Origin of the sequence: Amycolatopsis sp. NBRC 101858 (assembly GCF_030269325.1) — a bacterium.
GTDB lineage: Bacteria > Actinomycetota > Actinomycetes > Mycobacteriales > Pseudonocardiaceae > Amycolatopsis > Amycolatopsis ponsaeliensis.
On sequence record NZ_BSTD01000002.1, the window covers coordinates 1,526,646 to 1,584,079 of the forward strand.

The following is a 57,434-nucleotide window of genomic DNA, read 5'->3' on the forward strand; positions in this document are numbered from 1 at the left end:
GGGCGGTTTCACCGAAGCCGGCCGGCAGACCAGCGAGCGGATCGAGGCCGTCACCGACGAACTGGCGGCGCCGCCGTACGAGGTGCTCGACCCGGACGAGCTCGACGAGCTGATCACCGGGCTCGAGCCGATCGCCGCGGCGGCCCAGACCGTCGACTGAGCAGGCCGCGTTTTCGCGCGGGCTCAGAACTTGAGGTCGAAACCTTGGACGTACCAAGCCCCTTCGTGCTTCAGCATCTTGAAGGTGAGGCTGAACGAACCCGTGTCCCCGGTCGCGCCGATCAGTTCGAGGCTGCGCAGCGTGCGGCCGTCGAGCTTGACGGCCGTGTCCGGCACGGTCACCTCGTTCCCCTTCGCCGTCACCCCGGTCACCTCGACCTGCCCCTGCGGAGGCAGCTTGACGCCCGGCTTCGCCCAAGCCTCGCGCAGCGACTTGGCGCTCGAGAGCGCTTCGGGGCTCTTGCACAGCGTTTCGGCGTCTCGGCCGGCGGGCAGCACGGGAGCGCCGGACAGGCACGCCTCCGTGTACTGCTCCTGCAAGATCTGGGTCACCCAGCGCTCGAGAGCGGCCTGGAGGGTGTCGGCACCGGATGCGGGCTGCGCCTGGGACGTCTGCGCGGAAGCGCTTGCGGGCGAAGCGGACGGGCTCGTCACCGGCACGGCCGAACCGCTGACGCCGGCCGAGCCACACGCGGTCAAGCCCAGGACCACCGCCGGCAGCATCGGGGCAAGCCGTCTCGCCTTGGGTCGCCGGGTGTGCACCGTCGGGGCGATCGTCACAGGGATTCCTCCTGGTTCAGCCGGTAAGTCCGGCTGCGGGGCTTTCGTCGGCCCGGAGCATGGTGTGAGACGACCTGAGCCGTCAACCGCCCCGCGCGAAGCCTGCCCTTTCGATCACCGTCGCCGGTCGCTCTTCCGGACACGGCCATCCGCTTCGCGCGGTTCACCGGAGGTTCAGCGCGGGGCGAGATCGGCGATCTCTTGCGCGGACCAGTGCCCCTGCGCCCCGGGCAGCGGCGCCAGGTACCCCGCGATCTCCGGCAAGGACCATCCGTGCGCTTCCCGCAGCCCGCCCACGAGCATGGCCAGGTAAGCGGCCGACGGCGGGTTCTTCTCGATGTCCGCCGCCGACCAGGGCGCCGTGAACGTCAGGACGGGACAGCCGTCGAGATCACCGAGGTGCAGCAGGGTTTCATAGCGACCCGGCCCGAGCTGGTCACGGCTGGTCCGCAGCACGGTGCGCAAATCCAGGTCCGGGCCCGGCTCGCGGTACATTTCCTGCTCCGCGATGTCGGAGAACTGCCCCGCGGTCACCAAATACGACCGCATGGCCGCCCGCCCCGGCAACGCCGGGTCGAAGAACGCGCGACCGCCGTGCCAGACCGGCGATTCCGTCGCGAAGTAGACCCCACCGGGGAACTCGCTCGCCACGACGCGACGCGCCGGACTGCGGTCGCGGCACCCGGCGTAGCTGCGCTGGGCGCCCGGCGGCGTTCCGCCTTCGAGGTAACACCGCAACCGCGCGGCGTACATGTTGGACCCATAGCTCGCGTACCAAACCAGCGGCGGAAGGGACGAACTCACGCCACCACGGTATCGCGCGGGAAAGGACGGGCCGGGACCATCGGCCCGCGCTGTCCTACCACCCCGGGTATTCCGCGTGGATCTCGCCGTCGAACAGTCTCCAGTAGAAGGCGTTCATCTTCGCGGCCGCAGGCGCGTGCCGGGCCAGGATCGCGGCCACCTCCGGGGGCACGTCGTCCGGGATGCGGCCGGCAGCGCACTGCCGCACGTACTCGTTGCGCGCGACCGGGCCGCCACCGGTCGGCACCGGCACACCGCACACCGCGGTCACGAGCCAGTTCACCAAGCGCATGGCGGCGTAACCTTCGTCGTGCGTCGCGTGGCGTTCGGCGAAGCCGCGCTCGGCGGCCGACAGGTCGAAGTGCGGCGAGGTGGCCAGCCCGAAGTCGGTGAGGTAGATCCGCTCCCCGTCGGTGCGCATGTTGCCGAAGTGCCCGTCCATGTGCAGCAGTTGCCGACCGCGCAGGAACTCCACGATCTGCGAAAACTGCCGCTCGACCGTGGCCGCTTTGCCGGCGGGGTTCTCCGCCAGCCACTCCGGCATCGGGTGCGGGATGTGTTCGCAGAACAGCACCAGGCTGCACGATGCCGCGACCAGCGCGTCGAACCGGGCCCGCACGCTCGAGCACCCACCCAGCGCGGCGACCACCTTGTCGACGTCGGCGTACTCCTCGGCGACCGGCGGACGGCCGGGCAGCACCCGCCAGTGGTGGAGCATCGGGAACGCCTGCGTCTCACCGGCCAGAACGGCGTCGGTGACGATCACGTTCGCGGCCAGCTCGCGCCACGCGGTGAACCCGGGGCTGACGATGCCGTACTGGCAGTGCACCGGCAGATCGAACAAGTTCGCGGTGGAGCCCGGGTGCGCGAGCTCGAGATCGGTCAGCGGGATGCGCTTGACGAACACCGGCACGCCCTCGACGTCGAGGACCGCCGAGCCGCCGCCCACGCCCACCCCGGTGGCCTGCCCCGCGCCGACGAGCGCGGCCAGTTCGCCATCACTGCGGGATTCCAGGAAAGCCGAGAGGTTCCGGTGGCGAGCCTGCCTGGCGGCGATCACCGCACAAGTCTGCCACGGACCAGACTGCGCCGGCCTTCGCTACGAGAGCACCACCACGCACGGGCAAGTACCGGCTACGTGGTTGACCCGCACCGGATCGGCCGACGAAAACTCCCCGTACTCCTCGTCCCCGAAACCGATCCGGATGACGTCGGGCGAAGGCGGCTCGAGCACCGTTCCCCGCCGGACGCGGCGGCGGCCGTTCACCGGGTCGGGCTCGCCGAACACCAGCACCCGGTCACCCGGGGCGAAGTGGCTCCAGTAGCCGCCCTGGCGGGTGCTCCGGGCGGCCGCCGTGAACGCGCGGTCGTCGATTTCGGTCATCGGGAACCTCCTGGAGCGGTGCCTGCCGACCACACTACACATACTTGTTGGTTGACACGCAAGTTACTTTGCTAGACTCCAGGGCATGACCACCACCCGCCGCACCCAGCAGCAACGCCGGGACCAGGCCGAAGCCGCGCTGCTGGCCGCCGCCGCCGAACTGGTCGTCGAGCAAGGGGTTCGCTCGCTGACGCTGGCGCGAGTCGGGCAGCGCGCCGGCTACAGCCGCGGCATCGTCACCCACCACTTCGGCGGCAAGCAGGCACTGGTGGAACGGCTCGCCCGCGCGACGCAGGCCGGGTTCGTGCCGGGCCTCGGCGATCTGCCGCCCGGACTGGACCGTCTCCTGCGGCTGATCGACGGGTACCTCGGTGAGCTCGCCCGCCTCGGCGTGTTCAACCAGGCTTTCCTGCTGCTGTGGGCCGAAGCCGCGACCCAGCCCGACCTGGCCCCGATCTTCCGCGAGCGCGACGACGCCTTCCGCGCCGACCTGCGCGTCGACGTCGAAGCCGGCATCGCGGCCGGCGCCATCGACCCCGGCTTGAGGCCCGACGACGTCGCGATCGCCATCGTCGGGCAGCTCCGCGGGATCGCCCTGCAGCGGCTGCTGCACCCGCGCGGCGTCGACGTCGAGCAGGTGCGCCGCAGCGTCACCGGCCACTGGCGCCGGGCGCTCGCCCCGGCCTAGGTGTATTGCCCTGTGAGGTTGGGACGTGGCCGGCCTGCGAGTGCGGTGTGTCCGCGGTGGTGGTTGCAGGTGTGCAACCAGCCCGGAAGCGCCGCCCGGCGTTCGGTCTCGGTCCGGTAGGGCTGGCTGTAGGCCCATTCCTCGAGCAGGGTCCGGTTGAACCGCTCGACCTTGCGGTTGGTCTGCGGCCGGTAAGGCCGGGTGCGTTTGTGGGTGATCTGCGCGTCGCGCAGCGTGTCGCGCCAGGGGCGTGAGCGGTAGCAGGAGCCGTTGTCGGTCAGCACCCGTCGGATGGTGATGCCGTAGCCGGCGAAGTGAGCCGGGCGAGCCGGAAGCGGCTCAGGATCCGGTGCATCGTCGAGGGGGTTCAGCCCGAGCAGGTAGGCGATGTGGGCCGGTCCCCAGCGCCGTATGATCACTCGCCGCTCGACTCGGTTGAGCGTGCGGTTCGGACTGGTGCGAGGCCGGCTGGGCCGATCTGTCATGGCAGCGGTGCCGAGGTCGCGGTAGCGGCCGGCCCATCGGGCGGCAGTCGAGACCGACACCTGGAAGCGTTCCCGCACACCAAGATCATCCGATCACGTGTCGCCACGATCGCAACCTCCCCGGACAAAACACCTAGGGCACCGTTCCTCCCGGTCAGCCGCTGCGAAAACCACCACGGCACGCCGTTTTCGGCGAGAATGACGAACGGGCGGTCACCGGCCGCCTGCCCGTCGCCTCCGGGTGACCGGCCGTTCCGGACGAACCACCGGTGTGCCCGCATGCCTGATCTGCGCTTCCTGCTGCTGGGCCCGGTCGAGGCGCACCTGGGCGACCGGCGGCTCGAGCTGGGGCGCCGCCGCGAACGCGCGCTGCTGGCGGTGCTGCTGCTGGAAGCCGGCCACGTCGTCCCCACCGAGCGGCTGGTCGACCTGCTGTGGGACAACGCCCCGCCGGCCTCGGCCCGCACGGCGGTGCACACCCACGTGTCCAGGCTGCGCACCGCACTCGACCCGGATCGGGACGGCCGCCACGGCTTCCGCCTGCACGCCCACCGCCGCGGCTACCTCGCCGAGGCCGGCCCGGACGCGATCGACGCGCACCGGTTCACCGGGCTCGTGCGCGCCGCCCGTGCCCTCGGCGAGCCGGGTGCGCGGGCCACCGCGCTGCGGACGGCCCTGGCCCTCTGGCGTGGACCGGCCCTGCAGGATTCCGCTTCTTCCCTGCTCCGGCAACGGCTGACCGCCGAGCTGACCGAGACGCGGTTCACCGCGACCGAACTCGCCCTGGCCGCCGAACTGCAGTGCGGACGGCACCGTGAGCTCATCGGCGAACTGACCACGCTGACCGCCGAGCACCCCACCCGGGAGACGCTGTGGGCCCAGCTGGCGCTCGCCCTCCACCGCTGCGGCCGCCAGGCCGACGCGCTGCACACCCTCGACCGGGCCCGGCGGCGCCTGGTCGACGATCTGGGCATCGATCCCGGACCGCAGCTGAGCCGGCTGCACCAGCGGATCCTGCGCGCCGACCCGGCACTGCACCTCGGCGCGGAACCACCGCACGTCCCCGCCGCCCACCACCAGCTCCCCGCGGACATCGCGGACTTCACCGGGCGCCGGGAACACCTGCGGCGCCTGCACGAAGTCGCGGACGGCGCGACGTCGGCCACCACGACGACCATCTGCGTCATCGAGGGCATGGGCGGGACCGGCAAGACCCGGCTGGCCGTCCGCTTCGCCCACCAGCTGGTGCGCCGCCGCCTGTTCGACGAGATCCAGCTGTGGGCCGACCTGCGCGGGTTCCACCCCGAGCAGCCACCCGCCGATCCCGCGGCCGTCCTGGAGAACTTCCTGCGGTTGCTGGGAGTCGCCGCGCACCAGCTCCCGGCCGATCCCGACGCGCGGGCCGCCCTTTACCGCAGCAGGCTGGCCGGGCGCCGGGCGTTGGTGCTGCTCGACGACGCCGCGTCGGAAGACCAGATCCGCCCCCTGCTGCCCGGAACCGCGGACGGTCTCGTCGTGGTGACGAGCAGGCGGACGCTGCCCGGCCTCGACGGCGCCGGTTCCCTTCCGGTCGGCGGGTTCAGCACCGCCGAGGCGCTCGAGCTGCTCGACCGCTACGCCGGGAGCGACCGGGTGCGGCGGGAAGCGGACGACGCACGCCGGCTCGCCGACCTGTGCGGGAACCTGCCGCTCGCCGTCGCGGTCACGGCGCGGCACCTGCGGTCCCGCCCGGACTGGCGGCTCGGCGAGCTCGTCCGCCGCCTCGGTACCGGCGAGCGACGGCTCAGCGAACTGTCTCCGCCCGCCCGAGCGGCTCGCGCCGTCTTCGACCTGTCCTACCGGGGTCTGCCCGCCGGCCACCAGCGGGTCTTCCGCCTGCTGGCGGTCCACCCGGGACGCGACTTCGAGGTCTGCGCGGTCGCCGCGCTCGCCGGGATCACCGAAGCATCCGCGCAGGCCGTCCTGGACGACCTGCTCGACGAGCACCTGCTGGTGCCGAGCACCCCGCACCGCTACGGCATGCACGACCTCATCCGGCAGTACGCCGGCGAGCGGTCCCGCGAGCACGATCCCGGACCGGACCGGCAGGCCGCACTCGACGGCCTCGCCCGCCACTACCTCCTCCGGGCCCGCCACGCGACCCTGCTGATCCACCCGCCGGAGACCAGGCGGGTCAGCGCCCCGGAGGGTCCGGCGCCCTGGCGCACCGCCGTCGAGGCCGTCGAGTGGACGGAGACGGAGTACGAGAACCTCGTCGCCACCGCGCAGGCCGTGGCGACCGCGTCGGACGCCGTGCTGGCACTGGCGCTGGTCGCCGCCCTCTACCGGCCGCTGGCCAACCGGGGTCACTCGACCGATCGCATCGCCCTCACCAGGATGGCCGTGCGCATCGCCCGGCAGGCCGGCGACCGCCACGCCGAGGCGCAGTCCCTGGAAGACCTCGGCACCCTCTGCGGGCAGATCGGGGCGGCCGTCGAGGCCCAGGCCTGCAGCCGGCAGGCGTTCGAGATCTGGACCGAGCTGGGCGACCCCGTCGGGCAGCAGGGCTGCCTGGCCGACCTCGGCAACACGTGCCGCCAGCAGGGCGACCACGAGAAAGCCGTCGACTTCCTGCAGCGGAGCCTCGCGATCGCCGTCGCGTCCGGCAACCGCCGCGGCGAAGCGTCCGTGCTCAACTTCCTCGGCCTGACTTACCAGGGCACGGCCGAGTTCGACACCGCGATCGAGCACCTGGCCCGCAGCGCGGCGCTGTTCCACGAGATCGGCAACGAGCTCGGTGCGGCGATCGCGCTGGCCAACCGGGGCTGGGCGCACCAGCGCGCCGGACAGCCCGGCGAAGCCGCCGGCTACCACCGGCGCGGCCTGGAGATCTTCCGGGCGATCGGCGATCGCTACAACGAAGCCGAACAGCACTGGGGCATCGCGCAGGCCGCGCACGACTCCGGCGACCCGGCCACGGCGCGCCCGCACTGGCGCACGGCCATCACGATCCTGCGCGAGATCCAGGCCGTCGACGACGAGGAGGCCACCGAGATGCTCGCCCGGGACGTCCCCGCGATGCCCGAGGTCATCCGCCTCAACACCTGAAAGCCGTCCACGGGGTGCGGCCGGCCGCCGATGGCAAGGTGTTCGGCAAGGTCGCCGCGGCACAGTGGGCACGCTCAACCCGGGAGCGCACCGCTCCGGAACCGATCAGGGGGCGTCGCCGTGGGATCCGAGGGGGCCGGCCGGCCCGTGCCTCCGCTTTCGGCGGAGGTCCTGAGTGAAGCCGCGCGGCGGCCGCACGCGCCCCCGCGGCTGCTGCGTGCCGCCGACGCGGTCCTGGACGGCAGGTTCACCTGGGACGAAGTGGCCGGCGGCCGGTGCGAGCACCCGTTCGCCCAGTCGCTGTTCACGCCGAAGGCGGAAGAGACCCTCTGGCCATACCTCCGCGAGGTCGCCGACGAGCTCGCGGAGCCACCGGACCGGCAGGCCGAACGCGAACCGGCCGCCGAGGACGACGACGAAGACTTCAGTCTCCGGACCTACCGGCGGTGACCGCCGCACTTTCGACCAGGAAGGCACCGATGCAGGACAAGCCCGAACGCGGGCCGGGGTTCTTCGCGGACACCGGTGGCATCAAAGGGATCGCGGGGCAGCTCGACGACGCCGCGGCGGACCTGCGCGCCCGGACCGCAGAGATGCGCGACCTGATGTTCGGCGCCGCCACGGAGCCCGGCACCACCACCGGCCCCGCGCTGGTCTTCGGCGGCACGACCGCGGGCGGCGCCACGCTCGGCCGGAAGTTCGACGACCTGATCGCCGAGGTGGCGAGCTACGGCCAGGCGCTGGGGGAAACGATGAGCGCGGCAGCCGGGCAACTGCGCACGACGGGCGACATCTACGCCCGGACCGAGCACGAGATCAGCGGCACCTAGGAGCTTCATGTCCGCCTTTCCGGAATTCCCCGCTGATCCGAAGCACCTCGGCCAGGCTTTCTTCACCGAGTGCCACGCTTCGCTCGCCAAGAAGATCCACGACGAAACGCCCATGCCGCACCAGATCCTGGACAAGGGCGCCGGGCCCGGTGCGGGCTCGCCCGTCGCCGAGCCGGAGGTGTGGCAGCACCGGGTCGACGACGCGATGGCGGACCTGGCGTACTGGCAGAGCTACGCACTCGACGGCGACGTGAGCCTCATTTCCGGCCACGGACCGTGGATGACGCTGGTCGACAAGGGAAACGCCTTGTACAGCAGGGCGTGCAGCGACATGAAGAACGCGGTCGCGGCCATGGACGACGTCTGGAGCGGCGCCGCGCACCAGGAGGCCAAGCGTTACCTGCAGACCACGTCCGGCCTCGTGGAAGGCTATTGCCCCAGCCCGGGCAGCGGCGAGACGGGAATCATCAACGAAGCCGCCATCCAGCTGGAGGGTGCGTACCTGACGGCGGTGGCGTTCAAGAAGGACCTGTACAACCTGGCCAAGCAGGCGTCGGACGCGCTCGACCAGCTCGACAAGGGCGGGACCGGTGAAGCGATCGGCGTCGGCCTGATCGTCGGCGGGCTCGCGCTCGAGGGGCTGGGAGCCGTGCTCCAGAACGCGAAATCGCCGGTGACCGCCTTCGGGGGTGGCGTGCTGTCCGCGCTCGGTGATCTCGTCCTGAGCAACGGAATCGACAAGGTCGAGAAGCAGTACGTCGGCGGCCGGGACCCCGGGGAGATCATGCGCACGCTGAGGACCGCGACGACCAAGGCCCAGGAGAGCTACTCGGTCGCCGCCGACCGCGCGGGCCGGGACCTGAGCAAGATCTGGGAAGAGATCGACAGCAAGATGACCAACGCCGTCCTGCACCCCCTGTCCGCACCGGCCCCGAACGTCGCGATATCGCCCGCCGCCCGGCTGTCGAGGCTCTTCCCCGAGGGCTGACCGGTACCGGCTCGTCCGCCTCGGCGAAGGCCGAGAGGTCGTGGTTCGCCGCGTTGCTCGGCGCCACGACGGGGTCGCCGGCCCGGATGGTCACGCCGCCGCCCAGAACGCCCACGAGATCGCCGGCGATCTCGACCTCGACCGGATCCTCGATCTCGTGATGGGCCATCGCGAAGATCCCCGGCACCCCGGACTACCGGCAGCCGATCCTCGACGCGGCCCTCGCCGGGCTGCGCGAGCACCACGCCTGAGGTCCGCGCGCCTGGCGCGGGTGCGGTTTCCGACGAACCGCGTAGGCCGATCGAGGTACCGCGCCCGGTGCGTGATCACCACTCTTGACAAGTGGCCGGAGAAGCACCTACATGGACATTGGTTCAAACCACTCGGCAGGAGTTGAGCTACCGTGGTCAAGCTTGGTCGGATCACCGCGTTGCTGGCAGGCACCGCCCTCGTGGCGGGCATGATGACGGGCACGAGTGCGGCGAGTACGCCCGCCGCGCCGCGCAAGACCGGGCCGATCAGCGTGGCCTACGTCGAGGTGAACAACAACAGCATGCTGAACGTGGGCAAGTACGCGCTGGCCCAGGGCGGCGGCAACGTGTTCGACATCGGCGTCATCTTCGCCGCCAACATCAACTACGACACCGCGACGAAGTCGGCGTACCTGTACTTCAACCCGAACGTGCAGAACGTGCTGGACAACGTCAGCACCCAGGTCCGCCCGCTGCAGGCCAAGGGCATCAAGGTCATGCTGTCGATCCTGGGCAACCACCAGGGCGCCGGGTTCGCCAACTTCCCGTCCCAGCAGGCGGCCGCGGCCTTCGCCAAGCAGCTCTCCGACGCCGTGACCAAGTACGGGCTCGACGGCATCGACTTCGACGACGAATACACCGAGTACGGCAACAACGGCACGGGCCAGCCGAACGCCAGCTCCTTCGTCTACCTCGTCTCGGCCCTGCGCGCGGCGATGCCCACCAAGCTGATCTCGCTGTACAACATCGGCCCGTCGGCGTCGAGGTTGTCCTACGGCGGGGTCGACATCTCGTCGAAGTTCACCTACGCCTGGAACCCGTACTACGGCACCTGGGGCGTGCCGAACATCGCCCTCCCCAAGTCCGGGCTCTCCCCCGCGGCGGTGCAGATCGCGGCGACGTCCACCAGCACCGCGGCCAGTCTCGCCCAGCGAACCGTGAGCGAAGGCTACGGCGTTTTCCTGACCTACAACCTCGGTGCGAGCGATGCGCACACGTACATCTCCAGCTTCACGAGGCCGTTGTACGGCAAGGACGCCGTGTACACGAACTGAGCCGCCCGCCGGTCACGGCGTGTACGGGTCCTTGTAGGGAGCTTCGAACACCTTCTCGTGAGCATGACCCGCGTTCCGGTGTTCCAGCTGGTAGATGGCCGGGTCGTTCTGCTCCGCGATGACGCGTTCCCGGTCGTACCCGTGCATGTAGGCCTTGAACCGGTAGCTGCGCCACTCGTGGCTCGGTTTGTGCCCGAAGACGAACGTGGACCGGGCCGGGTGCGGAACCCAGTCCGACGCGTAGCCGGGATCCGTGCTCTTGAGCCTGATCCCGGTGTCGCGGTGGTACCGGACTATCCGACCGCTCCGGTCGACCTCGGGCGGGATCGTCTTGGTCTCGTCGACGGCGGAGATGAACTCGTTCTTCCCGTTGCGTGGGGCGTTCTTGAAGATCTCGTGCTGGACGTCCCCGCGGAGCGGCACTCTGCGGTAGGTGGGCGGAACACGCTCTTCGATCGAGGACGCCCAGGTGTCCGTCTCCTCGTCGAACCGCATCCAGTGGTCCCGGGACTTCTTGATGGCGCGAGACCAGCCGCCCCGGAAGCTGCCCGAGAAGAACCGGCCGGGAGTGTTGTGGCCAGGGGCCCGGGTAGGCGTGGCCGGGCCCGCGCCGAGACCGGTGGGACCGCCCAGGGGACTGCGCAGCTCCGCGAGCCGGATCAGGGAAGCGGCCAGCTCGTCGCGCAGGCCCGCGGTGGTCTGCGGTGCCCGGCCGATCCGGTCGGCGAGATCCGTCATCCGGGCCGCCAGGCCGGTGATCTCCGCGGCGGGTTCACCGCTCGCTCCCGCCACCTCGGCCGCGGTCGCGCTCGCGACGTCCACGATGTCCAGCGCGGCTTGCCGGATACCTGCTTCGTCCTTCGCGGGCAGATCGATCAGGTGCCGGGCGAGGCCGAACTCGGGATGCGGGCGGGAGACAGCCGACTGCCCCTCCCCGCCGCTCTGCCCGTCGGGCCGGCCGAGGTTGTCCACCTGGGTCCGGGCATCCGCCCGGGCCTGGTCTCCGCTCAGGCTCTGCACCCCGCGTGCGAAGGGCGCTGCCGCCGTCGCGGCGACCGCGATCGCCGAGACCAGGACGGCACCGACCACATTGGACTGACCGCCGCACGGGTCGGCCGGGGACGCGGCATCGGACTGCAAGGACTCCGTGCAGTCCGCGGACGCCTCCCCTTCCGACAGGAACAGGATCGCGACCATCCCGGCGACCACGGCCAGCACGCGGAACAGCGCCACGAGGCGAGTCATGCCGTCGTCCGCCCGGTGGTCTCGAGCAGCGCCCGAGGCGGATGGGCTTTCAGGTCCAGCACGAGCGAACGCAGCCGGGTCTCGTCCGGCGCGTCCTCCTCGGGTTCGCCGCGGGACCGGTGCCACAGCTGCGTTCCCAGTGCGAGCTGCGCCGCGTGCAGCCGGCCGAGGTAGCGGTACGACGCGAGCCCGCCGTGGCGCGCGGCGACGAGCACCTTCACCTTGAAGCGCCGCTTCGGGGTCATCAGGATCGGCACCTCGCCCACGCCGACCGCGCCCGTTCCCCGGCTCGCCTCCGCCTCGAGCTCCCGGGTCAGCGCGGCCGCCTGGTCGCGCAGGCCGCGCCGGAGCAGCACGACGTAGATGACCACGAACGGCCCTTGCAGCAGGACCAAGGTCGCCGGCTGCAGCACCAGCGACTGCAGTTGCGGGCTCGGGGCGAACCACCCGGTCTCGAGCCCGGTGAGGTAGGGCAGCGTCGCGTCGGTGAGGAAGTGCCCCGCCACGGCGACCAGGAACCCGAGCGCGACCACCCGGCGCCGTCGCCGTGGATCGGCGAGCTGCCGCGTCAGGCCGATCGTGGCACCGAGAATCGCCGAAAACGCGACGTGCGAGGTCATCAGCGACACCGTCTGCCGCGTCCAGAACTGGAACTCGGGTGCGCCCTGGCCCATGTACTCGACGGTCTCGACCATGGTGAAGCCGAGCCCCACCACCGCACCGAGGACGAGGCCGGACACCAGCCCGTCGATCCGGCGGCGGCACAGCAGCACGAGGATCACGATGCCCGCGCCCTTGGCCAGCTCTTCGAAGAGCGCGGCGTCGACCGAAAGCCCGGTCCTGGTCAGCTGCTGCGCGTCCTGCAGCTGCTGCAGCGGCGACCGGTCACCACCGAGTCCGGGGTGCCGCGTCAGCTCCGCCAGCTTGGTGTCGTAGACGAACGCCTGCGCGGCGTCCTTGAACAGGGCGTTCATCAGGCCACTCATCCCGGTCGCGAAGACCGCGCCCCAGGTGAACCCCAGCAGCACCAGCCACGCCGGCATCCGGTGGTGGCGTTGCAGCCGGTAGGTCGACCACACCGCGAACGCGGTGGTCGGGACGCACGCCAGCCAGTACGCCAGGTGTCCCGTCACGATGGCGACCGGCGTGATCACGAACGGAGCGAGCAGCACTCCCGCCGTCCCGAGCGTGCCGAAGTGCAGAATGCGCTGCTGCCCCAAGGAGTTCCCGGCCTGCCGGGAGCGCACGAGAACGGCCATCAGCAGGGCGGCCGCGACCGGCCAGCTGATCAGCACCGCCGTCAGCTGCGTCCGCGCCGCGGCGTCGAACGACTCGGCCCAGCTGCGCCCCTCGGCCGCGCCGGCCACGTCCGGCTTCACCGCGTCGAGCAGCATCCACAGGCCCAACGCCCCCGACAGCACCGCCGCGACGATCAGGACCGCCGTCGCCCGCGCTACCCGCACCGATCCCGGCATTCCCTCAACCCCCGTTCCGTGCCGGCGGAGCGGACGGCACCCGCAGCCCCGGTGGCAGCTCCGGAGTCGTGGAACACGCCGCGAAGACGCCCACGCCGATCGCCAAGACCGCGAACAGGGCACAGAGGTGCAGGAACCGTATCTGCGGCTCGAGCACCGGGTCCGGCTCCGGCCGCCGATCCGGTACCCGCGGCGGTTCGGCGCGAGGTCGCGGGCCCGGCCGGCGCGTCCGCCGCAGGATCACCGCCCCCGCCGCCAGGATCGCCACCACTCCCAGCAGCGCACCGAGCCAGCCCCAGAGCCCACCGGCCGGCGGCGGCGCCGGGCGCATCGAAGCACCGCCCGTGACCTCGTACATGTCGACGGCGCACGACACGAACCGGTGATCGGTCTCCTTCGCGCGCTCCTCCCCGTCGACGGTGATCGTGCAGGTCACCCACAAGCCGGACGAGTCCGCGGCCGAATCGGGATCGGCCCGCGCGGTCAGCAGCAGCACGTTGGCGGGCGGGCTCGCGACGTCGACGGTCTTCCGCCAGACGGGCCCGTCCGGCTTGCCGCCCTCGGACGTGGTGGTCCCGGGTGCGCTGAAGCCGACGTCGAACGAGCCTGCCCGGTACGCCCCCTCGACCGACACCACGAGCTCCACCTCGTAGGTGCCGTCCCCGGAGCAACCACCGCACAAAGCCAGCATCGCGAGCAACGACAACGCGATCGAACGTCGGTGCACAGCCGCTCTCCCCCGGAAACCGTCAGGCCGGTGCCGAGCTTGACACTGTGCGCCCGTATGTCGCGACCTTCGTCGGCGTGAGCTTAAAAACGCAGCTCAGCGGCACTCACAGCGTCGTGTCGCACAGCGCGGTGCCCAGGGCGGTCCGGTGGTGCAAGGACCGGTTGCCGTCGCGGCGGGTGACGACCAGACCGGCGTCCCGCAGCACGCCGATGTGCTGGCTCACGGCCGGGGACGACAACGCGAAGCGGCGCGCCAGCTCGCCGGTGCTGCGCATGTCCGTCAGTCCGGCCAGCAGCCGGCCGCGGGTCCGGCCCACCAGCGCTTCCAGGCGGGTGCCCGCCGCACCGGGCAGATCGCCGTGGGCCGCGGTGAGGGTGAGGTCGTGCTCGACCGGGTGGACCAGCACGGGAACCGGGCAGGATCGGTCCATGAGCGTCACCGGGTTGCTCCAGCAGAAGAAACTCGGCACCAGCACGAGACCGCGCCCCCGCAGGTGCACATCGGTATCGACCGGGTAGTCCGCCTCCAGCACGGGTTTGGACCACCGCACCACGGGTCGCAGGCTGTTCAGCACACCCTCGCAGCCCCCGTCGAGGAACGCGCGGGCCCGCAGCGCGCGATCGGCGTCGACGTGCGCCTGCACCACCGGCCAGTACGGCGCGACACAGGTGTCGTGAAAGGCGCGCACCGCCCCGACGAGCTCGCGCATCGCGTCCGCCGACCCCGCGGTGAGGCCGCGCGCCGACGACGGCAGGCGCTGGGTCCGGGCGATCACCTCGAACTCCGTCCGCATCCGCGCCGCCGGGGTCCGCGCGAGCGTCGCCACCCCCGCTTCCAGCCCCTGCATGCCTTCCACGGGCGTGATGAAGTCCGGGAACGACCCGTGCCGCGGCACCAGCGCCCGCACCATGCCCGCGGACGACCGCCGACGCTCCGGAGCAGGTCCTTCCCCTACCACGGCGCGCCAATGGTCGAAGGCGAGTCCGCCCGTCGTCGCGCCCAGCTTCTGCGACGCCAGCACGATCTCCCACAACGGATCCGGCCCCTCGGCCAGCCGGAGCCGGGCCAGGTCGGCGTCCGTGAAGTGGATGCGCAGCGTTCCCCTCACCGCGTGCTCCCCTCGCGCCCGTGCCGCTTTTTCGTCACTGCCAGCGGGACAGCCACCACCAGCACGAAGACCACCACCTTTCGAACCGTGCCCGGCTTTTCTCGAACCTCGCGCCGTGATGCCACCGGAACACCAGGACGGTGGCGCCCGCGCCGAGCAGGGTCAGGATGCTGCCGTACACGATCGGCCCGGTGTGCTTGTCGCCCTCGTCGAATTCCGCGCGCCGTTCGTCCGGCCACACCCGGATGTAGACCCGGCGGCCCGGGACGCCCACACCCCCCTTGTTGTGCTCGAAGGTCTCCGTCCTCGTCACCCCGTCGGGCCCGGTGTACTCGACGTCCACGGTCCGGTGCTCCCGGAACCCGGTCGCGACGACCCGCCCCGGGAAGAGCCCCGCCGACCGGTCCACGTCCACCGCCATCGCAACGCCGGCCCACACCCCCGCCAGCCCGCCGGCCAGCACCAGCAGAGGGAGCCACAGCAAGGCCGCCTCGGGCAGCCAGGACCTCGACGACGTCATGCCACCAGCACGCCGGAGCGGCCGTCGTGGTTGCCCCGGCGGACCCGCGATTCGTTGACCATCACGCTCCGCACTCCGTAGGTTCGACGATGACCGAGGAGGTCCGAGAATGAGCCACCTGGTGCGATTCACCGACGGCACCGGCAAGATCCGAGTCGGCCTGCTCACCGATGAGCAGCTGCGGCCGCTCGCGGTGGCGTCGATGGGTGACCTGCTGCGCCGCCCCGTGGCGGAGATCCGCGCGCTGGCCGAGGCCGCCGGAGAGCCCGTGCCCACGGCCGGGACGCGCCTGCTGCCGCCGCTGGACGGGCGGATGGAGGTGTGGGCCGCCGGGGTGACCTACCTGCGCTCCGAAGAGGCCCGCCGCGAGGAGAGCGCCGACGAGGACGTCTACGCGCGGGTGTACCGCGCGGAGCGGCCCGAGCTGTTCTTCAAGTCGGCCGCGTGGCGCGTGGTCACCGACGGCGAGCCGATCGCGATCCGCGCCGATTCCGCCAACGACGTGCCGGAGCCGGAACTCGGCCTGCTGCTGACCGGTGCCGGCGAGATCGCCGGGTACGTGGTGGTCGACGACGTCAGCTCCCGCAGCATCGAAGGCGAGAACCCGCTGTACCTCCCGCAGGCCAAGATCTACACCGGTTCGTGCGCGGTGTCCGCGCGGGTGCGGCCGGCGTGGGAGGTGCCGGACCCGCTGGCGCTCGGCCTCCGCATGCGCATCCTGCGCGACGGGCACGAGGTGTTCGCCGGCGAAGCCAATACCGCGCAACTGAACCGCGAACCGGCCGGCCTGGTCGAGTACCTGTGGCGGGACAACGACTTCCCCGACGGCGCCGTGCTCTCGACGGGCACGTCCGTCGTGCCGGGGCTCGATCAGGGGCTGCGGCCGGGAGACCTGGTCGAGATCGAGATCGACGAGGTCGGATCGCTGCACTCCCCCGTGGTGCGGGGTGCCGACGAGGTGCGCCGGGTGCTCGCCGCGCGCTGAGAGTCCGGCGGGGCTCGGTGGACGAACCCCGCCGGACGTTGGTCAGCTGATCGGTTCGATCCACACGTTGCGGAACCGCACGTTCTCCCCGGGATCACCGTGGTCCTGCAACCGGATCGCGCCGGGAGCGGCGCCTTCCGGATCGCCGGCCCCGGTCGATCCGGTGATGCCGACGTCGTTGTGGACGGTCACGCCGTTCCAGACGACGGTCACCCTGGCGTTGTCGGTCTTCGTCCCGGCACTGTCGAACCGGGCCGCCCGGAACGTGATGTCGTAGGTCTGCCACGTCAGCGGCGCTGTCGCGGCGTTCACGTCCGGCGCCCTCTGCGTGTAGATCGCGCCGGCCTCGTCGTTGGCGAGGCTGGTGTCACCGTAGGAGTCGAGCACCTGGACCTCGTAGCGGTCCTGCAGGTACACGCCGCTGTTGCCGCGCGCCTGCCCGGTCACGTTCGACGGGTAGCTGGGCTCGTACCACTCGACGTGCAGCTTGAAGTCCCCGAACTTCTGCCGGGTCCGGATGTCCCCGCCGAGTGACTCCATCGAGCCGCCGGCGACCGGCCAGGGCGCCGCTCCGCCGGAGCGGAGTTCCCAGGCGTTCAGGTCGGTCCCGGTGAACAACGGGATCCGGGTGGCCGCGGTGACGGTGATGTTGTCCAGGTTGACGTTGCCGGCGTCACCGCTGTCGAACCGGTAGGAGATCGAGTTCGCGCCCGCCGCGAGCGGCAGCGCTTCCGGCTGAAGCGCCCAGTTGTCCCACGTCGTCGTGCTGGCCAGCCGGGTCTGCCGGACCTTCGCGCCGTTGACGTAGACGCTCACGGATTTCGTCCCGGCACTGGGATTCGGGCCGTTCGCGTACCGCAGGCCGACGTTGTAGGTCCCGGCGGCCGGCACGTTCACCGCGAACGTCGTGGCGGCGCCCTGGTTCCAGTACCCGTCGACGAATCCGGTCGCTTCGTAGCCGGTGTGGTCGGTGTTGACGCCCGCGCCGCCGCTCAGCGTCGCGCGCTCGGCTTCGTAGGTCACGGCGGCAGGCGCGCCACCCACCAGCGAGTTGAGGGTGTACCACGCTTCCGTGCTCCACAGCGCCGTGCCGGATTCGGCCGCGAACGGCCGGGGCGACCGGACGTGGACGACCCGCCCGGGCAGCAGGCCGGCGATCTGCAGGGTGACCTTCTTGCGGTCGGCCGACACCGCCGCGCCGGTCACGGTGAGGGTCTGCTCGTCGACCTTGGGCCCGCCGTAGGTGGAAGTCGGTGCGTAGCGCCATTGCGAGACCTGGTACTTGGTGACCAGGTCCTGTGCCGTCGCGGCGGACAGCGGTTGCGTGTATTCGAGTTCGAACCCGCCCGCGACCGCCCGCATGGCGAGGATGTCGAAGGTGCTGGTGCCGTTGGGAGTCAGCTTCTGCAGGCCGTAGGCGAGCTTGCCCGGCTGCCCCCAGTTGCCGCCCCCGTCGATCCCGCCGGTGTAGATCGCGCCGTCCGGGCCGAGGCTGATCCGGCTGACCCCGGACTCGAGGCCCTGCGTCATGCGGAAGACCGCACCCTGGTACTCGCCGTTGACCTTCTCCAGGTAGACCCGTTGCAGGCCACCGTAGGTCACGTCACCGTAGACCAGCTGGCCGGCGAAGGTGCCCTGGGTCAGCTGGACCGGGTTGCTGGGCGAGTTGGCGATTTCGTTGTGCGGCAACCACACCACCGGCGCGGTCACCGGTTGCGCGTCGAACGGGCCCGCCGGGTTCGTGTAGTGGTTGAAGAACCGGTTCTGCTTGATGCGCACGAGCTTGTTCGCGGGCAGCCAGGCGCCCTGGTTGTCGGTGACGAAGAGGTCGCCTTCCGGGCCCCAGCCGATGCCGTGCGGGGTGCGCAGGCCGCCGGCGATGGTCGAGACGGCGCCGGTGTTCTTGTCGACCTTGATCGTGACGCCGCGGCCCGGCGCGGGCTGCGGGTTCGTCGTGGCGCCGCCGAGGTCGATCGCCACCGACAGGTTGACGTAGAAGAACCCGTCCTTGTACAGCAGGCCGAACGCGAACTCGTGGAAGTTGCCGCTGAACGGCCAGGTCGCGACCGTGCGGTAGACGTCGGTGACGCCGTCGCCGTTGGTGTCATTGAGTTCGACGAGCCGCGTCTTCTCCGACACGTACAGCTTGCCGTCGACGTACTTGACGCCCATCGGTTCTTTGAGACCGCTGGCGATCCGCTGGGTCCGCACCCGCGAAGGATCCGTGGTGCCGGTGGCGTTGCTGATCAGCTGGACTTCCCCGGCGGTGTTGTTCGACCCACCCCAGGTCGCGATGGCGAGCCGGCCGTCGGGCAGCCAGTCCATCCCGGTCACCTGCGGCTGGAAGCCGTCGGGGCGCAGGTTCGTCAGCGTGAAACCGGGGTGGACGCCGGTGAGCGGCAGGCCGTCACCAGGAGAGTCCGCGGTGCTTTCGCATTCCTTCTTCCCCGGCGAGGTCACCCGGACGACCCCGGCGTCGGTGCTGAGCACCGAGTTGGGCACCACCGCGAAGGCCGACGAGCCGGGTGGCTGCCATTCCAGCGTGATCTGCTGGTCACCGGCGTTGTCGAAGTGCTCGATCCGCAGCGCGTGGTAGCCGGTGGTCAGCTGGACCGAGCCGGTCACCGCGGTCGCGCCGTGCAGGCCGTCGTTGGTGATCACGACCTGCCCGTCGATGCGCAGCCGGGAGCCGTCGTCACTGGTCAGCCGGAACTGGTGGCTGCCGGCGGTCGCGATGGAGATGTTGCCGGTCACCTCCGACACCAGGAAGTCGTCGACGCCGAAGTCGGCGGTGCTGGTCCAGTTGATCGTCGGCATCAGCTTGTCGACGTTGGGGGTCAACCCGGGCTTGATGGTGCACAGCTTGCTCAGTTCGGTTTGCATGTCGAACACCCGGAGGGTCACGCCTGGCTCTTGAGGGGGAACGGCGGCGTGAGCGGGTGTGGCGACGGCCGTCGAAAGGGCTGTGAACAGGACTGTTACCACCAGAACCACCCGGCGGCATCGTGCGCGGACAGCCAGAAGCATCGTTGCTCCTCGGGGGAAGAGCCAGGCTCTGTACCTGACGCTCGGTGAGCGTAGGGAGGACTTTTGCATCAAGTCAACGAAAGTATGTCCCGTTTGAGCGAAATTACGCCGTCCAGACGCGTAAGTGTCGGCGTCGGCGAGCGCACCTCCCGCTCGTCCGCGGCTCGCCACGCCGAAGGACCCGGCGTGGCGAGCGTTCCTCACGAACGATCAGCTGATCGGCAGGAAGGCTCTCGGCGACAGGATGACGCACCCGCTGCCCGAAAGGAGGGTCACCCCACCGGACAGGAGGAGTGCCAGCCCGCTGGGCCGGGGTGACGTCGCGGTCGTGGTCGCCTGGTAGTACGGGCTGAACATGACGGAACTGTCGACGAGGGTGCCGGAGACGATCCCCATGTCGATCGTGGTGAAGTTGTAGGTGACCACGAGGCTGCGGTAGATCATCGGCCCCTGGTACGAGGTCATGCCCCAGACGACTCTCGCCACGCCGTCACCGGGGACGTCGTCGAAGATGTCGATCCACGCGGCACCGCAGTTCCCGGTGACCGTGCCGTCGGTGCTCGCATCGCCGGGCGCGGGGCACTGCTTCTGTTCGACGGCCTTGCCGAGCGCCTCGGCGGACATACCGGCGCAGTCGAACTTCATCTCGGCCGTGATCCTCGCGACCGGCTTGGCCGAGGTGCTCGAAGTGAAGTCGCGGTGCAGCGTGGGTGGCGCCGGTGCGGTTTCCGCCTGCGCCGCGGGAGCCGCCGACGCCACGCCCACCCCGACCGCCAGGACCATCCCCAGCAATCGTCTCCGGCCACCGGTCCGATTCCGGAATGCCTTGTGCTTGAACATGTTCCAGCTCCTATCGTCAGCACGACAGACCATGCGAACGGAGTGTGCTGGCGGCAACTGGACAGCCGATGTACGACCACTGGACAGCCGCTGTACGGGCCCGCGTCCCGCTGTCAGCGGATGTGCGCGAGGCGCCGTCGTTCGAGGACGAGCGCGAGCGCGTAGGCGCCGCCGCCCGCGATGGCGAGGATCCAGAACAGGCCCGGCGTGCCGGCGACGAGAGCGATCGTGGAGATGAGGGCCAGCCAGCTGCCGAGGGCGTAGTGCACGAGGTTGCGGCGTGCGACGCCTTCGGCGATGTAGAGCAGGCCGACGACGAGGCCGGAGCCGGTCGGCCAGAGGACGGTCGGCAGGTCGGCGGCGCCGGAGATCGTGGTGAGACCGGTGATGGCGAGGAACAGGGCGGCGAAGCCGGTGATCCAGGACAGGCCGAGCAGCTGGCCGATCAGCGCGGTGCGCTTGTCGGCGCCGCGTTGGGCTCGGGTGGCGCCGAGGGTGGAGAAGACGGTGCCGGCGGCGAGGCCGGCCACGAGCAGCGCCGGGGGTAGCCAGCCGGGCAGTGCGAACAGCGGGTCGTCGCCCCGGGAGACGGCGGTGGCGCCGTGTCCCAGGACGTAGGCGGATCCGAAGCCGGCGTAGGCGGCGCGGTTGTCGACGTCGCCGACGCGGGTGACGGCGGGGGCGGCGGGGAGCGCGAGGGTGGTCATGGCTGGTGCCTCCAGGCGGGGTGTGCAGCGGTCAGTTCTCGACGAGGTGGGCCAGCGGGACGGTCAGCCGCCGGGTGATGTCGGTGGGCCAGGGATAGGAACTGGCGACGATGCGCTGGTGGGCGAGGCCGTGCAGGCCCAGCCACAGGACGATCGCGTCGGTGGCCGGGTCGTCGCTGAGGGCGTCGCCCGAGGCGGCACACGCGGTGAGGCAGTCGGTGAGGACCCGCAGCGCTTCCGCGCCCTGGGGGCTCCCGTGGTCGCCGAACATGGCGCGGTAGCGCTGCGGATGGCGCCGGGCGTACTCGAGGTAGGTCCGGCAGACGGCGTGCAGCCGCTGCCGGGGCTCCTCGACGGCCGCCGCGGTGGCTCGGAGCCGGTCCGCCAGGTCGGCGAAACCGCACTGCGCGACGGCGAGCAGGATGCCCGGCCGGTCGGGGAAGTGGGCGTAGATCGAGGGGCGGCGCGATCCCGATCCGGCGGGCCACGGCTCGCAAGGTCACGGCCCGTTCGCCGCCGCCGGCGTCGAGCAGGTCGAGCGCGGCGGCCACGATCTGCTCGCGGAGCCGGCCGCCCTCCCCGCGGGGGTTGCGCGGCCGGCGCGGCGCGGTCACGGCCGGCGCCCTACGGGACGATGACGACTTTGCCGGCGACGGTGCGCGACTCGGCCAGCGCCAGCGCCGCACCGGCGTCGGCCAGCGGGTACTCCGCGGCGACCTGGGCGGTGAGGACGCCGTCGGCGAGCAGCCGCAGCACCTGGGTGAGGTCCTCGCGCAGCCGGTCCCGGAAGGTGCTCAGACGACGCTTGCCGGCCCAGAAGTTGTAGAAGCGCGCGCCCTTGCCGTTGGGCAGGTAGTTCCACAAAGCCAGCCGTGCGAACGACTTCAGCACCGGCAGCTGGGAGTTGCCGTCCTCGTCCTTGGTGGCCGCGGTGCCGTAGGACACCAGCGTCCCGCCGCGGCGCAGCAGCTTCCAGGAGTCCTTGAGCCCGGCGCCGCCGACGTGGTCGAACACCGCGTCCACGCCCTCCGGCGCGAGCTCCCGGATTCGCCGGTACATCTCCGGGTCGCGGTAGTCGACCGGGATCGCGCCCAGCTCGCGCACGGTGTCGTGGTGGCGGGGCGACGCCGTGCCGATCACCGTCATCCCGGCGTGGCGGGCCAGCTGCACGAGCGTCGACCCGACGCCGCCGTTGGCGCCGAGCACCACGATCGTCGCGCCGGCGGGCACCTTCGCGCTGCGGTACAGCATCTGCCAGGCCGTGACCCCGTTGACCACGACGGTTTCCGCCTCGGCCGCCGGCACGCCGTCCGGCACGGGCACCAGGTCCGCGGCGTCGAGCTGCAGGGAGCTGGCCCAGCCGCCGATCTTGGTGACCGCGGCGAACCGGCGCCCGACCAGCGAGCCGTCCACCCGCGGGCCGACGGCGGTGACCGTGCCGACCACGTCGTAGCCGGGCACGAAGGGGAACGGTGGCTGGTCGTAGTACTTGCCGCGGCGCATCTGCTGCTCGGCGAAGGACACGCCGGTCGCGTCCATTCGCAGGGTCACCCGGCCCGCGGTCGGCGCGGGGAGGTCGCGGGTGCGCACCTGCAGGCCGCTCGCCTCGACCTTGCCCGGCAGGACGACCTCGGTGACCTGGGTGGCAACGGTGCTGTTCATGGCTGACTCCGTATCCGCTCGCTTGTGGTTACGGACGTAAAGTTACACAAGTAAGTCTTACGGGCACAAGAGCTAACACCCATAAGTTTTCCGATGTAAGCTAACGCCATGACCGACGAGCCGACCGCCACATCCACCCGCACCCGCAACCGCCGAGGCGAGGGCGGCCGCCTTCGCGAGGAGATCGTGGCCGCGGCGGTCGACCTGCTCGACGAGATCGGGGACGAGAGCGCCATCACGCTGCGGTCCGTCGCACGCCGAGCCGGGATCGCCGCGCCGTCGATCTACCGCCACTTCCCCGACCAGCCCGCCATCATGCTGGCCGTGGTCCAGCGGGCGTTCGTCGAACTGGAGGCACAACTGCGGGCCGGCCTGGACGCCGCGGGCGACGACCCCCGAACGCGGCTGTTCGCCTGCTGCCACGCCTACCTGCGGTTCGCCGAGGAGCACCCCGAGCGGTACCGCTCCATGTTCGGCGGCCTCTGGATGCCCGCCCTGCACGACACCTCCGTGACCGAGAACGACGTGGCCACCCTCGGCGACGCGTGCACCCGGCTGCTCACCGAAACACTGGCCGACTGCGTCACGGCCGGCCAGTCCGCCGGCACCGACCTGCACGCCGATGCCGTCGCGCTGTGGCTGGGCCTGCACGGCCTCGCCCACCAGCGCGCGGTGACGGTCGCCTTCCCGTGGCCGCCGGACATCGCCGACCGGATCATCACCGCACTGGCCCACCTCGGCACCGGATGAGCGTCCGCCGAGCATCGTTCAGGCGACCTTGACGACGACCTTCCCCGCGGCATGGCCGTTCTCGACGGTGGCCAGGGCGGCCGGCGCGTCGGCCAACGGGTGGACCGCGGTGATCGCCGGTGCGAGAACTCCGTCCAGCGCCAGCCGGGCGGTGCGCTCCAGGTTCGCGCGGTCGAGGCGCCGCTCGACGAACCGGCCGCCGATCTCGGACACGGACTGATCGCCCACGGCGACGACGGTGCGGGGATCGCGCCCCAGCGAGGCGACCGCTCGCAGCGAGGCGCCGCCGACCAGGTCGACGATCCCGTCGAAGCCGTCCGGAACCAGCTCACGAGCCACGCCGAGGACGTCCTCGGCCGCGTAGTCGAGGAACCGCACGCCGGCGGCCTCGGCGTACGGGCGCTTGGCGGCACTGCCGGTGCCGAGCACCCGCAGGCCGCGCGCCGCGGCCAGCTGGGCGACGGCGAGGCCGACCCCGCCGCCGACGCCGTTGACCAGGATCGTGGCGCCGGCCGGGAGGCCGAGCTGGTCGAGCGCGTCGACCGCGGTCGTCCCGGCGATCGGCAGCGTCGCCGCCACGGTCGCGGACAGCCCCGCCGGGATGCGCGCGGTGTTCGGGGCCGACAGCACCGTCGTCTCGGCGTACGTGCCGCCGCCGGTGAGCGCGAACCCGAAGACCGCGTCCCCCACCTCGAGCCCGTCGACGCCTTCCCCCAGGGCGAGAACCGTGCCCGCGGCCTCCATCCCCAGCACGAGCGGGAACGGGCGCCCGCCGTCGAGCCCGGGGACCAGGCCCGCGCGCAGCAGGTGATCAAGCGGGTTCACGCCGGCGACGTCGACCCGCACCAGCACCTCACCGGAACCGGGCTCAGGATCGGGACGGTCGAAGAACTCCTGCACCTCCGGCCCGCCGTACCTGCCGAAACCCCATGCCTGTCCCATTTTTCACTGCCTTCCGACGACCGGCCCGGTGGCTCCGGGCCCTGCGGTCATCGTCACCGCTCACACCGGTGTCAAGGGCAACCGGCTGAGGCAGGGCTCACAGCGTCAGCCAGCTCCGCCCGGTGCCGGCTGTTGGCGTCGAGCAGGGCGTCGAGGGCGTCCCGGGACTCGACCAGGTGCGCGATCTCGGCGTCGATCCGGTCGCGCTCGCGCTTCATCGTGGCGAAGGCGAAGTCGACGACACCCGCGTCACCGGGCGTCTCCACGCACGGCAGCACGGTCGCGATCACCCGGCTGGACAGGCCGGCGTCGAACAGCTGCCGGATGAGGGACACGCGCTGGACCTCGGCGTCGGAATAGTGCCGCTGTCCGGCCGCGGAGCGAACGCTGGTCAGCAGGCCCTGCGCCTCGTAGTACCGCAGGGAACGCGCACTCACACCCGTGCGCCGGGACAGCTCGCCGATCCTCATCCCCCGAAGTTACGCCACCCGGACCGCGCACCCCGGCCGGTCAGCGGCGGATGCCGGCGACGAGCTCTTCCCAGTTCCGGTGCGCGATCCGCTCGCGGTCCGCCTCGCTCACCGGCGCCTGCTCCAGGAAGTGCCGCGCGGACCCGGCGCGCTCGCGGTTGAACGGGTGGTCGGACGCGTACATGATCCGCTCGGCCCCCACCGTCTCCAGGCTCCACCGCAGGTACTTGTGGCTGGAGATGCCGCCGGGGGTGATGAAGATGTTGGCACGGAAGTACTCCGCGATCGGCCGCCGCAGCTCGGTGAGCCGGTCCAGCGCCGCGACGCGATCGAGGTAGAACAACACCACCTCGCCCCAGTGCCCCAGGATGAGCCGGAGATCGGGGAACCGGTCGAAGACGCCGGCGAGGATCATCCGGAGCACGGTCAGCCCGGCGTCGTAGTGCCAGCCGAACGTGCCGGTGGCCAGCATGTCGTCCACCCGCGTGCCGAAACCGCGGTAGTAGGCCTCGGTGACGGCCGCGACCGGAACGCCCGGGTGCAGGTACACGGGAGCACGCAGGTCTTCGGCGGCCTCGTAGATGTCCCAGAACTCCGGCGCGTCCAGCGATCGGCCGCCGGAGTTCGCGTTGACCAGCGCGCCGTGGAAACCGAGCTCGCCGACCGCGCGCCGCAGTTCGTCCGCCGCGGCCGACGGTGCGGGCGTGGCCAGCGTCGCGAACCCCTCGAACCGGCCGGGGTGCCGGCGCACGGCGGCGGCGAGGAGGTCGTTCGTGGGCGCCTGCAGGGCGACCGCCTCCGCCGCGTCGAGGTTCTGCAGGCCCGGCGTCGTGAGGGACAGCACGGCTGTGTCGATCCCGGCGTCGTCCATGGCGGCGACGCGTCCGCCGCCGAGGTCCAGCAGCGCCGGAGTGACTTCGCTGGCCACGGCCCACTTCATCATCGGCTCGGCCAGGCCGGGGTCGCGCCGCCGCCACGCGTCGACCACGTCGTCGGTGACGAAGTGCTCTTCGAGCGCGTAGAGCTTCATCGGCGCTCAGCTCCGGACGGTCTTGAGCGCGCCGGCCCAGGACTCGAGCTGGTCGAAGAGGACGGTCGCGGCGGCGTCGTGCATCGCGGACGGCGTGAACGCCGAGAAGTTCTCGAAGTCGGAGAACAACGAGAACGACAGCTGCTGGCGCACGTGGGCCAGCTGCAGTTCGCTCGCGATCGCCCGCAGGTGCTCGATCGCCCGCGCCCCGCCGAGCGCGCCGTACGACACGAAGGCGGCGGCCTTGTTGTTCCACTCGGCGTAGAGGTAGTCGATGGCGTTCTTCAACACTCCCGAAGTGGAGTGGTTGTACTCCGGGGTGACGAAGACGTATCCGTCGTACTCGCCGATCTTGGCGGCCCAGGCCTTCGTGTGCTCGCCGGCGTACGCGCCCCGGCTGGCCGGCACGGCCTCGTCCAGGTGCGGCAGCGGGTAGTCGAGCAGGTCGATCAGCTCGTAGCCGGCGCGGGTGCGTTCCTTGGCCTTGGTCAGCACCCAGTCCGCCACCGCCGCGCCTTTGCGGCCGGGGCGGGTGCTGCCGAGGATGACGGCGAGCTTCAGGTCGCTCACGGGGAACCTCCGGAATCGGTTGACTTGAATCTTCAAGTCAACCTAGCCGCCTCGACTTGAAATTTCAAGTCAGTACACTCCTGCCATGCCTACCCGAGAAGGGTCCGAGCCGCGGTGGCTCACCGACGACCAGCTGGCGGCGTGGCGCGGGTTCATGAAGCTCCTCCAGAGGCTGCCCGCCGCGCTGGAGTCGCAGCTGCAAAAGGACTCGAAGCTCAGCTTCATCGAGTACTACGTGCTGGCGCACCTGTCCGACCAGCCCGGGCGTCGCCTGCGGATGAGCGAGCTAGCCGTCTTGGCCAACACGGAACTGTCCCGCCTGTCCCACCTGATCGGCAGGCTCGAGAAGCGCGGATTCACGTACCGCGAACCCGACCCGGCGAACGGCCGCTACACGCGAGCAGTCCTGACCGACGCGGGTCACGCCTACCTCGCGGAAGCGGCACCCGGACACGTCGCCCAGGTGCTGAGCTTGTTCATCGACGTTCTCACCCCCGACGACCTGCGAGCACTGCACCGGATCTCCCAGGCAGTACTCACCCGCATCGACGACGAACCACCGCCTGTCCCGCATCGACCGGGTCAGCGGACCCGGCGGCCGGTCTCCGCGCAGGAGTAGCCGCCGAGTTTCTCCACCTCGGTCAGGAAATCCGCGTTCTCCAGCAGTGTCCACAGTGGGCGGAGCTGGGCGCTGTCGAGGTCGCAGGTGCGGAGCACGAGGTCATACGGTTCCTGCGCGACCGGGACGAAGTCCAGCCCGAACGCCCGCGCCGCGGCGAGGATGCCCAGGCCGGTGTCCGCGCGACCCGCCGCGATCGCCGCCGCCACCGCGAGGTGGGTGTGTTCCTCCCGGGCGTAGCCGGGCACCTCGGCCGGGTCGATGCCGCGCCGGGTCAGCTCGTGGTCGAGCAGGACGCGGGTGCCCGCGCCTCGCTGGCGGTTCACGTAGCGCAGCCCCGGCCGGGTGAGGTCGCCGATGCCGGACAACCCGAGCGGGTTGCCCGCGGCGACGAGGAGGCCCTGGTCGCGGTGGACGAGCCGGATTACCGCGACGTCGGCGTCCGGACCGAACAACTTGTCCACATAGGACAGCGTGTACTCGCCCGTCGCCGGGTCGAGGAGGTGGGAGCCGGCGATGTGGCACAGGCCGTCGCGCAGTGCGACGAGCCCGCCGAGCGAGCCGACGTTCGACGACGCCAGCGTGATCAGCGGGTCGGTGGCGCGCAACGCGGACGCGGCCAGGTCGAGGACCAGGTCGTGCGAGCCGATCGCGACGATCGTGCGGCCGATGTCGGCGAGCCCGCGCAGCAGCTCGACGCGGACCTCTTCACCGGCGTGGTGACCTTCGAGCCCGGCCGGGACGACGAGCAGCCCGTCGGCGCGGACCAGGGAGGTCAGCACTCCCGCGCCGCGCGGCAGTGGCGTGGCGACGACCTGGTCGTGCACGCGGCCGAGCCGGACGCGGACCCAGTCGTCCGTGCCGAGCGCGGACGGCAGCTTGCGCGCGAGCCGCGCGGTCGCCGACGGCCGCTCGCGAGGGGCCGCTCCTTCGAGTTCGGCCAACAGCGGCGCGGCGAAGATGTCGAAGGTCAGCGCGGCCGACACGGGATAGCCCGGGACTCCGACGATCGGAGTAGCGCCGACAGTGCCCAGAACGACGGGATGTCCCGGCCGCACGGCGACGCCGTGGACGGCGAGCGAGCCCGTCTCGGCGACGACCCGCGCGGTGTAGTCGTCGCGGCCCGCGCTGGAGCCCGCGATGAGCAGGACGAGGTCGGCGTCGGCGGCCGCGGTGCGCACCATGGCGGCGATCGCGGCCGGGTCGTCGGGGACGATCTCGGTGACACGGGCCTCGCACCCGGCTTCACGGGCCTGCGCGGCGAGCATGAGCGAGTTCGTGTCGAGGATGTCCCCCGGCGCCAGCTCGGCACCGATCGGCCGGATCTCGTCGCCCGTCGGCACGATCACGACCACCGGCGCCCGGCGAACCGCCAGTGTGGTGGCACCCGCCGCGGCGCACGCGGCGACGTCGACCGGCCGCAGCCGGTGCCCCTGGGGCAGCAGCAGCTCGGCGGCGCTGATGTCCTCGCCGATCGAGCGGACGTGCTGGTACGGCGGCACCCCCGCGCGCAGCTCGGCCGCCCCGTCGGCGGTGTGGTGCACGTGCTCGCGCATGACGACCGCGTCGTAGCCGGGCGGGAGCGGGTCACCGGTGTCGACGACCTCGAACTCACCGAGAGCCAGCAGGACCGGCGTGGTCTCGGCCGCCCCGACCGTGTCGGCCGCCCGCACCGCGATGCCGTCCATGCCGGCGGAGTCGAACGCCGGCGACGACCGCGTCGCCCAGACCGGCTCGGCCGTCACCCGCCCGACCGCGTCGCCGACCGGCACCCGCACCGCCTCGACCCGCACCGGACACCCGGCAAATGCCCGGGCCTCCCGCCACGCGGCAAGGGCCTGCTCCGCGGGGACGTCGGAGACGAACGGGCTCTCGGCCGTCATCGGTACAACACCACCTCGACGTCCGCACCGGCGTCCAGGCCGGTCGCGGGCTCCGGGATCACGACGTAACCGTCGGCCCGCACCAGCACCGACAGCAGCGCCGACGGACCGAACAGCGGCTCGGCGACGCCGTCGCGCACCGTGACCTGCACGATGTCCAAACGTCCCGTAGCGGACGCGAGATTGCGAGACAACCTGGCCCGTGTCGTGGGCGGCGGGGGCGGCGACTCGCACCCGGCCAGCCGCCACAGCAGCGGAACGCCGAGCTGGCCGAACACCACCAGCGCGGACAGCGGGTTGCCGGGCAGGCCGACGAGCGGGATGCCGCCGCAGTCGGCGAGCAGGGTGGGTTTGCCGGGCTTGATGGCGAGTCCGTGGCACCAGACCTCACCGATCGCGGCGACCGCGCCGGCCGTCTCGTCTCGGGCCCCGACCGACGACCCGGCCGACACGACGACGAGATCGGCGTCCGGCAGGACTTCCGTCAGCCGGTTCTTCAGCGCGCCAGGTTCGTCGCTCACGATGCCCGCCAAGACCGGCTCGCCCCCGGCATCGGCGACCAGCCCGGCGAGCGCGGACGCTGTGGCGTCGCGAACCTGACCGGCCCGCAGCTCCGCCGTGTCGGGAGGTACCACCTCATCCCCGGTGGAGATGATCGCGACGCGCGGCCGGGCGTGCACCGCGACGGTGGTGACTCCGGCGGCGGCGAGCAGGCCGAGATCCGGGGCCCGCAGTGGCCGCCCAGCCGGGACCAGCGCGGCACCGGCCACGACGTCCTCGTCGGCCCGCACCATGCCACCACCGGGCGCGACGGGACGGGTGATCTCGACGGTGCCGGGCATCGTCTCCGCGGTGTACTCGACCATCACGACCGCGTCCGCGCCGTCGGGCAGCACCCCGCCCGTGGGCATCGCGACGCAACCACCGGCCCGGACCGCGACCGTCGGCGCCGCGCCCATCGTCACCGCGCCGAGCAGGTCGAGGTAGCTCGGCAGTCCTTCGGACGCGCCGTAGGTGTCGGCGGCCCGCACAGCATAACCGTCCACAGTGGATCGAGAGAACCCCGGAAGCGCCACCGGAGCAACCACTTCACCGGCCGGCACCCGGTGCAGCGCGGCATCCAGGGGGACGTCCTCGATCGGTGTGCGGTGCGCCGGGCGGAACCCGGCGAGGGCCTCGGCGACGGTGCGCGCCGTGAAGAACTCCCGCCCGCTCACCGGTCCGGCTGCCCCTCCGGGCCGCCCGGCCGCGGCTGCTCGCGGGCCGCGGCGCCGCCCTTGTCCAGGCCCAGCACCGACACCACCGGCCCCAGCGCGACCTGCCCGAGCCCGCAGATGGACGTCTTGCGCATCGCCTCTTCCAGCTGCAGGATCCGCGCTCGCTGCGTCTCGTCCAATGTGGACGAACCGGAGTCGAGGACGCCGCTGAGCAGCGTGTGTGCCTTGGTGGAACCGACCCGGCACGGCACGCACTTGCCGCAGGACTCGTTGCGGAAGAACCGCAGGACGTTCGTCGACGCGGCCAGCAGGTCGGTGCCTTCCGCCAGCACCACCAGGGCGCCGGAGCCGAGCATCGTGCCGGCTTCGGCCAGCGTGCCGAAGTCCAGGGCGAGGTCCAGCTGGTCCGGGCCGATGAAGTTGGACGACGCCCCGCCCGGCTGCACCGCTTCGACGGCCGCGCCGCCGAGGACTCCCCCGGCCTGGTCGATCAGCTCCCGGACGGTGGTCCCCATCGGCACGCAGTAGACCCCGGGGTGCTCGACGTGGCCCGAGACGGCGAAGAACTTCCAGCCGACCGAGTCGCCCTTGCCCTGCTCGCCCCACCAGTCGGCGCCGCGCTGCAGGATCACCGGGACGTCGGCGAACGTCTCGACCGAGTTGATCAGCGTCGGACGCCCGTGCAAGCCGTAGCCGCCGGGGAAGGGCGGCTTGTTGCGCGGCTCCCCGCGGTGGCCCTCCATGCATTCCAGCAGCGCGGTCTCTTCGCCGAGGATGTAGCCGCCCGGCGAGACGAACACGTCCAGCTCGAGGCGACGGCCGCTCCCGCAGGCGTCGGGCCCGATGACGCCGGCCTCGCGCAGCGCGTCGATTTCCGCGCGCAGCACGCGCTCTTCCGGGCCGTATTCGTGCCGGATGAACACCCAGCCCAGCTCGGCGCCGATCACCGCCATGCCCAGCAGCAGCCCTTCCAGCACCAGGTGCGGCTGGTCGGCGAGGATCTGCCGGTCCTTGAACGTGCCGGGCTCGGACTCGTCGGCGTTGCAGATCGCGTACTTGAGGTCGCCTTCGGCGCCGGCGACCAGGCCCCACTTGCGGCCGGTCGGGAACCCGGCCCCGCCCATCCCGCGCAGCCCGGACGCCTCCAGCGTCGCGACGACGTCCTCCGCGGCGAGGTCGCCGGCCAGCAGCGCGCGCAGGCTGGCGTAGCGCTCGGCTCCGGCCGGGTACGGGTCGTTCGGCCACGGCTCGGTCCGGCTCGCGGCTTCCGCCTCCCCCGTGCCGGTGTCCCGCGCGGCGGTCACGAGCGCGTCGACGTCGGCGACCGGGGCCGGGCGCTCGTTGACGGCGGCCGCGGGGGCGACGTCGCAACGGCCCAGGCAGGACACCTCGACCAGCTCGACGTCGGTGTCTTCGCCGTAGCGCTCGCGCAGCTCGGCGATGCGGTCGTCGGCCGAGCGCAGCCAGCACGAGAGGTCGTGGCAGACGTGCAGCGACACCTTCGCCGGCGGGGTGGTGCGGAAGTGCGGATAGAACGAGATCAGGCCCTCGATCTCGTACCGCGGCCGCCGCGTTTCGCGCGCCAGCTGCTCCAGTTCCTCCCGCGGCAGCCAGCCGAGGCGGGCCTGGATGGCGTTCAGCTCCGGGATCAGCGACGGTCCGGGGAACTTCCCGGCCCGCGCTTCGACTCCGGGGACGCGGTTCGCGCTCAGGGTCATTCCGCGACTCCTGCCGCCGCGCCCAGCGCTTCCACCTGGATCGCGCAGAACTTGAACTCCGGGATCTTGCCGTACGGGTCGATCGCGTCGATCGTCAGCAGGTTCGCCGCCGCCTCCCGGAAGTGGAACGGGATGAAGCAGTTGCCCAGCTGCTCTCGGTGCGAGATGCGCACCTGCAGCTCGATCTCACCGCGGCGCGACCGGACGCGGACCCGTTCGCCGTGGGCGAGCCCGCGGTCGGCGGCGTCCTTGGGGTGCATGTACACCTCGGCGATCGGCGAGATCGTGTCCAGCGCGAACGACCGGCGGGTCATCGACCCGGTGTGCCAGTGCTCCAGCAGGCGGCCGGTGTTGAGCACCAGCGGGTACTCGGCGTCCGGGAGTTCCTTTGCCGGGAGCCACTGCGCCGGGACGAGGTGCGCGAGGCCGTCGTCGGTGTTGAACCGCTCGTCGAAGAGCACCACCGTGCCGTCCGAGTGCTCGGGATCGGCGTTGGGGTAAAGCTTTCCGGACAGGCCGAGGTTGTCGTGGCGCAGGTTCGCGTACGACGGCATGAGCGCGACCATCTCGTCGAAGACCTCGCTGGGGTCGGTGTAGGACCAGTCGAGGCCGATGCGCCGGGCGAGGTCCTGGATGATTTCCCAGTCCACCCGGGCCTGGCCGGGCGGGTCCATCACCTTGCGGCCGAGCTGGACCCGGCGGTCGGTGTTGGTGTAGCTGCCGTTCTTCTCCAGGTACGACGACGCGGGCAGGATCACGTCGGCGAACTCCGCGGTCTCGGTGAGGAAGATGTCCTGCACCACCAGGAAATCGAGCGCCGACAACGCTTTTCTGACCTTGTTGATGTTCGGGTCGGACAGGAACGGGTTCTCCCCGAGCATGTACATCCCGCGGACCCCGTCGGGCTTGAGGACCGAGCCGATGATCTCGGTGACCGTGAGGCCGCGGTTCGGGTCGAGGCTGGTGCCCCAGGCCTCCTCGAACCGCTCGCGGGCCTTTTCCACGCCCTGGTAGTCCGGGTAGAACATCGGGATCAGCCCGGCGTCGGACGCGCCCTGGACGTTGTTCTGCCCGCGCAGCGGATGCAGGCCGGTGCCGGGGCGGCCGACGTTGCCGGTGATCGAGCACAGCGCGATCAGGCAGCGGGCGTTGTCGGTACCGGTGGTGTGCTGGGAAATGCCCATCCCCCAGTAGATGACCGCCGAACCCGCTTCGCCCCAGACGCGGGCGACTTCGCGGATGAGGTCGGCGTCCACGCCGGTGATCTGGGCGGCCCGCTCGGGCGGGTAGTCCGCGACGGTGCGGGCCAGCTCGTCGTAGTTGGAGACGCGGGCGGCGATGAACTCGCGGTCGATCTTGCCGAGGCGGATCACCTCGTGCATGAGCGCGTTGTAGAACGCGACGTCGGTGCCGGGTTTCACCTGGCAGTGGTAGTCGGCGTGCTCGGACACCGTGCTGGCGCGCGGGTCGACGTAGACGATCTTCGTGCCGCGCCGGCGGGCCTGCTTGAAGAACGAGCTGGCGACGGGGTGGTTCGCCGTCGGGTTCGAGCCGGTGATGATCACGACGTCGGCGTTGACGACGTCGCTGTAGGTGGTCGACACGGCGCCGGAGCCGACGCCCTCGAACAGCGCGGCGACGGAGGACGCGTGGCACAGCCGGGTGCAGTGGTCGACGTTGTTGGTGCCGAAGCCGGCGCGGATCAGCTTCTGGAAGAGGTAGGCCTCCTCGTTGGAGCACTTCGCCGAGCCGAACCCGGCGATCGCGCCCGGCCCGCCGGCCGCGTGGATCTCCTTCAGGCGGCGGGCGACGAGGCTCAAGGCCTCTTCCCAGGTGGCCTCGCGGAAGTGCGGCAGGACCTCGTCGTAGTCGACGAGGCCGCCCGGCTTGCGCCGCCCGTCGCGGCCCCGCTTGCCGCCGCTGCGGTTCCCGCCGCCTCCCCCGCGTCCGCGGTCGTGGTCGTTGTCACCGCGCACATCCGCCGACAGCGGCCCCTTCGGGTACGACGAGTCGACGCGGATGAGCGGCACGGTGAGCCGCTGCGGCGAAGCGGCGTAATCCCAGCCGTAGCGGCCTTTCACGCACAGCCGGCTCTTCGAACCGGGCTGGTCGCGACCTTCGGCGAAGGCGATCGCGTCCCGTTCGCGGTCGACGTAGTAGGTCAGCGCGCAGCCGACACCGCAGTACGGGCAGACGCTGTCGACCGCGTCGAGCTGCTCGCGCGGGCGGATCGGGATGTTGTTGATCGCCTTGTTGGTCAGCGCGCCGGTCGGGCAGGCCTGGACGCATTCGCCGCAGGTGACGCACGAGCTGGCGCCCATCGGGTCGTTGAGGTCGAACGCGATGGTCGTCGAGTAGCCCTTGCCGGAGCGGCCGATCACGTCGTTGCCCTGGATGTCGTCGCAGGCGCGGACGCAGCGGTCGCAGAGGATGCAGGCGTCGTGGTTCACCTCGATGACGGGGTTCGACGCGTCGTGGCCGCGTCCCGATCCACACGGCAGGTCGGTGGTCTCGCGGGCGACGTCGAACCGGTCGGCGAGGTCCAGGAGCAGGTTGTCGCCGGTGGTGGTCTGCTTGGGGTCTTCGGCTCGAGGCGGCTGGTCGGACAGCAGCAGCTCGGTCAGCGTCGCGCGGTTGCGCTCCAGCTCCGGCGTCGCCGTCTTGACTTCCATGCCGTCTTCGCACGGGCGCACGCAGGCCGCGGCGAACACGCGGCCGCCGGTGTCGACCACGCACATCCGGCAGACGCCGACCGGGTCGTAGCGCTCGTCGTGGCACAGCACCGGGATGTCGATGCCGGCCTGCTTGGCCGCGGTGAAGATGGTCGTGCCCTCGGGCACGGTCACCGACCGGCCGTCGATCGAGGCCGTGACGGTCCGGACGGACGTGCGGGACTCTTCGACAGCTGTCATCGTCGACCTCCGTCAGCAACGGTATACCGTCTACAATACATCGATCAGCAGATCCGCCAGGTCTTGATGGACCACCCGCCCGGACGGATCGAGGCCGCGAGCGGCGTAGTAGCCCGCGATCATCGTGTTCAGCCGCTCGGCGGTCAATGTCGCCTGACGTCCCGAGCTCAGCTCCAACGGCGTCTCGAGCATCCGCGGCGGCAGCGTGTCGTCGGCGGCTGTGGCGCCTTCGCGCAGGTTGAAGGCGCGTTTGGCCCGCACGATCCGGCGGGCGGCGGTGTGCAGTTCCTCGGCGTCGATGTCCCAGCCCGTGACCGAGGCGAGGAGCGCGGCCCAGTCGGTGAACGGGTCGGTGAAGACGCCGCGCAGGAACTTGCACAGGATCATCGAGTCCATCACCGCGGCGCGGTCTTCGGTACCGATCGCGGCGGCCACGTGCGCGGCCCCGCCGTCCAGCCGGTCCAGCTCGCCGGACAGGTCGGCTTCGTAGGCGCCGGAGCGGTTGTGGTCGGCGCCGCGGGCGTTGACCGCGAGGCCGAGCGCCATCGACTGCAGCGTGCGCGGCTCGTAGCCGGGCAGCTCAAGGCCCTTGACCTGCGGAGCGAAGTCGATCGACCCCTGCCCGACGACCGAGGCCGCGCGTCGCGACCCTTGCGCGAGCAGCTCCCCGAGACCCGGCGTGCGGGCGCCGATGGCGTCCAACGCGCGCAAGAGCGCCGCGCCGTCGCCGAAGCGCAGCCAGGGAGCGTCGATGAGGCCGCGCTCGGCGCACTCCATCGCCCAGGCGATCGTGCCACCGGCGGAGATGGTGTCCAGGCCGAGTTCGTCGCACTTGGCGCTGGCCGCGAACACGTCGTCCGGCTCCGAGACCCCGCACAGCGGGCCGAGCGCGAAGACGTTCTCGTACTCCATCCGCTGGCTGCCGCCGCCTTTGCGGGAGTAGATGTGCTCGCAGCCGATGGTGCAGGACGCGCAGCTGTTGCGTGCCACGGTCCGCATCTCGTGCAGTTCTTCCGCGGCGAGCCGGGGGGCGGCCTCGAACGTCGCGGCGGTGAAGTTGCGCGTCGGCAAGGTGCTGACAGCGTTGAACGCCAGCAGGTTCGCCAGCGTGCCGAGTTCGCGGTACTTCGCCGTGGCCGGACCGAAGCTGCGTTTGCGCAGGTCCCGAGCGGCGGCGAGGACCGCCGTTTGGTCGGCGACGGCCACCTTGGTCGCCGCGCGCACCAGCACGGCCTTGATGTTCTTGGCGCCGAGCACCGCGCCGAGCCCGCCGCGCCCGGCGTGGCGGCCGTCGTGGCTGACCGTCGCGTACCGGACGCCGCGCTCCCCCGCGGGTCCGATCGCCGCGGTGCGCCAGCCCCGGCCGCACTGGGCTCGGGCGGTCTTCTCGGCTTGGTCGGCGGACATGCCGGCGAGCTCCGGCGCGGGTTCGAGCCGCGCGCCGTCACCGTCGATCAGCAGCACGGACAGCTCGTCGGCGCGCCCGCGCAGCACGAGCGCGTCGTGCCCGGTGAGCTTGCCGGCGATGGCGAACTGGCTGGACGCGAGCGCGTCGGTGAGCAGGCCGGTCAACGGCGATTTCGCCACGACGGCGAACTTCGCGCTCGTCGTCAGCGGAGTCCCCACGAGCGAGGAGAACACGAAGGCGAGTGGCGCTTCCGGCGCGAGCGGGTCGACGCCGGGCGGGGCGAGGCGGTGCATCAGCCAGGTGCCGAGCCCGACCCCGCCGAGGTAGGCGCGCAGCACGCGGTCGTCGAGTTCGAGCGGGCTCGAGGTCGCGCCCCGTCCGCTGATCTCCACGATCAGCGCCCGACCGAAGAAGCCACCTGGCGCCATACAGTCGACTGTAGGCGCCTTGTCCGGCTGGGTCAGCCCCCAGCGTCGGCTGACAGGAACGCCACGGCGTCGCCGGCGACCAGCGGGAGCAGCGGATCCCGGGTCACCTGGTCACCGTTGAGCGCGGCCACGATGTGCCGATCCAGGGTGAGTTCAGCCGCCTCGGCGGCCGCTCCGAGCGTCGCCGCGGGGACCTGGCGGGGCCGATGGCCGTCACCGCGGGCCAGCGAGCCGAAGCATTCGATCGTGACCTCGGCCGGCGGTCTCGCGCGCGCGGCCGCGTAGTCCTCGGGGGTGTTGACGTTCACGACGGATTCGAGCGTCGGGTCGTCGCGCTTCAGGGCGCTGTCGTCGAGCAGCTGCTCCTCTTCGAGCCGCACGACGGTGCAGTGCTTGGCCAGCATGCCGGGCCGCAGGTCGCCCTCGCCGATCAGCTTCGTGATCAGCCCGGCCAGCTCGGTCCAGTAGGCCGCTGCGAGGGGTTGCCGGAACCCGCGGGCCACGGGCAGCAGCATGTCGGCGCCGGTGTCGGCCAGCCCGCGCAGCACGCGCCGGACGAACGCGGGGTGCAGGAACGGCATGTCCACCGAGCACGCGAACGCGACCGGCGCCTCATCGGCGACCGCGGCAAACCCTGCGGCAAGGCCCTGCATCGGCCCGAGCCCCTCCACCGGATCGGTCACGACACGCACGCCACGCGGAAGTGCGGGCAGCTCCTGACCAGGCGCGGCCACGACGACCACGGGGCCGTCGAGCGTCCGCGTCAGCAGGGCGGTGGTGCGGTAGAGCAGCGTCGAGCCGTGCCACTCCAGGTCGGCCTTCGCCTGCCCCATGCGAGTGGAGCGCCCACCCGCAAGAACAACACCGGCCGCGGTCTGCATGCCGACGATGCTATCCGCGCGCCGGCTGTTCCGTCGTCCGCCCGGCGGGAAGCACGACGCCAGTCCGGCGGCAGCTGCCGCTGGACTGGCGTGCATGTCCGCGGTCAGCCGCCGAGGTCGGTGATGACCGTCTTCGTCTCCATGTAGTTGTTGAACACCGCGCTGCCCATCTCGCGGCCCCAGCCGGATTCCTTGTAGCCGCCGAACGGGAGCGACGCGTCGAACACGTTCCACGTGTTGACCCAGACCGTGCCCGCGCGCATGCGCCGCGCCGTCCGGTACGCCTTGCCGATGTCCTTCGTGAACACGCCCGCGCCCAGGCCGTAGTTCGTGTTGTTGGCCGTCGGCATGATGTCGGCCTCCGCGCTGAACGGCGCCGCCGCGACGACCGGGCCGAAGATCTCCTCGCGCACCGCCGTCATGTCCTCGCGCGTCTCCGTCAGCACCGTCGGCGCCACGAAGTAGCCGCGGTCGCCGACCCGGTCGCCGCCGCTGATCGTCGCGCCGTCGTCGCGGCCGGACTTGATGTAGCCGGTCACCCGATCGAACTGCTCCTGCGACACCAGCGGACCCATCGTCGTCTCCGGGTCGAGGCCGTTGCCGACCTTGATCAGCTCGGCCTGCTCGCGGATGCCCGCGACGACCTCGTCGTACACCGAATCCTCGACGTACAACCGGGATCCGGCGACGCAGCACTCCCCCTGGTTGAAGAAGATCGCGTTCGCCGAGCCGGCGATGGCGGCGTCGAGGTCGGCGTCGGCGTACACGACGTTCGGCGACTTGCCGCCCAGCTCGAGCGTCACCTTCTTCAGGTTCCCGGACGCCGCCTTGACGATCTCTCGGCCGACCTCGGTCGAGCCGGTGAACGCGACCTTGTCGACGTCCCGGTGCGCCGCGAGCGCCGCCCCGGCCTCACCGAAGCCGGTGAGGATGTTCAGCACGCCCGGCGGCAGGCCGGCCTGCATGGCGAGCTCGCCCAGCAGCAGCGCCGACAACGGCGTCTGCTCCGCCGGCTTCAGGATCGTGGTGCAGCCGACGGCGAGCACCGGGCCCACCTTCCACGCGGCCATCAGCAGCGGGAAGTTCCACGGGATGATCTGCGCGCACACCCCGACCGGCTCCCGCAGCGTGAACCCGAGGTACCGGTTGGGGTCCAGGCCCGGCGTCGGGATCGTGGCGCCTTCGATCTTCGTGGCCCAGCCGGACATGTAGTGGAACAGGTCCGCGGCCAGCGGCACGTCCGCCGCCTTCGCCACGGCGTACGGCTTGCCGTTGTCGAGGGAGTCCAGCAGCGCGAAGTCGTCGAGGTGGTCCAGGATCAGGTCACCGAGCTTGTGGATGATCCGGCCCCGCTCGCCGTGCGTCATCCGGCGCCACGGCGCGCCGTCCTCGAAGGCCGCCCGCGCGGCCCGCACCGCCCGGTCGGCGTCCTCGGCTTCGCCGTGCGCGACGGAAGCGAGGACCTCCTCGGTGGCCGGATTGAGCGTTTCGAACGTCTTGCCCGACGCGGCGTCCACCCATTCGCCGTTGATCAGGAGCTTGCGGCTGAGCAGCTTGACGGTCTCGTCGACACGGTTGTCGTCCACGGCCAGAGTCATCAGTGACCTCCTCGTCACCTGGAGTCACATCCGCACATGCGGCGTGATTACCATCACAACACCGTGGATTCGGCATGTCTACCGTTCCTGCCGCCGCAGATTCGGATTCACCGAGGCGGGCGGGGCTCGTCAGCCGGGCAGGTACATCGACTGCACCGCCTGGTAGGCAGCCAGCCCTTCGGGCCCGAGCTCCCCTCCTGCGCGATGGTGGAGCGGTTGTCGACGTCGGCGAACACCGTCGGCTCGACGAACCAGCCCTGCGCCTGCCCGGCCGGGCAGCCGCCACCGGTGGTGAGCCGGGCGCCCTCCCCAGGCCCTTCGCGATGTACCCCTCGACTCGGTCGCGCTGGCGCGCGGAAGCCATTGGGCCGATCTGGATGGCGGGGTCGAGCGCGTCCCCGGCCGAGAGCCCGCCGGCGAAGGCCGTGAGGGTGTCGACGACCTCGTCGTAGCGGGACGCGGGCGCGAGGACCCGGGTGCCGAGGTAGCAGGTCTGCCCGTTGTTCATCAGGGTCGCGCCGAACAGGCTGTCCAGGTTCACGACGAGATCGGCGTCGTCCAGCACGATCGACGCGGACTTCCCACCCAGCTCGAGCGTGACGGGCCGCAGCAGCCGTCCGCACGTCTCGGCGATCTGCCGGCCGGCCGCCGTCGACCCGGTGAACGCGATCTTGTCCACGCCGGGGTGCGCGACGAGGTGGGCACCGGCTTCCCGGCCACCCTGGACGACGTTGAGCACGCCGGGCGGGAACCCGGCTTCGTCGACGGCTTCGGCGAACAGCTGCGCGTCGAGCACCGTCTCCGGGCTCGGCTTGAGGACCACCGTGCACCCCATCGCCAGCGCGGGCCCGACCTTGAACGCGGCCAGCGTCATCGGGAAGTTCCACGGGACGATGGCCCCGATCACGCCGACCGGCGCCCGCCGGACGCGGATCTTGCCGCCGAGCACGCCGTCGCGGACCTCGTCGAGCACCGCCGTGCGGATCAGGTTCGCGTAGTAGCGCAGCACCAGCTGCGGGAACGCGCCTTCGGCGCCGGTGGCGATGGTGATCGGCATGCCGTTCTGGCTGCTGACCCGCCGCGCCATCTCCTCGCCGCGCGCGTCCAGGGCCACCGCGAGGCGCTCGATGGCGTCCGCGCGGGCGACCGGCTCCCAGCCGCTCCAGCCGGCCGGGTCGTCGAACGCGGCCCTGGCCGCGGCGTCGATGTCTTCCTCGGTCCCTTCGGGGACCCGCCCGATCGGCTCTTCCGTGCTGGCGGAGACGACGTCGATGGTCTTGGCAGAGGCCGGCGCGACCCACCGGCCGCCGATGTACAGGGAGTCGTAGTGCAGGACCACTGTCCGTCTCCGTCCTTCAGCACGAGGCGCTTGGCTCCGCCATGTCCGGGCCCGGCGACCGGGCCCGGACTCGCGTCAGCGGACGCCGCCCGAGTACGAGTGGGCGCCGGCTCCGGCCAGCTTGCCGCCGTCGACGATCAGGTACTCGTCGCGGATCGGGGTGCCCGCCAGCCAGGACTCCAGGATCTCCCGGGTTCCCGCGGCGTACCGGGCCTGCGCCGACAGGGAGCTGCCCGAGATGTGCGGGGTCATGCCGTGGTGCGGCATCGTGCGCCACGGGTGGTCGGCCGGCGCGGGCTGCGGGAACCACACGTCGCCGGCGTAGCCCGCCAGCTGCCCGCTCTCCAGCGCGCGCACGATCGCGTCGCGGTCGGCGATCCGGGCCCGTGCCGTGTTGATCAGGTACGCGCCGCGCTTCATCGTGGCGATCAGCTCGTCGCCGAACAGGCCTTCGGTCTCCGGGTGCAGCGGCGCGTTGATCGTCACGACGTCGCACGCCGGCACCATGTCCGCCGCGCTCGGGTGGTACGTCAGGCCCAGCTCGGCCTCGACCTCGGCGGGCAGCCGGTACTTGTCGGTGTAGTGCAGGTGCACGCCGAACGGCGCGAGCCGCCGCAGCACCGCCGTGCCGATCCGCCCGGCCGCCACCGTGCCGACGTGCATGCCCTCGAGGTCGTAGGAGCGGGACACGCAGTCGGCGATGTTCCAGCCGCCGTCGAGCACGATCTGGTGGGCGGGCAGGTAGTTGCGCACCAGGGCGAGGATCGCCATCACGACGTGCTCGGCGACGCTGATGCTGTTGCTGTAGGTCACTTCGGCGACCGTGACGCCGTGCTCGATCGCGGCGTCGAGGTCGACGTGGTCGGAACCGATGCCGGCGGTGATCGCGAGCTTGAGGTTCTTCGCCCGGGCGATCCGCTCGGCGGTGAGGTAGGCGGGCCAGAACGGCTGGGAGATCACGACGTCGGCGTCGTCGAGCTCGCGGTCGAAGACCGAGCCCGGGTCGTCCTTGTCGGAGGTGACGACCAGGGTGTGCCCGGCCGCTTCGAGGAACTCGCGCAGGCCCAGCTCGCCGGACACGCTGCCGAGCAGCTCACCCGGGGTGAAGCCGAGGGCGGCCGGCGAGGGCAGCGTCTGACCGCCGGGGTAGCCGTCGAGCCGGGGAAGATCGTCGCGTGCGTAGCCGGTCGGCTGGCCGCCGGCCGGGTCGTCGTACAGCACGCACAGCACCTTTGCCATGTCGGACTCCCGGGATTCGTTGTCCTGGAACGGATATCCCGACTCTCGTCCGCCGGCGGCGCCCGCGTCAAAGCGAAAGTTCCTATCCCGACATAGCCCGTGCCTATGCGTGCTCGCGCAGGATCCGATCGAGCTCCCCGCGGACGTCGACCTCGGCCGCGAGGTCCAGCAGCGCCCGGGCCAGGATCGGCTCCGGATCGTGGTCGGCGGTCACCAGGCCGATCTGCGGCGCGGGCGCGGTGGTCTCCAGCGGGACCACCCGCATGCCTTCCGGGGTGCGGAACATGTGCAGCCACGCGTGCGCGATCACGCTCGACCACCGGTGCGTCGCCACGTGCGCGTACAACGCCGACACCGTGTCCGTCTCGATCATCGGCACCACGGTCGCGCCCGCAGCCGCGAACAGCCGGTCCAGCACGCGGCGGTTGCGCATCCGCGGCGTCAGCAGGCACAACGGCAACGCCGCCACCTCGGCCCAGCCCACCGACTCCCGCTCCGCCAGCCGGCCGTCGTCCGGGGTCAGCAGGAGGTAGCGCTCTTCGTAGAGCGGCCGCACCCGGACGGCGCCGAGCTCGTCATCGTCCACATAGGTCATCGCGATGTCCAGCTCGAACTCCGCCAGCCGTCGCGTGATCTCCCGTGAGGACAACGACTCCAGCGAGATCCGCACCCGCGGGTGGCGCTCGCAGAACGGCGCGGTCAGCAACGACGCGGCGGTCAGCGCGGTCGGGATCGCCCCGATCCGCAGCACGCCGGTCAGGCTTTCGCGCATGATCGACAGGTCCTGCCGCAGGGCGTCGCACTCGGCGAGGATCCGGTGCGCCCACTGCAGCACCCGCTCCCCCTCCGGCGTGAACCCGGAGAACCGCCGCGCCCGCAGCACGATCGACACGCCCAGCTCCTGCTCGAGCTTCCGGATACCGGCGGAGAGGGACGGCTGGGAGACGTGACAGGCGGCAGCGGCCCGCGCGAAGTGCCGCTCCTTGGCCAGCGCGACGAGGTACTCCAGCTGACGCAACAGCATGCTTCAGTATGACCGAGCCACGCCCCGGCGCGGGCCCGGTCAGCCGATTCCCAGCGTCACCACACCGGAGACGTACCGGCCGCCCTTCACGTCCCCGTCCGGCACCAGCCGCGGCCGGGCGAGCGCCACCCCGTCCTCCGCGGTGGACAGCAGCAGCGGCCGCCCGCCGACGTAGTCCTCGGCGAGCGTGACCGCGGCGCCGTACCCGTCCGCGCCGACCGCCACGACCGGAGTCCCGGGCAGCGGCAGCACCCCGGCGGCGAGCAGGACCGAGCTCAGCGCGGGGCCGGTTTCGACATGGGTCTGCGGCGTCGTACCGGCTTGGAACGTCACGTGCACGGTCCGGGCCGGGAGGCGGGCCAACAGCCACCCGGGCAAGGTGACGGCGCGATGCGCGGTGACGATCCGGACGGCGCCCTCCGGCACGTCCTGGACACCCGCGGTCGAGACCGTGACATCGACGGCGCGGACGTCCCCAACGCTGCGGCTCCGATCACGATCACCGGGCACGACGAGGCCGATCCCCCGAGGTCCGGGCACGAGGACAGCGGGATGGTTCCCGAACCCCGGATCCAGCTCACCCAGAGCGAACGTCACCCGGCCGTGAGCGCCGGTCACCCGCACGAGCACCCGCAGCGCAGTGTTCTTGCCAGGCGGGACCACCGGCACGGCCCGCACGACCACGTCGTAGAGGCTGGTCCCGGTGACCACGGCGGGCGCGCCGGGCCGCGGGTTGGCGACCGGATAGGTCGCTTGGCCAAGCGCGACCAGCTCGGCGGCCGTGTAGCGGGCGGGGTTCACCACCTCGCCACCGACCCCCACGGTGCGCACGGGTGCGGCAGTGGCCGTGCCGCCGGGAAGCACGAGCGCGATCGCCAGGCTGATCCCCGCGGCGAGTCGGTGCAGTCTCATGACGGCACGCTACCGTTCACGGGCACTCCGCAGAAGCGGCTTCAGGACTCTAGCCGGTTCGCATCAGCGGCGAAGTACTCGGAATCGTGCAGCATCACAGTGAGCACGGGGCCGTGCCGGTCCAGGCTCGCCGTTGGACTTCGCGTCCCGCTACGGCGTTCGTGTGATGCCGGTATCCCGGAACGCCGCCGGCGTACCTGTGTTCTCGGTGCGGGGAACGCCGGCGCTGGGGGGCGGCCGTGGACAGTGCGGTGTTGGAGCGCGACGTCGAAATCGGGGTCCTGGACTCGTCGTTGCGGGCTCTGATGGCCGGCCGCAGTGGGGTCGTCGCCGTGGAGGCGGCCGCCGGGCTCGGCAAGACGTCGTTGCTTCGGCACCTGCGGGACGCGGCGCGGGCGGCGGGCTGCGTTGTGCTTTCCGCTCGGGGCGCCGAGCTGGAGCGGGATTTCACCTTCGGTGCCGTCCGGCAACTGTTCGGACCGGTGGTGGCCGCGGCCGGCGACACGGAGCTGTTCACCGGCGCGGCCGAGCCGGCCGAGCGCCTCTTCACCCCGTCCCTCGACACGGCCGACGCACCCCACTCGCTGTACCCGCTCCTGAGCGGGTTGCACTGGCTGCTGGTCAACATCACCGCGACCGCACCCGCCGTCGTCCTCGTCGACGACGCCCAGTGGCTGGACCTGCCGTCGTCCCGGTTCATCGGGTTCCTGACGCGGCGGTTGGACAGCGTCGCGGTCCTGGTCGTCATCGCGCGCCGGACCGGCGACGGGGAGCCCGGTCCGATCGACGACGTTCTGGCCGCCGGCGACGTCCGCGTGCTGGAACCGAAGGGCCTCAGCGAGGCCGCCGTCGGTCAGCTGGCCCGGCGGGTGCTCGGCCGGGACGTGGCGGCCGAGCTGCGGGCCGCGTGCCACGCCATCACCGCCGGCAACCCGTTGCTGGTGCGCGAGTTGCTGCGGTTCCTGGGTTCCAGCGACCTCCGGCCGGACGTGACGGCGGCGGCCTCCGTCACGGCCGCCGGTCCCGACGCGTTGCGCCGGCACTTGGTCGCGCGCCTGCGCCGCCAGCCCGCGGAGGTGCGGGCGGTGGTGTCCGCGGTGGCCGTGCTCGGTGACGGCACGGACCTGCAGTGGGTGGCCCGGCAGGCCGGCCTGCCGGTGCCCGCGACGGCCGCGGCGGCCGAACGCCTGGTCGGCCACGGCATCTTCGAGCAGGACAACCCGCCTGCCTTCGTCCACGCCGTCGTCCGGGACGTGATGCTGTCGCAGCTGCCGCTCGTCGAACGCAGCGCACAGCACGAGCGGGCGGCCGGGGTCCTGACGGAGGCCGGTCGCTCGGCCGAAGGCATCGCCTCCCACCTGCTGAAAACCATCCCCGACAGCGACCCGGCCCGGGTGACCGCTCTCGTGGCGGCGGCGAACGAAGCCAAAGCACAGGGCTCGCCGGACAACGCGGCCGTCTACCTGCGGCGGGCCCTGCGCGAACCCCCGCCGCCGGAGCTGCGGTCGGAGGTGAACCGGCTGCTGGGCAACTGCGAGGTCCACCGGCTGGCTCCCGCCGAAGCCGAGGAGCACCTGCGGACGGCGTTGTCCCTGGCGGACACCCCTGGCCAGCGGGTGATGTGCGCCTACAGCCTGGCTCGGCTGCGCAACGCCTGCGGGGCGACGGACGAAGCGATCGAGCTGCTGGCCATGGCCGTCGGCGACCTGCCGCCCGGAGTGCCTGCCGAGGTCGGCGCGGAACTGGAAGCCGAGCTGGTCGGCGTCGCCCGGGCCGACATCGGGTCGCGATCCCGATTGCTCGAGCACCTCGCGTCGTTCCGCCGCCGACCGGGGCGGTCGCCCGCCGTCGAAAAAGCCCACCTGTCACTGGAATCGATCCTGGCCGGCCCGCCGGCGGCCGAAGCATCCGCGCTGGCCCGGCAGGCGCTGGCCGGTGACCGCCTCAGCCCGGACCGGACCGCGATCTGGGCGGCGGTGCAGACCCTCGTCGTCACCGACCTGCTCGACGAGGCCGAACGGCACCTCGACCGCGCCCTCGGCACCGCGCTCCGGCGCGGCCTGTTGTTCCCGCTCGCCTTCACCCGGGGTTTCCTCGCCCGCGTCGCGTTCCTGCGCGGTGACCTCGGGTCGGCCGCCGGCCATGTGGCCCGGGGCAGCGCGGGCCTGCCGTCACCCAACTTCGCGGCTCCGGTGCTCGACGCGGTCAACACGCACCTGCTGATCGAGGCGGGCCGGCCGGACGACGCCGACCGGGTGATCCGCGAGAGCGTGCTCCCGGACGGCGCCGAGCCGCGCACGGTCCTGGACCTGTGGTTGCTGGACGCCCGCACCCGGCTGCGAGCCGAGCAGGACAACCCGCGGGCGATGCTGGCCGACGCCCTGACCTGTGCGCGGTGCTACCGGCAGTGGGGCGGGCCGGAGCTGCTGGACGTGCCGTGGCGGCTGCGCGCGGGCGAGGCGTACCGCCGGCTCGGCGACCACGAACGGGCCGGGTCGCTGGTCGCCGAGCAGCTGCGCATCGCCCGGTCGTTCGGCGTCGCCCGGCACGTCGGCACCGCCCTGCGCGGGGCCGCCACCCTTGCCGCGGACCTCGCCGACGCCCGCCGGCTGCTGACCGAGTCGGTCGAGCTGCTGGAGCAGAGCCAGGCCCGGCTGGAACTGGCGAAGGCCCTGACCCAGCTGGGCACCCTGCTGGTCCACGGCCCGGACCAGCCCGGCGGGCGGACGATGCTGGCTCGGGCCGCCGAGCTGGCCTCGGCGTGCCACGCGGGAGCTCTGTCCGACCGGATCGGCCGGGTCACGGGCGGCCGGAGCACCCCGCGCCGGGGCGGTGGCCACGGGTTCACCCCGGCGGAACGGGAAGTCGCAGACCTCGCCACGAGCGGCCTGACCAACCGGCAGATCGCCGATCGGCTCCACCTCAGCGCGAAGACCGTCGAGGCGCACCTCAGCCGCGCGTACCGCAAGGCGGGCGTGCGCTCCCGGACGCAGCTCGCGGCGCGCCTGGCCGACGCGGGACGCCCACCCGGTTCCGGGTGAACGTCCGCGCGCCAGGGGCCGTCACGGGGCGAAGGACGACTGCTGTCCGGTCTGCGTGCACTTCACCGTGTACTTGAACGGCAGCGTCGTGTCGTCGTAGGTGCCGGTCACGACGTAGGAGTTGCCCACGACCGGCCGCGGCTTGGTGAAGACACCGCACCGCAGTTCCTTGAGGGTGGGGCCGTCGAGGGTGAGGTCCCCGATGCCGTTGCCGCCGAGCATCGAGTCCCCGTGGGGGTCCACGACGTTGACGCCGTGGATGGTCCGGGTGACGGGCAGCGTCCCGTCCAGCACCGGGTGGGGCGCGCTCAGGATGTGCGAGCCTCGTGAACCGCGGAGGAAGGCCACTTTCGGCACCGGCGCGTGGTGGATCTTGTTCGCGATGTCGAGGCCCAGGTAGTCCTGGACCGCGGGCCGGGCGTACTTGACGTAGTTGTCGTAGTCCATCGTCAGCGTGAGGCCGCCGGCGCTGACGTCGAACTCCTCGTACGTGGACGAAACGAACAGGCTCCGCCAGTCGTCGATGACGTGCGTCATCGAGTAGAAGCAGACCGCGAACTGGATCTGGTTGTCCTCGGTCCGCACGTTCGGGCCGATGCTCATGCCGGTGTCCGTGGTGCTCTTGGCGACGTGACTCCACCAGAAGTTCATGAAGTCGGAGACCTTCGGATCCGAGGCGTTGCCGAGCAGGTCGTTCAGCGTCGACCATTCCGCGGCGGCGGCCGGGCCCAGGTAGAGGCTCATGATCGAGCCCATGATGGCCGAGAGGTTGATCGAGCCGCTGTGCGTCGAGTTGTTGACCTGGATGTCCTTGGCCCCGACGATCTCCACGAAGTCGGCGTACTTCGCGATCGCCGAAACCAGCGCGTCGAACCAGCCCTGGGTCTTGTAGAGCCCCGGGTCGCCGATGTTCAGGCCGCCCTGCTGCGCGAGCCCCTTGGCGGCCGTCTGCACGAACAGGTGGGCCTCACTCGCCGCGCTCACCCAGTCTTCGGGCAGGTCCGAGGAGTCGAACGTCAGGCTGTCGTCGACCGAGGTCAACGTCGCCGGAGTCGCACTCTGCAATGTGAACAATTGATTTCCCCTTCGGAATTTCTTGCGTTGCCGACATGCACGACGTTATGGCCGTGAACATCCGCAACACATCAGGGAAATCCCTGCGGCGGCAATCGGCGGGAAACCCCTGCAATGGCGCGATTCAGGAAATACCGGAACAGGCCCGCGGTGCCCGGCGACAGACCGGCGGCTCGGACCCCGGTCGCCACGGGATCCGCAACGAAACCACCCGCGCCGAGATCACCACCACCCGATCCCGGGCGTGCGGGACTACGCCGGGTTCTCCGCGACGGCGAGGTAGTCCGTGTAGATCTGCGGTGAGCCGGAGAACGACGCCAGCTGCTTCCACTCCTCGTACATCTGCTTGGTGTCGCGGTGGGCGGACGCGAACTCCGCGGCCTCACCGGTCGCGATGTCAGGCTCCGGGTAGAACACGTCCAGCGCGTCCAAGCTCGCGATCTCCATCATCATCACGTACTGGTCGAGGCGGTTGCCCCGCTCGCCCTTGAGCACGTGGAACCGCCAGTCCGGGTAGTCGTCGATCCGGTGGTGGTTCTCCGCGATGAAACGGTCGAACATCTCCTCGGTCACACCGGCGCGCAACGCCAGGTTGTGGATCCCGACGACCCGGGCGACCGGCTCCTCCCCCGGGCGGTCGCGGTAGCGGGGGCCGGGCGTGACCGTGCTCCGCGGGTTGTCGGCCAGCAGCCGGTAGTCGGTGAACAACGTCGGCAGCTCACCGAACGTGCCCAGCCGCCGCCACCGCGCCAGCACCGCCTCCGCTTCCGGGTGCTGCGCCCAGAACAGCCGGGCCTGCTCGGTTTGCTCACCCCGGGCCGTGACGTAGCGGTCGCGCTGCTCGGCGCTGTCGATCTCGTACAGCATCAGGTACTGCCCGGTCCGCTCTCCGCGCAACCCGCGCAGCAGAGTCCACCGCCACCCCGGGTACAAGGGCAGGTGAACGCCCTCTCCACGCACGAAGGTCTCGAACTCTTCCGGCGTGACACCAGCCTCCGTGTCGATGGCGATGTACTGGAAGGTGAACACCGACGAGCGTCCCATTGCACGTCCAATCCTCGGGCCGGGAACGGGATCGCGTCCGACAAGCACGACTCCCCGCACCACATCCTGCCCGCCCCGGAGCAACGGGGCCCGCGAGCCCTCTCCACTGGACGCGATCCGACGGATCTCACCGTCTGCGGAGATCCACCAGCGTGAGCGCTACCAGCAAACAACGTGCTTTTCGACCAACCGGTCACCCCATCGGGAAGTTCCGGCCCACCCACGTCTCGGCTTCCGCGCCGGTTGCGTACGTCGGAAGGTACGGCCCTGAGGCGACGACCACCCCGATGCCGAACAGCAGCTCCGCGTGCTCCTGGGAGAGCACCCCGCGGGCACCGACCTTGATCCCGAGCTCCTCGGCGCGCTCGACCAGCTGGCGGATGGCGCGCACAGCCCGCTCCGGCGGGTCGTCGACCTCCAGCGCGTCGATGATCGCGCCCGTGAGCATCACCGCCGGCGCGGGCACGTCGAGGGCGGGCAGCAGCTCCAGCTCGGGCAGCCCGGTGACGTTGACGATGAACACCACACCCGCCCGGGCGAGCTCGCCGAGGGAGCCCAGCAGGTCGCCGCGGTCGTCCAGCAGCGACGGCCCGTCCGTGCAGAGCATCAGGTGCCGGTGCGCCAGGCCGTTGCGGTCGAGCTCCTGACCGACGAACCGCACGAGGTCGCCGTCGATCGCCATCCGCCGCGGCAGCGTCAGGCAAACCATGGGCGCGTCGTCGCCGAACCGGGCCCGCCACTCACCGGCGGTCCGCAGTGTCTCGGTCAGCAGGTGCCTGCCGAGCGCGACCGTCATGCCGGTCGTCTCGGCGAGCGGGGAGAACTCCTCGGGCCGCAGCTCACCCAGCTCGGGGTGACGCCAGCGCAACGCGGCGTTGAGGGAGGTGATGATCTCGCCGTCCGGGAGCACCACGTGCGGCCGGTACACGACCGCCATCTCCCCCGACTCGAGCGCGCCCGCGATGCCGCACGCGAGGCGGTACCGCTCGGCGTCCGCGTGCCCCGCCACCGGATCGAACAGCACCCACCGGGTCTGGCCCAGCTCCTTCGCCCGGCGCAGCGCGACCTGCGCCGACCGGATCGCCTCGGCCGGGAGTGCCTTCTGCGTGTCCACGAGGAAAACGCCGACGCTCGCGCTGACCCCGACCCCCACACCATCCACATAGGACGGTCGGCTCAGCGCGGCGATCACCGACTCGGCTTCCTCCCCCACCGACGCCGCGTCGTGTTCTCCCGCCAGCCCGACGGCGAACACATCGCCCGGGAGCAGCGCGAGCACCGGACGGCGGTCCCGGAAGACCTCCTCGAGCGTCCTCGCCACGCCCGTGAGCAGCTCGTCCGCCGCATCGAACCCGAGACCGTCGCGCACGACGGCGAATCCGTCGAGGCCCACCAGCAGCACCGCGACCTGGTTCCCGGTCTCCGCCGCCAGCAGCGGCGCCAGTTCGGCTTCGAGCCATGCCCGGCCGGGCAGCCCGGTCACCGGGTCGAGGGCCGTGGAGCTGTCGGGCACCCGTCGGCCACCTCCTCCTCCAGTGCGCACCGGCCGTCTCTCCGCGTAGAACCAGAATAGGGGCAAGGCTAGTGTGTGCCCGTGCGGCCCGCCGCGGTGGAGGCTCGACGGAGAGGAGCGATGGTGCAGCTGGATGCCGGTGCCTACCAGCGCATGCTCGGCGAAGAGCTCCGCCGGCTGCGCGAGGAGCGCGGCCTGACGCGCCGCGACCTCAACCACAGGCTGCACAGCGACCTCTCGTTGCAGACGCTCGCCACCTACGAGCTCGGTACCCGGCAGTGTTCGGTCGTGCGCCTGGTCGAACTGTGCCTGGCGCTGGAGGAAACTCCCGAAGCCCTGCTCGCTCGCGTCGGCCGGCGCTACTTCGGCACGTTCGGCACCACGGAAGCCGATGGCGTCCGGGTAGACCTGCGCCTGATCGCGCGCGCCGAGCACGACGACCTGGCCCCCTTCCGCCGCTGGGCCGAGGGCAAGCTCGCCGAGTCCCCGGCGGCGGATACCCCGCACGAGGTGCACCTCGACCCCGCCGCTCTGGCGCGGCTGGCGGAACTCTGCGGAACCACGACAGCGGACCTGCGCGCCCGGATCCGCCGGCTCGGCTGACCGCCTACGGCCGGCACGTGCCCCCGCTACGACAGGGCCAGGTCGGCGTTTCCCGGGTCCCTCGTCGGAGCCACACTTCCGGGTGAGTCTTGCGGCACGGGCGAATGATCGTCCCCGTTTACGGCACCGGAACGCAGCGACGCACACATGATTGTCTCGCCGAAGAACCACGAGCCGGCGGATCTCCCGGCCGACAGAAGGGTGTGGAATGCGCACAACCACGGCGAAGCGAGCCGGGCTCGCCTGTGCACTCCTGGTGGCCGGGCTCGCCGCGACGACGGCACCGGCGCAGGCTGACCAGCAAGCCGGCATCGCGGACATCGGGTCGGCCGACTTCACGAAGGCGGGCGAGCCGACCACGGTTCCGACGCAAGGTCGATGCTCGATCGACGGCCCGACCAGCGCTGTCGCGGAGTCGGTGTCCCAGGCGGGCATCACCTTCGGCGGCGGCACGTCGTCCTGCACGACGACGGTCACCGACCCCGGCACCGACGCCACAACCACGACGTCGACCGCGACGGGCAAGAATTTCGAGCTTTCGGCCCTGGTGAGCGTGGGTGGCCCGCGCGTCAAGCTCTCGACGTTCACGGTGACGTGCACGGCGACCCGGACGCAGACGAGCACGAACTGGAGCTACGGCGGCATGGCCGGCATCCCGGCCCTGCCCAATCCGGTGCCGCCCGGCTACGTGGCTCCGATCAAGAAGCGTGACGGGACGGTCCTGGCGAACGCGGTGTTCAACGCCCAGACCCTCCCGGGTGACGGCAGCATCGACCTGACGATGCTGGAGATCACGTTCCTCCCGGCATCGGGCATCAGCGGTCACGTCGTGCTGGGCGAGACAGCCTGCGCGCCGACACAGTGAGCGGCAGCGAGCAGCGGATTTCACCGCAGTCCACCGCGCATCGGCTACCGCGGGGGACCGCATCGACAACCGTCACTCGCTGCTGATCCGGTGACGCCGGATCACGCCGCTCGGCGTGGCCCGCGGGCACTCCCCGCAGGCCACGCCGAGCTCGCACCTGCCGCGCGGTCCGGGCTCAGGAATCGGCTGCGGCTGTCGCGATCACGTCGCCGGCCACCCGTTTCGGGAGCCGGCGGCCGCGGAATCCGCTTGCGGGCCGGCGAATGCCTGTGACACGTCGCGCAACGCGGCCGTGACCTCGCTCGGGATGACGAAGAAGGTGTTGCCGGGCCCCTCGGCCAGCTTGGGCAGCGTCTGCAGGTACTGGTAGGCGAGCAGTTTCGGGTCCGGGTCGTTGCGATGGACAGCCTGGAAGACCTCGTCGATGGCGTGCGCCTGACCTTCCGCACCGAGGATCTCCGCCGTGCGATTGCCCTCGGCCCGCAGCACCGCGGCCTGCTTGTCCCCCTCGGCGGTCAAGATCTGGGCTTGGCGGTGCCCCTCCGCACCGAGGATGGCGGCCCGCTTGTCCCGTTCGGCGCGCATCTGCTTCTCCATCGCGTCCTTGATGGTCGCCGGCGGATCGATGGCCTTGATTTCGACCCGGTTCACCCGCAGGCCCCACTTGCCCGTGGCGTCGTCCAGAACACCGCGCAGCTGGCTGTTGATGGCATCCCGGGAGGTGAGCGTGCTTTCCAGGTCCATCGAACCGACGACGTTCCGCAGCGTGGTCACGGTCAGCTGCTCGACCGCCTGGAGATAGCTGGCGATCTCGTAGGCCGCGGCACGGGGATCGGTGACCTGGAAGTACAAGACGGTGTCGATCTCGACGACCAGGTTGTCCTCGGTGATCACCGGCTGCGGCTGGAAGGAGACGACCTGTTCCCGGAGGTCGATCTTGGGGTACACCCGGTCGACGTACGGGATGACGAGGTTGAGCCCGGGCGTCAGGGTGCGGTGGAAGCGGCCCAGCCGTTCGACGTTGCGCGCACGGGCCTGCGGCACGATCCGCACCGCCCGCATCACGGTGAAGATCACGATGACGACGATCACCGGGGCGGCGATCACTGCGGTCGAGATGTCCATGTTTCCTCCCTGGGGTGGACGAAAGCGGTACTGCCCTCGATGGCCAGGACGTCGACGACCGTGCCGGCGCGGATCACCAAGGCGTCGTCGAAGGTCCGCGCGGTCCATTCCTCGCCGCCGATGCGGATCCGGCCGTCCACACCGGTCACTTCCTCGACGACGTGGGCCTGCCGGCCGACGAGCGCATCGACACCGAACAGCGCGCTCTCGGGACGGCGCCGGTATCGCTGGGCGACGGGCCGGGCCAGCACGACACCGGCGGCCGAGGCGATGGCGAACACGAGGAGCTGGCCGGGCAGGGCCAGGCCGAGCGCGGCGGTCCCGGCGGTGACGAGGGCCGCGAGGGCCAGCACGCCGAGCGCGATGGTCGCCGAGAAGACCTCCACGACGGCCAGCACGATCGCCACCGCCAGCCAGATGAGCCCTTCGTCCACGATGGCTCTCCTCCCTGCGATTCGATGAGGCCGGCCAGGTTCGCCCGGCTGGTCGGTTGGGGGCTTCCGCGGCAGATTCGCCTGCTGCCGAACGTCTTCACCGACGAGGCTGCCCGACGGCGTTCGCGCTGTACATCCGTGGCGGCACCCATCTCGGCGTGCAGGACAGTCGACGCGTCACCGACGAGCGTTGCTGCCGGCCGACTTCACAGGAAGTAGCGGAGCCAGACGTATCCCCAGGCGATCGCCGTGCTCAGCACCGTGACGACGATGCCGTAGCGGGTGAACTGCCAGAAGCTGATCGGATGCCCCGTCCGGGCCGCGATGCCGAGGGCGACGACGTTGGCGCTGGCCGCGACCGCGGTGCCGTTGCCGCCGAAGTCGGCGCCCAGCGCGAAGGCCCACCACAGGGCCCGGCCGGTCGCGGCGTCGGGGACGTCGGCGACCATGCCCTCGACGATCGGGGTCATCGTCGCCACGTAGGGGATGTTGTCGAAGAATGCCCCCAGGGCACTCGACCCGAACAGCAACGCCGTCGCCGCGGCGAAGTGGTTGTCCCCGAACAGGTTCGCCGTCCAGCCGCCCGCGGTCTCGATCACCCCGGTGTGCCCGAGACCCGCGACCATCACGAACAGGCCCATGAAGAACACCAGCGTGGGCCACTCGACCTCGCCCAGCACGTCGCCGAGGTCGGCGCCGGTCAGCAGCAGCATCACCCCCGCGCCGACGAGGGCCACGATCGCGGGATCCAGGTGCAGCACCGAATGCAGGCCGAACCCGAGCACGACGGCCGCGAACACGATCAGGCAGCGGCGCAGCATCGCCGGGTCGGTGATGGCGCGGCGCTCCTGCAGCGCCAGCACCGCGGCCACGTGTTCCGGGTGGTACTCGAAGGACTTGCGGAACAGCACCTTGGTCAGCAGCACGAAAACCACGAAGACGACGGCCACCACCGGTGCCATGTGGACCAGGAAGTCGGTGAAGGTGAGCCCGGCCCGGCTGCCGATGATGATGTTCGGCGGGTCACCGATGAGGGTCGCGGCGCCGCCGATGTTGGACGCGAGAACCTCGGCGATCAGGTACGGCTGGGCCGGGATGCGCAACCGGTTGCACACGACCACCGTGACCGGGGCGACCAGCATGATGGTGGTGACGTTGTCCAGGAACGGCGACGCGATCGCGGTGATCGTCATGAACATCACCATCAGCCGGTACGGCCGGCCGCGGGCCTTCTTGGCCGCCCAGATGGCGAGGTAGTCGAACACGCCGGTCTGCTTGACGATCCCGACGATGATCATCATGCCGAGCAGCAGGAAGATGACGTTCCAGTCGATGCCCGAGTGCTCGGAGAAGAACACCTCGGCGCCCGGGACGAGCCCGAGCACGGCCATCAGCCCGGCGGCGATGAGCACCACCTTGACCTTGTCGGCCTTCTCGGTGGCGATGAAAAAGAACGCGACGACGAAGACCGCCAAGGACAGGACCGCGGGCACGACAAGGAACCTCCGGGCATAGGGCGCCGTCGCCGGCGGGTGCTCCTCCCCGCCGGCGACGGCTTCGACAGTTGGCTCCGGGGGTCAGTCGTCGGGCCCGAACACCGCGAGGCTGGTGATCAGGCGGTCGAGGGTGATGGCGCCGACCAGCACGCCGGACTCGTCGACGACGGCCACGAGCGGGCTGTGCTCGCGGGCCATCAACGCGGCGACCTCGAACAACGTCGCGTCGGCGGCCACGGTCACCGGTTTCACCAGCCGCCGGGGTGCGCAGTCCCCGACCGTGCGGTCGGCGAGCTCCTGCCAGAAGCGGTCGGCGTGGTCCTCGTCGACCGTGCGGACCAAAGCCGGGTCCTCCTGGTAGGACGCGGGCACCGCCAGCCGCAGCACCTGGGTGCCGGGCAGCACCGCCCACGGCCGCGACCGGGCGTCGACGACGATCAGCCCGGGCAGCCTGCTCACGGCCATCACCCGGACCGCCTGAGCGACTTGGTCGCCCGCGGTGATCGTCGGGACGTGCGTGGCGATGTCTCGTGCTCGCATGGTCTCCGCCTGGTCGATGTACAGGGCCGGTCGCGCTGCGGACATGTCCCGATGCCTCCGTTCCCGGCGAGCCGCCGTCGGTGCCCACGAGTCTCGGCGGCGACCCCGGCCACGACCATCGGGTCCGGCACCCATTCCCCCCGGGCCTGCCGGCCGGCGCCGGCCCGAAGTGGGTGTCGGCACGGATGGACAGCCGGCGGTTCACCCGCCACGCTCGCAGGGGTCCGGACACCGATCGGCGAGGAGACACGGGTGCCGCTGTACCGCAGGATCTTCCTGCTCAACGCCGTCGTGCTGAGCGCGGCGACCGCGCTGCTGCTGCTCGGGCCGGTCACCGTCTCCGCGCCGGCGCTGTTCACGGAAGTGGTGATCCTCGTCGGCGGCCTGGCCGTCGTCCTGGTGGCGAACGCGGTCCTGCTGCGGATCGGGCTGGCCCCGCTGCACCGGCTGTCCCGCACGATGACGACCATCGACCTGCTGCGCCCCGCGCCCCGGCTGACCCCGCGGGGCCGCGACGAGGTCGCCGAGCTGATCCGCACCTTCAACGCCATGCTCGACCGGCTGGAGACCGAACGCGGCTTCAGCGCCGCACGCGCCCTTTCGGTGCAGGAAGCCGAGCGCAGCCGCATCGCGCGTGAGCTGCACGACGAGGTCGGCCAGTCGCTGACCGCCGTGCTGCTCGACCTCAAGCGCGTCTCGAACAGCCTGCCCGCCGCGACCCGGGAAGAGCTGCGCTCCGCGCAGGAGACCACCCGCAGCACCCTCGACGAGATCCGCCGCATCGCCCGCCGGCTGCGTCCCGGGGTGCTCGAAGAACTGGGGCTGACCAGCTCGCTCACGGCCTTGAGCACCGAGATCACCGAACACAGCGACCTCACCGTGCTGCGCCGCTTCGACCACGCCGTCCCGCACCTGGGCGACGAGATCGAGCTCGTGCTCTACCGCGTGGCCCAGGAAAGCCTCACCAACGCCGTCCGCCACGCCCGGGCCCTGCACGCCGAGGTCGTCCTGCGCACCACGGTCGGCCAGGTCGAACTGCGCGTCCGCGACGACGGCCGCGGCCTCGGCGACGCCGCGGAAGGCGCCGGCATCACCGGCATGCGGGAGCGCGCCCTGCTGGTCGGCGGACGGCTGACCGTCGGACCGGCGCCCGGCTCGGGCACGGAAGTGCGGCTGGTCGTGCCGCTGGACGGGGCGGACCGATGAGCGCCCCGCCGACCCCGGTGCGCATCCTGCTGGCCGACGACCACGCCCTGGTCCGCCGGGGCGTCCGGCTCATCCTCGACAACGAGCCGGACCTGAGCGTGGTCGCCGAAGCGGGCGACGGCGCCGAAGCCATTTCCGCGGCCCGCGAGCAGCAGCCGGACCTGGCCATCCTGGACATCGCCATGCCCCGGCTGACCGGGCTGCAGGCCGCCCGCGAGCTGTCCCGCGCCCAGCCCGGGCTGCGCATCCTCATGCTCACGATGTACGACAACGAGCAGTACTTCTTCGAGGCGCTCAAAGCCGGGGCCTCGGGTTACGTGCTCAAGTCCGTCGCCGACCGCGACCTCGTCGAGGCGTGCCGGGCGGCCGTGCGCGGCGAGCCGTTCCTCTACCCCGGCGCGATCACGTCGCTGATCCGCAACTACCTCGACCGCGCCCGCAACGGCGACACGATCCCCGACCGCGCGATCACCGCGCGGGAGGAGGAGATCCTCAAGCTCGTCGCGGAAGGCCACTCCTCCAAGGAGATCGCCGACCTGCTGGTCATCAGCGCGAAGACCGTCGAACGGCACCGCGCGAACCTGCTGCAGAAGCTCGGGCTCAAGGACCGGCTCGCCCTCACCCGCTACGCGATCCGGGCCGGTCTCATCGAGCCGTGACGCCCAGCTCGGCCATCCACGGATGTCTCCTTCGCCGCCAGAGGACCGCCGGAGGTGGCCGCTCCTGTTCGGCCACCTCCGACGGGAGCCCTACTTGCGGATCATCGGGTTGCCGTAGCCGATGACCAGGCCTTGGGTGAACGCGGTGACGCCGAACGTCTTGTTCAGCAACGCCGCGGCCGGCGCGGTGAGGGCGAGGGTGACGCCGGCGGGCGTGGCCGCGCCGATCGTGAACAGGTCGGC

Annotated in this window: 50 protein-coding genes and 3 pseudogenes (2 of these 53 cut by a window edge); 15 read left to right on the forward strand and 38 right to left on the reverse strand. The window is 71.4% G+C overall.

Features of this window, described 5'->3' with window-relative positions; genetic code table 11:
• Positions 1-160: the final stretch of an SCO6745 family protein gene (locus QSK39_RS20050; protein ID WP_285479282.1), read on the forward strand. The gene continues 632 nt to the left of window position 1, outside the view; 160 of the gene's 792 nt are visible here — the last part of the coding sequence; the start codon falls outside the window, past its left edge; the stop codon is at positions 158-160.
• Between the two features lie 23 nt (positions 161-183).
• Here the strand turns inward: QSK39_RS20050 and QSK39_RS20055 are convergent, their stop codons facing one another.
• From QSK39_RS20055 to QSK39_RS20070, 4 genes are all read right to left on the reverse strand, one after another.
• Positions 184-780 (reverse strand): hypothetical protein, encoded by a 597-nt coding sequence (locus tag QSK39_RS20055; protein WP_285479283.1) that lies wholly within the window; start codon positions 778-780, stop codon positions 184-186.
• 174 nt (positions 781-954) lie between these two features.
• On the reverse strand, positions 955-1,584 hold the full coding sequence (locus QSK39_RS20060; protein ID WP_285479284.1) for a histone deacetylase: 630 nt from the start codon (positions 1,582-1,584) through the stop codon (positions 955-957).
• 55 nt (positions 1,585-1,639) lie between these two features.
• The gene (locus QSK39_RS20065) at positions 1,640-2,644 is read right to left on the reverse strand and encodes a serine/threonine protein phosphatase (protein ID WP_285479285.1); all 1,005 of its coding nucleotides are present in this window, start codon (positions 2,642-2,644) and stop codon (positions 1,640-1,642) included.
• Positions 2,645-2,683: 39 nt separating this feature from the next.
• A complete protein-coding gene (locus QSK39_RS20070) occupies positions 2,684-2,968 on the reverse strand; it encodes a hypothetical protein (RefSeq protein ID WP_285479286.1) in 285 nt (94 codons plus the stop codon).
• Positions 2,969-3,053: 85 nt separating this feature from the next.
• Here QSK39_RS20070 and QSK39_RS20075 point away from each other — a divergent pair, with 85 nt between their 5' ends.
• The gene (locus QSK39_RS20075; RefSeq protein ID WP_285479287.1) at positions 3,054-3,656 is read left to right on the forward strand and encodes a TetR/AcrR family transcriptional regulator; all 603 of its coding nucleotides are present in this window, start codon (positions 3,054-3,056) and stop codon (positions 3,654-3,656) included.
• Here QSK39_RS20075 and QSK39_RS20080 read toward each other — a convergent pair.
• Positions 3,653-4,213: pseudogene (locus QSK39_RS20080) on the reverse strand (integrase core domain-containing protein); the annotation flags it as partial. The gene QSK39_RS20075 and the pseudogene QSK39_RS20080 sit on opposite strands and share 4 nt — an antisense overlap.
• Before the next feature lie 207 nt (positions 4,214-4,420).
• On the opposite strand from QSK39_RS20080, the gene QSK39_RS20085 reads away from it, so the two are divergent.
• The 5 genes from QSK39_RS20085 (at position 4,421) to QSK39_RS20105 (ending at position 10,352) form a co-directional block, all read left to right on the forward strand.
• Positions 4,421-7,228: an AfsR/SARP family transcriptional regulator gene (locus QSK39_RS20085; RefSeq protein WP_285479288.1), complete on the forward strand. Its 2,808-nt coding sequence runs from the start codon at positions 4,421-4,423 to the stop codon at positions 7,226-7,228.
• Positions 7,229-7,375: 147 nt separating this feature from the next.
• On the forward strand, positions 7,376-7,678 hold the full coding sequence (locus tag QSK39_RS20090; RefSeq protein WP_285479289.1) for a hypothetical protein: 303 nt from the start codon (positions 7,376-7,378) through the stop codon (positions 7,676-7,678).
• Between the two features lie 29 nt (positions 7,679-7,707).
• The gene (locus tag QSK39_RS20095) at positions 7,708-8,058 is read left to right on the forward strand and encodes a hypothetical protein (RefSeq protein ID WP_285479290.1); all 351 of its coding nucleotides are present in this window, start codon (positions 7,708-7,710) and stop codon (positions 8,056-8,058) included.
• A gap of 7 nt (positions 8,059-8,065) precedes the next feature.
• Entirely contained in the window at positions 8,066-9,046 is a 981-nt protein-coding gene (locus QSK39_RS20100; RefSeq protein ID WP_285479291.1) for a hypothetical protein, read from the forward strand.
• 403 nt (positions 9,047-9,449) lie between these two features.
• Entirely contained in the window at positions 9,450-10,352 is a 903-nt protein-coding gene (locus QSK39_RS20105; protein WP_285479292.1) for an endo-beta-N-acetylglucosaminidase H, read from the forward strand.
• A gap of 12 nt (positions 10,353-10,364) precedes the next feature.
• On the opposite strand, the gene QSK39_RS20110 is transcribed toward QSK39_RS20105, so the two are convergent.
• From QSK39_RS20110 to QSK39_RS20130, 5 genes are all read right to left on the reverse strand, one after another.
• The gene (locus tag QSK39_RS20110; RefSeq protein ID WP_285479293.1) at positions 10,365-11,597 is read right to left on the reverse strand and encodes a GH-E family nuclease; all 1,233 of its coding nucleotides are present in this window, start codon (positions 11,595-11,597) and stop codon (positions 10,365-10,367) included.
• Positions 11,594-13,072: a PrsW family intramembrane metalloprotease gene (locus QSK39_RS20115; RefSeq protein ID WP_285479294.1), complete on the reverse strand. Its 1,479-nt coding sequence runs from the start codon at positions 13,070-13,072 to the stop codon at positions 11,594-11,596. The genes QSK39_RS20110 and QSK39_RS20115 overlap by 4 nt, the downstream gene beginning before the upstream one ends.
• Positions 13,073-13,076: 4 nt before the next feature.
• On the reverse strand, positions 13,077-13,799 hold the full coding sequence (locus QSK39_RS20120; protein WP_285479295.1) for a hypothetical protein: 723 nt from the start codon (positions 13,797-13,799) through the stop codon (positions 13,077-13,079).
• A 106-nt stretch (positions 13,800-13,905) separates the two neighbouring features.
• Positions 13,906-14,910, reverse strand: a complete 1,005-nt coding sequence (locus tag QSK39_RS20125) for an ArsR/SmtB family transcription factor (protein WP_285479296.1) — start codon at positions 14,908-14,910, stop codon at positions 13,906-13,908.
• Between the two features lie 34 nt (positions 14,911-14,944).
• Entirely contained in the window at positions 14,945-15,430 is a 486-nt protein-coding gene (locus QSK39_RS20130) for a hypothetical protein (protein ID WP_285479297.1), read from the reverse strand.
• 109 nt (positions 15,431-15,539) lie between these two features.
• On the opposite strand from QSK39_RS20130, the gene QSK39_RS20135 reads away from it, so the two are divergent.
• Positions 15,540-16,415, forward strand: coding sequence for a fumarylacetoacetate hydrolase family protein (locus tag QSK39_RS20135; RefSeq protein ID WP_285479298.1), 876 nt, complete (start codon positions 15,540-15,542; stop codon positions 16,413-16,415).
• 42 nt (positions 16,416-16,457) lie between these two features.
• On the opposite strand, the gene QSK39_RS20140 is transcribed toward QSK39_RS20135, so the two are convergent.
• The 5 genes from QSK39_RS20140 to QSK39_RS20160 all read right to left on the reverse strand — a co-directional run bounded on the left by QSK39_RS20140 (position 16,458) and on the right by QSK39_RS20160 (position 22,651).
• Positions 16,458-19,442, reverse strand: coding sequence for a 3-keto-alpha-glucoside-1,2-lyase-like domain-containing protein (locus tag QSK39_RS20140; protein WP_285479299.1), 2,985 nt, complete (start codon positions 19,440-19,442; stop codon positions 16,458-16,460).
• A gap of 210 nt (positions 19,443-19,652) precedes the next feature.
• Positions 19,653-20,225 carry a hypothetical protein gene (locus QSK39_RS20145; RefSeq protein WP_285479300.1) on the reverse strand — a complete coding sequence of 191 codons (573 nt, stop codon included), beginning with the start codon at positions 20,223-20,225 and terminating at the stop codon, positions 19,653-19,655.
• Positions 20,226-20,395: 170 nt separating this feature from the next.
• Positions 20,396-20,989 (reverse strand): ABC transporter permease, encoded by a 594-nt coding sequence (locus tag QSK39_RS20150; RefSeq protein WP_285479301.1) that lies wholly within the window; start codon positions 20,987-20,989, stop codon positions 20,396-20,398.
• Between the two features lie 31 nt (positions 20,990-21,020).
• Positions 21,021-21,443 carry a TetR-like C-terminal domain-containing protein gene (locus tag QSK39_RS20155; protein ID WP_353051069.1) on the reverse strand — a complete coding sequence of 141 codons (423 nt, stop codon included), beginning with the start codon at positions 21,441-21,443 and terminating at the stop codon, positions 21,021-21,023.
• A 170-nt stretch (positions 21,444-21,613) separates the two neighbouring features.
• Positions 21,614-22,651 (reverse strand): medium chain dehydrogenase/reductase family protein, encoded by a 1,038-nt coding sequence (locus QSK39_RS20160; protein ID WP_285479302.1) that lies wholly within the window; start codon positions 22,649-22,651, stop codon positions 21,614-21,616.
• A 108-nt stretch (positions 22,652-22,759) separates the two neighbouring features.
• Between QSK39_RS20160 and QSK39_RS20165 the strand changes: the two genes are divergently transcribed.
• Positions 22,760-23,401 (forward strand): TetR/AcrR family transcriptional regulator, encoded by a 642-nt coding sequence (locus QSK39_RS20165; RefSeq protein WP_285479303.1) that lies wholly within the window; start codon positions 22,760-22,762, stop codon positions 23,399-23,401.
• An 18-nt stretch (positions 23,402-23,419) separates the two neighbouring features.
• On the opposite strand, the gene QSK39_RS20170 is transcribed toward QSK39_RS20165, so the two are convergent.
• From QSK39_RS20170 to QSK39_RS20185, 4 genes are all read right to left on the reverse strand, one after another.
• On the reverse strand, positions 23,420-24,343 hold the full coding sequence (locus QSK39_RS20170) for an NADP-dependent oxidoreductase (RefSeq protein ID WP_285479304.1): 924 nt from the start codon (positions 24,341-24,343) through the stop codon (positions 23,420-23,422).
• Between the two features lie 71 nt (positions 24,344-24,414).
• Complete coding sequence (locus QSK39_RS20175; RefSeq protein ID WP_285479305.1) at positions 24,415-24,813, reverse strand: MerR family transcriptional regulator; 399 nt, start codon at positions 24,811-24,813, stop codon at positions 24,415-24,417.
• Positions 24,814-24,853: 40 nt separating this feature from the next.
• Positions 24,854-25,843 (reverse strand): amidohydrolase family protein, encoded by a 990-nt coding sequence (locus QSK39_RS20180; RefSeq protein ID WP_285479306.1) that lies wholly within the window; start codon positions 25,841-25,843, stop codon positions 24,854-24,856.
• A gap of 6 nt (positions 25,844-25,849) precedes the next feature.
• Positions 25,850-26,413: an NADPH-dependent FMN reductase gene (locus QSK39_RS20185; RefSeq protein WP_285479307.1), complete on the reverse strand. Its 564-nt coding sequence runs from the start codon at positions 26,411-26,413 to the stop codon at positions 25,850-25,852.
• An 85-nt stretch (positions 26,414-26,498) separates the two neighbouring features.
• On the opposite strand from QSK39_RS20185, the gene QSK39_RS20190 reads away from it, so the two are divergent.
• Complete coding sequence (locus tag QSK39_RS20190) at positions 26,499-27,032, forward strand: MarR family winged helix-turn-helix transcriptional regulator (RefSeq protein WP_285479308.1); 534 nt, start codon at positions 26,499-26,501, stop codon at positions 27,030-27,032.
• Here the strand turns inward: QSK39_RS20190 and QSK39_RS20195 are convergent.
• The 11 genes and pseudogenes from QSK39_RS20195 to QSK39_RS20250 all read right to left on the reverse strand — a co-directional run bounded on the left by QSK39_RS20195 (position 26,996) and on the right by QSK39_RS20250 (position 43,591).
• Positions 26,996-28,915 (reverse strand): molybdopterin biosynthesis protein, encoded by a 1,920-nt coding sequence (locus QSK39_RS20195; RefSeq protein WP_285479309.1) that lies wholly within the window; start codon positions 28,913-28,915, stop codon positions 26,996-26,998. The two genes, QSK39_RS20190 and QSK39_RS20195, sit on opposite strands and share 37 nt — an antisense overlap.
• A complete protein-coding gene (locus tag QSK39_RS20200) occupies positions 28,912-30,132 on the reverse strand; it encodes a molybdenum cofactor synthesis domain-containing protein (RefSeq protein WP_285479310.1) in 1,221 nt (406 codons plus the stop codon). The genes QSK39_RS20195 and QSK39_RS20200 overlap by 4 nt, the downstream gene beginning before the upstream one ends.
• On the reverse strand, positions 30,129-31,850 hold the full coding sequence (locus tag QSK39_RS20205) for an NAD(P)H-dependent oxidoreductase subunit E (protein WP_285479311.1): 1,722 nt from the start codon (positions 31,848-31,850) through the stop codon (positions 30,129-30,131). The genes QSK39_RS20200 and QSK39_RS20205 overlap by 4 nt, the downstream gene beginning before the upstream one ends.
• Positions 31,847-34,762: a formate dehydrogenase subunit alpha gene (gene fdhF / locus QSK39_RS20210; RefSeq protein ID WP_285479312.1), complete on the reverse strand. Its 2,916-nt coding sequence runs from the start codon at positions 34,760-34,762 to the stop codon at positions 31,847-31,849. Before fdhF ends, QSK39_RS20205 begins: the two co-directional genes overlap by 4 nt.
• A 30-nt stretch (positions 34,763-34,792) precedes the next feature.
• Positions 34,793-36,598 (reverse strand): aldehyde ferredoxin oxidoreductase family protein, encoded by a 1,806-nt coding sequence (locus QSK39_RS20215; RefSeq protein ID WP_285479313.1) that lies wholly within the window; start codon positions 36,596-36,598, stop codon positions 34,793-34,795.
• Positions 36,599-36,630: 32 nt separating this feature from the next.
• The gene (gene mobA, locus QSK39_RS20220) at positions 36,631-37,479 is read right to left on the reverse strand and encodes a molybdenum cofactor guanylyltransferase (protein WP_285479314.1); all 849 of its coding nucleotides are present in this window, start codon (positions 37,477-37,479) and stop codon (positions 36,631-36,633) included.
• 104 nt (positions 37,480-37,583) lie between these two features.
• Positions 37,584-39,077 carry an aldehyde dehydrogenase family protein gene (locus QSK39_RS20225; protein ID WP_285479315.1) on the reverse strand — a complete coding sequence of 498 codons (1,494 nt, stop codon included), beginning with the start codon at positions 39,075-39,077 and terminating at the stop codon, positions 37,584-37,586.
• Positions 39,078-39,184: 107 nt separating this feature from the next.
• Positions 39,185-40,416 (reverse strand): annotated as a pseudogene (locus QSK39_RS20235) (aldehyde dehydrogenase family protein).
• Positions 40,417-40,491: 75 nt separating this feature from the next.
• Positions 40,492-41,655 (reverse strand): NAD-dependent formate dehydrogenase, encoded by a 1,164-nt coding sequence (locus QSK39_RS20240; protein ID WP_285479316.1) that lies wholly within the window; start codon positions 41,653-41,655, stop codon positions 40,492-40,494.
• Between the two features lie 103 nt (positions 41,656-41,758).
• Positions 41,759-42,679 (reverse strand): LysR family transcriptional regulator, encoded by a 921-nt coding sequence (locus QSK39_RS20245; protein WP_285479317.1) that lies wholly within the window; start codon positions 42,677-42,679, stop codon positions 41,759-41,761.
• Positions 42,680-42,718: 39 nt separating this feature from the next.
• Positions 42,719-43,591, reverse strand: a complete 873-nt coding sequence (locus tag QSK39_RS20250) for a hypothetical protein (RefSeq protein ID WP_285479318.1) — start codon at positions 43,589-43,591, stop codon at positions 42,719-42,721.
• Between the two features lie 239 nt (positions 43,592-43,830).
• On the opposite strand from QSK39_RS20250, the gene QSK39_RS20255 reads away from it, so the two are divergent.
• Positions 43,831-46,632, forward strand: a complete 2,802-nt coding sequence (locus QSK39_RS20255; protein WP_285479319.1) for an ATP-binding protein — start codon at positions 43,831-43,833, stop codon at positions 46,630-46,632.
• Positions 46,633-46,653: 21 nt separating this feature from the next.
• On the opposite strand, the gene QSK39_RS20260 is transcribed toward QSK39_RS20255, so the two are convergent.
• The 3 genes from QSK39_RS20260 to QSK39_RS20270 all read right to left on the reverse strand — a co-directional run bounded on the left by QSK39_RS20260 (position 46,654) and on the right by QSK39_RS20270 (position 50,263).
• The gene (locus QSK39_RS20260) at positions 46,654-47,706 is read right to left on the reverse strand and encodes a hypothetical protein (RefSeq protein WP_285479320.1); all 1,053 of its coding nucleotides are present in this window, start codon (positions 47,704-47,706) and stop codon (positions 46,654-46,656) included.
• Positions 47,707-47,958: 252 nt separating this feature from the next.
• Entirely contained in the window at positions 47,959-48,750 is a 792-nt protein-coding gene (locus QSK39_RS20265) for a hypothetical protein (RefSeq protein ID WP_285479321.1), read from the reverse strand.
• Positions 48,751-48,943: 193 nt separating this feature from the next.
• Entirely contained in the window at positions 48,944-50,263 is a 1,320-nt protein-coding gene (locus QSK39_RS20270) for an EAL domain-containing protein (protein WP_285479322.1), read from the reverse strand.
• Positions 50,264-50,386: 123 nt separating this feature from the next.
• On the opposite strand from QSK39_RS20270, the gene QSK39_RS20275 reads away from it, so the two are divergent.
• Entirely contained in the window at positions 50,387-50,866 is a 480-nt protein-coding gene (locus QSK39_RS20275) for a helix-turn-helix domain-containing protein (RefSeq protein WP_285479936.1), read from the forward strand.
• 208 nt (positions 50,867-51,074) lie between these two features.
• Entirely contained in the window at positions 51,075-51,731 is a 657-nt protein-coding gene (locus QSK39_RS20280) for a hypothetical protein (protein ID WP_285479323.1), read from the forward strand.
• Positions 51,732-51,974: 243 nt separating this feature from the next.
• Here the strand turns inward: QSK39_RS20280 and QSK39_RS20285 are convergent.
• The 4 genes and pseudogenes from QSK39_RS20285 to QSK39_RS20300 form a co-directional block, all read right to left on the reverse strand.
• A pseudogene (locus QSK39_RS20285) lies at positions 51,975-52,856 on the reverse strand (SPFH domain-containing protein); the annotation flags it as partial.
• Positions 52,835-53,290 (reverse strand): NfeD family protein, encoded by a 456-nt coding sequence (locus QSK39_RS20290; RefSeq protein ID WP_285479324.1) that lies wholly within the window; start codon positions 53,288-53,290, stop codon positions 52,835-52,837. The gene QSK39_RS20290 and the pseudogene QSK39_RS20285, both read right to left, overlap by 22 nt.
• Before the next feature lie 206 nt (positions 53,291-53,496).
• Positions 53,497-54,783, reverse strand: a complete 1,287-nt coding sequence (locus QSK39_RS20295; protein ID WP_285479325.1) for an ArsB/NhaD family transporter — start codon at positions 54,781-54,783, stop codon at positions 53,497-53,499.
• Positions 54,784-54,867: 84 nt separating this feature from the next.
• A complete protein-coding gene (locus QSK39_RS20300) occupies positions 54,868-55,371 on the reverse strand; it encodes a CBS domain-containing protein (protein ID WP_285479326.1) in 504 nt (167 codons plus the stop codon).
• Between the two features lie 207 nt (positions 55,372-55,578).
• On the opposite strand from QSK39_RS20300, the gene QSK39_RS20305 reads away from it, so the two are divergent.
• The gene (locus QSK39_RS20305) at positions 55,579-56,532 is read left to right on the forward strand and encodes a HAMP domain-containing sensor histidine kinase (RefSeq protein ID WP_285479327.1); all 954 of its coding nucleotides are present in this window, start codon (positions 55,579-55,581) and stop codon (positions 56,530-56,532) included.
• Positions 56,529-57,191: a response regulator gene (locus QSK39_RS20310; protein WP_285479328.1), complete on the forward strand. Its 663-nt coding sequence runs from the start codon at positions 56,529-56,531 to the stop codon at positions 57,189-57,191. Before QSK39_RS20305 ends, QSK39_RS20310 begins: the two co-directional genes overlap by 4 nt.
• 90 nt (positions 57,192-57,281) lie before the next feature.
• On the opposite strand, the gene QSK39_RS20315 is transcribed toward QSK39_RS20310, so the two are convergent.
• Positions 57,282-57,434, reverse strand: partial view of a hypothetical protein gene (locus tag QSK39_RS20315; protein WP_285479329.1) — the 3' end only. 408 nt of this gene lie beyond the right edge of the window; the window shows 153 of its 561 coding nt (coding positions 409-561); the start codon falls outside the window, past its right edge; the stop codon is at positions 57,282-57,284.

Coding starts and splice junctions, on each gene's coding strand:
- QSK39_RS20070 (WP_285479286.1), bottom strand. CDS start 2,968: ATGACCGAAATCGACGACCGCGCGTTCACGGCGGCCGCCCGGAGCACC.
- QSK39_RS20075 (WP_285479287.1), top strand. CDS start 3,054: ATGACCACCACCCGCCGCACCCAGCAGCAACGCCGGGACCAGGCCGAA.
- QSK39_RS20085 (WP_285479288.1), top strand. CDS start 4,421: ATGCCTGATCTGCGCTTCCTGCTGCTGGGCCCGGTCGAGGCGCACCTG.
- QSK39_RS20095 (WP_285479290.1), top strand. CDS start 7,708: ATGCAGGACAAGCCCGAACGCGGGCCGGGGTTCTTCGCGGACACCGGT.
- QSK39_RS20100 (WP_285479291.1), top strand. CDS start 8,066: ATGTCCGCCTTTCCGGAATTCCCCGCTGATCCGAAGCACCTCGGCCAG.
- QSK39_RS20110 (WP_285479293.1), bottom strand. CDS start 11,597: ATGACTCGCCTCGTGGCGCTGTTCCGCGTGCTGGCCGTGGTCGCCGGG.
- QSK39_RS20115 (WP_285479294.1), bottom strand. CDS start 13,072: ATGCCGGGATCGGTGCGGGTAGCGCGGGCGACGGCGGTCCTGATCGTC.
- QSK39_RS20130 (WP_285479297.1), bottom strand. CDS start 15,430: ATGACGTCGTCGAGGTCCTGGCTGCCCGAGGCGGCCTTGCTGTGGCTC.
- QSK39_RS20135 (WP_285479298.1), top strand. CDS start 15,540: ATGAGCCACCTGGTGCGATTCACCGACGGCACCGGCAAGATCCGAGTC.
- QSK39_RS20140 (WP_285479299.1), bottom strand. CDS start 19,442: ATGCTTCTGGCTGTCCGCGCACGATGCCGCCGGGTGGTTCTGGTGGTA.
- QSK39_RS20145 (WP_285479300.1), bottom strand. CDS start 20,225: ATGGTCCTGGCGGTCGGGGTGGGCGTGGCGTCGGCGGCTCCCGCGGCG.
- QSK39_RS20150 (WP_285479301.1), bottom strand. CDS start 20,989: ATGACCACCCTCGCGCTCCCCGCCGCCCCCGCCGTCACCCGCGTCGGC.
- QSK39_RS20160 (WP_285479302.1), bottom strand. CDS start 22,651: ATGAACAGCACCGTTGCCACCCAGGTCACCGAGGTCGTCCTGCCGGGC.
- QSK39_RS20165 (WP_285479303.1), top strand. CDS start 22,760: ATGACCGACGAGCCGACCGCCACATCCACCCGCACCCGCAACCGCCGA.
- QSK39_RS20170 (WP_285479304.1), bottom strand. CDS start 24,343: ATGGGACAGGCATGGGGTTTCGGCAGGTACGGCGGGCCGGAGGTGCAG.
- QSK39_RS20175 (WP_285479305.1), bottom strand. CDS start 24,813: ATGAGGATCGGCGAGCTGTCCCGGCGCACGGGTGTGAGTGCGCGTTCC.
- QSK39_RS20180 (WP_285479306.1), bottom strand. CDS start 25,843: ATGAAGCTCTACGCGCTCGAAGAGCACTTCGTCACCGACGACGTGGTC.
- QSK39_RS20190 (WP_285479308.1), top strand. CDS start 26,499: ATGCCTACCCGAGAAGGGTCCGAGCCGCGGTGGCTCACCGACGACCAG.
- QSK39_RS20195 (WP_285479309.1), bottom strand. CDS start 28,915: ATGACGGCCGAGAGCCCGTTCGTCTCCGACGTCCCCGCGGAGCAGGCC.
- QSK39_RS20205 (WP_285479311.1), bottom strand. CDS start 31,850: ATGACCCTGAGCGCGAACCGCGTCCCCGGAGTCGAAGCGCGGGCCGGG.
- fdhF (WP_285479312.1), bottom strand. CDS start 34,762: ATGACAGCTGTCGAAGAGTCCCGCACGTCCGTCCGGACCGTCACGGCC.
- QSK39_RS20215 (WP_285479313.1), bottom strand. CDS start 36,598: ATGGCGCCAGGTGGCTTCTTCGGTCGGGCGCTGATCGTGGAGATCAGC.
- mobA (WP_285479314.1), bottom strand. CDS start 37,479: ATGCAGACCGCGGCCGGTGTTGTTCTTGCGGGTGGGCGCTCCACTCGC.
- QSK39_RS20225 (WP_285479315.1), bottom strand. CDS start 39,077: ATGACTCTGGCCGTGGACGACAACCGTGTCGACGAGACCGTCAAGCTG.
- QSK39_RS20240 (WP_285479316.1), bottom strand. CDS start 41,655: ATGGCAAAGGTGCTGTGCGTGCTGTACGACGACCCGGCCGGCGGCCAG.
- QSK39_RS20245 (WP_285479317.1), bottom strand. CDS start 42,679: ATGCTGTTGCGTCAGCTGGAGTACCTCGTCGCGCTGGCCAAGGAGCGG.
- QSK39_RS20250 (WP_285479318.1), bottom strand. CDS start 43,591: ATGAGACTGCACCGACTCGCCGCGGGGATCAGCCTGGCGATCGCGCTC.
- QSK39_RS20265 (WP_285479321.1), bottom strand. CDS start 48,750: ATGGGACGCTCGTCGGTGTTCACCTTCCAGTACATCGCCATCGACACG.
- QSK39_RS20280 (WP_285479323.1), top strand. CDS start 51,075: ATGCGCACAACCACGGCGAAGCGAGCCGGGCTCGCCTGTGCACTCCTG.
- QSK39_RS20300 (WP_285479326.1), bottom strand. CDS start 55,371: ATGTCCGCAGCGCGACCGGCCCTGTACATCGACCAGGCGGAGACCATG.
- QSK39_RS20310 (WP_285479328.1), top strand. CDS start 56,529: ATGAGCGCCCCGCCGACCCCGGTGCGCATCCTGCTGGCCGACGACCAC.